Annotated in this window: 57 protein-coding genes, 1 pseudogene and 2 riboswitches (1 of these 60 running past the window's edge); of the genes and pseudogenes, 14 read left to right on the top strand and 44 right to left on the bottom strand. The window is 64.4% G+C overall.

Features of this window, described 5'->3' with window-relative positions:
* Positions 1–129 precede the first annotated feature (129 nt).
* Positions 130–936, top strand: a pseudogene (locus GTK01_RS15165) (aminotransferase class I/II-fold pyridoxal phosphate-dependent enzyme); the annotation flags it as partial.
* Here GTK01_RS15165 and GTK01_RS15170 read toward each other — a convergent pair.
* From GTK01_RS15170 to purD, 4 genes are all read right to left on the bottom strand, one after another.
* Complete coding sequence (locus GTK01_RS15170) at positions 937–1,170, bottom strand: hypothetical protein (RefSeq protein ID WP_252927413.1); 234 nt, start codon at positions 1,168–1,170, stop codon at positions 937–939.
* A gap of 1 nt (position 1,171) precedes the next feature.
* Positions 1,172–2,263 carry a hybrid-cluster NAD(P)-dependent oxidoreductase gene (locus tag GTK01_RS15175; RefSeq protein ID WP_252927415.1) on the bottom strand — a complete coding sequence of 364 codons (1,092 nt, stop codon included), beginning with the start codon at positions 2,261–2,263 and terminating at the stop codon, positions 1,172–1,174.
* Positions 2,264–2,268: 5 nt separating this feature from the next.
* Positions 2,269–3,516 (bottom strand): aromatic ring-hydroxylating dioxygenase subunit alpha, encoded by a 1,248-nt coding sequence (locus GTK01_RS15180; RefSeq protein WP_252927416.1) that lies wholly within the window; start codon positions 3,514–3,516, stop codon positions 2,269–2,271.
* A 111-nt stretch (positions 3,517–3,627) separates the two neighbouring features.
* Positions 3,628–3,844, bottom strand: a riboswitch (cobalamin riboswitch).
* A 74-nt stretch (positions 3,845–3,918) separates the two neighbouring features.
* Positions 3,919–5,190, bottom strand: coding sequence for a phosphoribosylamine--glycine ligase (gene purD, locus GTK01_RS15185; protein ID WP_252927418.1), 1,272 nt, complete (start codon positions 5,188–5,190; stop codon positions 3,919–3,921).
* A gap of 101 nt (positions 5,191–5,291) precedes the next feature.
* Here purD and ubiA point away from each other — a divergent pair, with 101 nt between their 5' ends.
* On the top strand, positions 5,292–6,266 hold the full coding sequence (gene ubiA, locus GTK01_RS15190; protein WP_252927435.1) for a 4-hydroxybenzoate octaprenyltransferase: 975 nt from the start codon (positions 5,292–5,294) through the stop codon (positions 6,264–6,266).
* Here the strand turns inward: ubiA and GTK01_RS15195 are convergent, their stop codons facing one another.
* The 3 genes from GTK01_RS15195 to GTK01_RS15205 all read right to left on the bottom strand — a co-directional run bounded on the left by GTK01_RS15195 (position 6,267) and on the right by GTK01_RS15205 (position 9,455).
* The gene (locus GTK01_RS15195) at positions 6,267–6,830 is read right to left on the bottom strand and encodes a DUF6101 family protein (protein ID WP_252927438.1); all 564 of its coding nucleotides are present in this window, start codon (positions 6,828–6,830) and stop codon (positions 6,267–6,269) included.
* 201 nt (positions 6,831–7,031) lie between these two features.
* A complete protein-coding gene (locus tag GTK01_RS15200) occupies positions 7,032–8,459 on the bottom strand; it encodes an FAD-binding oxidoreductase (protein WP_252927441.1) in 1,428 nt (475 codons plus the stop codon).
* A 9-nt stretch (positions 8,460–8,468) separates the two neighbouring features.
* On the bottom strand, positions 8,469–9,455 hold the full coding sequence (locus tag GTK01_RS15205) for an L-threonylcarbamoyladenylate synthase (protein ID WP_252927444.1): 987 nt from the start codon (positions 9,453–9,455) through the stop codon (positions 8,469–8,471).
* 145 nt (positions 9,456–9,600) lie between these two features.
* On the opposite strand from GTK01_RS15205, the gene GTK01_RS15210 reads away from it, so the two are divergent.
* Positions 9,601–9,903: a hypothetical protein gene (locus GTK01_RS15210; protein ID WP_252927447.1), complete on the top strand. Its 303-nt coding sequence runs from the start codon at positions 9,601–9,603 to the stop codon at positions 9,901–9,903.
* Between the two features lie 3 nt (positions 9,904–9,906).
* On the opposite strand, the gene glyS is transcribed toward GTK01_RS15210, so the two are convergent.
* From glyS to GTK01_RS15235, 5 genes are all read right to left on the bottom strand, one after another.
* Complete coding sequence (gene glyS, locus GTK01_RS15215) at positions 9,907–12,051, bottom strand: glycine--tRNA ligase subunit beta (RefSeq protein WP_252927450.1); 2,145 nt, start codon at positions 12,049–12,051, stop codon at positions 9,907–9,909.
* Between the two features lie 202 nt (positions 12,052–12,253).
* On the bottom strand, positions 12,254–14,185 hold the full coding sequence (locus GTK01_RS15220) for a DUF2207 domain-containing protein (protein WP_252927454.1): 1,932 nt from the start codon (positions 14,183–14,185) through the stop codon (positions 12,254–12,256).
* Between the two features lie 8 nt (positions 14,186–14,193).
* Positions 14,194–14,763, bottom strand: coding sequence for a LemA family protein (locus GTK01_RS15225; protein WP_252927456.1), 570 nt, complete (start codon positions 14,761–14,763; stop codon positions 14,194–14,196).
* 66 nt (positions 14,764–14,829) lie between these two features.
* Positions 14,830–15,426: a cysteine hydrolase family protein gene (locus GTK01_RS15230; protein ID WP_252927458.1), complete on the bottom strand. Its 597-nt coding sequence runs from the start codon at positions 15,424–15,426 to the stop codon at positions 14,830–14,832.
* Entirely contained in the window at positions 15,427–16,377 is a 951-nt protein-coding gene (locus tag GTK01_RS15235) for a glycine--tRNA ligase subunit alpha (RefSeq protein WP_252927459.1), read from the bottom strand.
* Between the two features lie 134 nt (positions 16,378–16,511).
* On the opposite strand from GTK01_RS15235, the gene GTK01_RS15240 reads away from it, so the two are divergent.
* Positions 16,512–16,799, top strand: coding sequence for a hypothetical protein (locus GTK01_RS15240; RefSeq protein WP_252927461.1), 288 nt, complete (start codon positions 16,512–16,514; stop codon positions 16,797–16,799).
* A gap of 47 nt (positions 16,800–16,846) precedes the next feature.
* Here GTK01_RS15240 and GTK01_RS15245 read toward each other — a convergent pair whose 3' ends face one another.
* Complete coding sequence (locus GTK01_RS15245) at positions 16,847–18,850, bottom strand: tetratricopeptide repeat protein (RefSeq protein WP_252927463.1); 2,004 nt, start codon at positions 18,848–18,850, stop codon at positions 16,847–16,849.
* Positions 18,851–18,982: 132 nt separating this feature from the next.
* On the bottom strand, positions 18,983–19,987 hold the full coding sequence (locus GTK01_RS15250) for a polyprenyl synthetase family protein (RefSeq protein WP_371924362.1): 1,005 nt from the start codon (positions 19,985–19,987) through the stop codon (positions 18,983–18,985).
* Positions 19,988–20,154: 167 nt separating this feature from the next.
* Here GTK01_RS15250 and GTK01_RS15255 point away from each other — a divergent pair, with 167 nt between their 5' ends.
* From GTK01_RS15255 to moaB, 6 genes are all read left to right on the top strand, one after another.
* Positions 20,155–20,376 carry a DUF2007 domain-containing protein gene (locus GTK01_RS15255; protein WP_252927466.1) on the top strand — a complete coding sequence of 74 codons (222 nt, stop codon included), beginning with the start codon at positions 20,155–20,157 and terminating at the stop codon, positions 20,374–20,376.
* Entirely contained in the window at positions 20,373–21,140 is a 768-nt protein-coding gene (locus GTK01_RS15260) for a methyltransferase (protein ID WP_252927477.1), read from the top strand. The genes GTK01_RS15255 and GTK01_RS15260 overlap by 4 nt, the downstream gene beginning before the upstream one ends.
* 63 nt (positions 21,141–21,203) lie before the next feature.
* Positions 21,204–22,058: a S49 family peptidase gene (locus GTK01_RS15265; protein ID WP_252927479.1), complete on the top strand. Its 855-nt coding sequence runs from the start codon at positions 21,204–21,206 to the stop codon at positions 22,056–22,058.
* A gap of 72 nt (positions 22,059–22,130) precedes the next feature.
* A complete protein-coding gene (locus tag GTK01_RS15270) occupies positions 22,131–22,316 on the top strand; it encodes a hypothetical protein (protein WP_252927481.1) in 186 nt (61 codons plus the stop codon).
* On the top strand, positions 22,303–23,193 hold the full coding sequence (locus GTK01_RS15275) for a 4-(cytidine 5'-diphospho)-2-C-methyl-D-erythritol kinase (RefSeq protein WP_252927482.1): 891 nt from the start codon (positions 22,303–22,305) through the stop codon (positions 23,191–23,193). The genes GTK01_RS15270 and GTK01_RS15275 overlap by 14 nt, the downstream gene beginning before the upstream one ends.
* On the top strand, positions 23,190–23,735 hold the full coding sequence (gene moaB, locus GTK01_RS15280; RefSeq protein WP_252927484.1) for a molybdenum cofactor biosynthesis protein B: 546 nt from the start codon (positions 23,190–23,192) through the stop codon (positions 23,733–23,735). The genes GTK01_RS15275 and moaB overlap by 4 nt, the downstream gene beginning before the upstream one ends.
* Here moaB and GTK01_RS15285 read toward each other — a convergent pair whose 3' ends face one another.
* Positions 23,736–24,191, bottom strand: a complete 456-nt coding sequence (locus GTK01_RS15285) for a glycosyl transferase family 2 (protein WP_252927486.1) — start codon at positions 24,189–24,191, stop codon at positions 23,736–23,738. It abuts the gene before it with no gap.
* A gap of 146 nt (positions 24,192–24,337) precedes the next feature.
* Here GTK01_RS15285 and GTK01_RS15290 point away from each other — a divergent pair, with 146 nt between their 5' ends.
* Both GTK01_RS15290 and GTK01_RS15295 read left to right on the top strand, forming a co-directional pair.
* Positions 24,338–25,492, top strand: coding sequence for a PA0069 family radical SAM protein (locus GTK01_RS15290; RefSeq protein ID WP_252927488.1), 1,155 nt, complete (start codon positions 24,338–24,340; stop codon positions 25,490–25,492).
* Positions 25,493–25,754: 262 nt separating this feature from the next.
* Positions 25,755–26,417 carry a ribonuclease HII gene (locus GTK01_RS15295; protein WP_252927490.1) on the top strand — a complete coding sequence of 221 codons (663 nt, stop codon included), beginning with the start codon at positions 25,755–25,757 and terminating at the stop codon, positions 26,415–26,417.
* Between the two features lie 150 nt (positions 26,418–26,567).
* Here the strand turns inward: GTK01_RS15295 and GTK01_RS15300 are convergent, their stop codons facing one another.
* From GTK01_RS15300 to katG, 18 genes are all read right to left on the bottom strand, one after another.
* Complete coding sequence (locus GTK01_RS15300; RefSeq protein ID WP_252927492.1) at positions 26,568–27,047, bottom strand: F0F1 ATP synthase subunit B; 480 nt, start codon at positions 27,045–27,047, stop codon at positions 26,568–26,570.
* Positions 27,048–27,056: 9 nt separating this feature from the next.
* Positions 27,057–27,632: a F0F1 ATP synthase subunit B gene (locus tag GTK01_RS15305; protein ID WP_252927493.1), complete on the bottom strand. Its 576-nt coding sequence runs from the start codon at positions 27,630–27,632 to the stop codon at positions 27,057–27,059.
* A gap of 108 nt (positions 27,633–27,740) precedes the next feature.
* On the bottom strand, positions 27,741–27,965 hold the full coding sequence (locus GTK01_RS15310; protein WP_024586321.1) for a F0F1 ATP synthase subunit C: 225 nt from the start codon (positions 27,963–27,965) through the stop codon (positions 27,741–27,743).
* Positions 27,966–28,056: 91 nt separating this feature from the next.
* Positions 28,057–28,806: a F0F1 ATP synthase subunit A gene (locus GTK01_RS15315; RefSeq protein WP_252927494.1), complete on the bottom strand. Its 750-nt coding sequence runs from the start codon at positions 28,804–28,806 to the stop codon at positions 28,057–28,059.
* A 58-nt stretch (positions 28,807–28,864) separates the two neighbouring features.
* Entirely contained in the window at positions 28,865–29,248 is a 384-nt protein-coding gene (locus GTK01_RS15320) for an AtpZ/AtpI family protein (RefSeq protein WP_252927496.1), read from the bottom strand.
* A gap of 212 nt (positions 29,249–29,460) precedes the next feature.
* A complete protein-coding gene (locus tag GTK01_RS15325; RefSeq protein WP_252927498.1) occupies positions 29,461–30,576 on the bottom strand; it encodes a cell wall hydrolase in 1,116 nt (371 codons plus the stop codon).
* A 301-nt stretch (positions 30,577–30,877) separates the two neighbouring features.
* A complete protein-coding gene (gene der / locus GTK01_RS15330; RefSeq protein ID WP_252927500.1) occupies positions 30,878–32,311 on the bottom strand; it encodes a ribosome biogenesis GTPase Der in 1,434 nt (477 codons plus the stop codon).
* Positions 32,308–32,973: a tetratricopeptide repeat protein gene (locus tag GTK01_RS15335; RefSeq protein WP_252927502.1), complete on the bottom strand. Its 666-nt coding sequence runs from the start codon at positions 32,971–32,973 to the stop codon at positions 32,308–32,310. Before GTK01_RS15335 ends, der begins: the two co-directional genes overlap by 4 nt.
* A 120-nt stretch (positions 32,974–33,093) precedes the next feature.
* On the bottom strand, positions 33,094–33,663 hold the full coding sequence (locus tag GTK01_RS15340; protein ID WP_252927505.1) for an NnrU family protein: 570 nt from the start codon (positions 33,661–33,663) through the stop codon (positions 33,094–33,096).
* Between the two features lie 52 nt (positions 33,664–33,715).
* Positions 33,716–34,825, bottom strand: a complete 1,110-nt coding sequence (locus GTK01_RS15345) for a YbfB/YjiJ family MFS transporter (protein WP_252927507.1) — start codon at positions 34,823–34,825, stop codon at positions 33,716–33,718.
* Positions 34,826–34,965: 140 nt separating this feature from the next.
* Positions 34,966–35,316: a Spx/MgsR family RNA polymerase-binding regulatory protein gene (locus tag GTK01_RS15350; RefSeq protein WP_252927509.1), complete on the bottom strand. Its 351-nt coding sequence runs from the start codon at positions 35,314–35,316 to the stop codon at positions 34,966–34,968.
* A 3-nt stretch (positions 35,317–35,319) separates the two neighbouring features.
* Positions 35,320–36,882 carry a glutamine-hydrolyzing GMP synthase gene (gene guaA / locus GTK01_RS15355; protein ID WP_252927511.1) on the bottom strand — a complete coding sequence of 521 codons (1,563 nt, stop codon included), beginning with the start codon at positions 36,880–36,882 and terminating at the stop codon, positions 35,320–35,322.
* A 41-nt stretch (positions 36,883–36,923) separates the two neighbouring features.
* Positions 36,924–37,577 (bottom strand): 5'-methylthioadenosine/S-adenosylhomocysteine nucleosidase, encoded by a 654-nt coding sequence (locus GTK01_RS15360; RefSeq protein WP_252927521.1) that lies wholly within the window; start codon positions 37,575–37,577, stop codon positions 36,924–36,926.
* Complete coding sequence (locus GTK01_RS15365; RefSeq protein WP_252927522.1) at positions 37,574–38,032, bottom strand: PaaI family thioesterase; 459 nt, start codon at positions 38,030–38,032, stop codon at positions 37,574–37,576. The genes GTK01_RS15360 and GTK01_RS15365 overlap by 4 nt, the downstream gene beginning before the upstream one ends.
* Positions 38,033–38,158: 126 nt before the next feature.
* Positions 38,159–38,611 carry a TspO/MBR family protein gene (locus GTK01_RS15370; protein WP_252927524.1) on the bottom strand — a complete coding sequence of 151 codons (453 nt, stop codon included), beginning with the start codon at positions 38,609–38,611 and terminating at the stop codon, positions 38,159–38,161.
* A 92-nt stretch (positions 38,612–38,703) separates the two neighbouring features.
* Positions 38,704–39,993 carry an RsmB/NOP family class I SAM-dependent RNA methyltransferase gene (locus GTK01_RS15375; protein ID WP_252927526.1) on the bottom strand — a complete coding sequence of 430 codons (1,290 nt, stop codon included), beginning with the start codon at positions 39,991–39,993 and terminating at the stop codon, positions 38,704–38,706.
* Positions 39,994–40,052: 59 nt separating this feature from the next.
* A complete protein-coding gene (locus GTK01_RS15380; RefSeq protein ID WP_252927528.1) occupies positions 40,053–40,706 on the bottom strand; it encodes a DUF1275 family protein in 654 nt (217 codons plus the stop codon).
* A 70-nt stretch (positions 40,707–40,776) separates the two neighbouring features.
* A complete protein-coding gene (katG, locus tag GTK01_RS15385) occupies positions 40,777–42,990 on the bottom strand; it encodes a catalase/peroxidase HPI (protein WP_252927529.1) in 2,214 nt (737 codons plus the stop codon).
* Between the two features lie 131 nt (positions 42,991–43,121).
* Here katG and GTK01_RS15390 point away from each other — a divergent pair, with 131 nt between their 5' ends.
* Complete coding sequence (locus GTK01_RS15390) at positions 43,122–44,015, top strand: LysR substrate-binding domain-containing protein (protein WP_252927531.1); 894 nt, start codon at positions 43,122–43,124, stop codon at positions 44,013–44,015.
* Here the strand turns inward: GTK01_RS15390 and GTK01_RS15395 are convergent.
* From GTK01_RS15395 to GTK01_RS15410, 4 genes are all read right to left on the bottom strand, one after another.
* Positions 44,008–44,418 carry an MAPEG family protein gene (locus tag GTK01_RS15395; protein ID WP_252927534.1) on the bottom strand — a complete coding sequence of 137 codons (411 nt, stop codon included), beginning with the start codon at positions 44,416–44,418 and terminating at the stop codon, positions 44,008–44,010. The two genes, GTK01_RS15390 and GTK01_RS15395, sit on opposite strands and share 8 nt — an antisense overlap.
* 8 nt (positions 44,419–44,426) lie before the next feature.
* Positions 44,427–45,929, bottom strand: coding sequence for an IMP dehydrogenase (gene guaB, locus GTK01_RS15400; protein WP_252927537.1), 1,503 nt, complete (start codon positions 45,927–45,929; stop codon positions 44,427–44,429).
* Positions 45,930–46,037: 108 nt separating this feature from the next.
* On the bottom strand, positions 46,038–46,529 hold the full coding sequence (locus GTK01_RS15405; protein WP_252927538.1) for a CAP domain-containing protein: 492 nt from the start codon (positions 46,527–46,529) through the stop codon (positions 46,038–46,040).
* Positions 46,530–46,654: 125 nt separating this feature from the next.
* Complete coding sequence (locus GTK01_RS15410; protein ID WP_252927542.1) at positions 46,655–47,638, bottom strand: MBL fold metallo-hydrolase; 984 nt, start codon at positions 47,636–47,638, stop codon at positions 46,655–46,657.
* A gap of 174 nt (positions 47,639–47,812) precedes the next feature.
* Here GTK01_RS15410 and GTK01_RS15415 point away from each other — a divergent pair, with 174 nt between their 5' ends.
* Positions 47,813–49,228 carry an MFS transporter gene (locus tag GTK01_RS15415; protein ID WP_252927553.1) on the top strand — a complete coding sequence of 472 codons (1,416 nt, stop codon included), beginning with the start codon at positions 47,813–47,815 and terminating at the stop codon, positions 49,226–49,228.
* Here the strand turns inward: GTK01_RS15415 and GTK01_RS15420 are convergent.
* The 7 genes from GTK01_RS15420 to hisD all read right to left on the bottom strand — a co-directional run.
* A complete protein-coding gene (locus GTK01_RS15420; RefSeq protein ID WP_252927555.1) occupies positions 49,204–49,950 on the bottom strand; it encodes an RlmE family RNA methyltransferase in 747 nt (248 codons plus the stop codon). The two genes, GTK01_RS15415 and GTK01_RS15420, sit on opposite strands and share 25 nt — an antisense overlap.
* Positions 49,947–51,287 carry a Ppx/GppA family phosphatase gene (locus GTK01_RS15425; protein ID WP_252927557.1) on the bottom strand — a complete coding sequence of 447 codons (1,341 nt, stop codon included), beginning with the start codon at positions 51,285–51,287 and terminating at the stop codon, positions 49,947–49,949. Before GTK01_RS15425 ends, GTK01_RS15420 begins: the two co-directional genes overlap by 4 nt.
* Before the next feature lie 92 nt (positions 51,288–51,379).
* Positions 51,380–52,120, bottom strand: a complete 741-nt coding sequence (locus GTK01_RS15430; RefSeq protein WP_252927630.1) for an energy-coupling factor transporter transmembrane protein EcfT — start codon at positions 52,118–52,120, stop codon at positions 51,380–51,382.
* A 2-nt stretch (positions 52,121–52,122) separates the two neighbouring features.
* Positions 52,123–53,772: an ABC transporter ATP-binding protein gene (locus GTK01_RS15435; protein WP_252927559.1), complete on the bottom strand. Its 1,650-nt coding sequence runs from the start codon at positions 53,770–53,772 to the stop codon at positions 52,123–52,125.
* On the bottom strand, positions 53,747–54,331 hold the full coding sequence (locus tag GTK01_RS15440) for an ECF transporter S component (protein ID WP_252927561.1): 585 nt from the start codon (positions 54,329–54,331) through the stop codon (positions 53,747–53,749). Before GTK01_RS15440 ends, GTK01_RS15435 begins: the two co-directional genes overlap by 26 nt.
* Before the next feature lie 57 nt (positions 54,332–54,388).
* A complete protein-coding gene (locus GTK01_RS15445; RefSeq protein WP_252927563.1) occupies positions 54,389–55,000 on the bottom strand; it encodes a Ykof family thiamine-binding protein in 612 nt (203 codons plus the stop codon).
* Positions 54,991–55,104, bottom strand: a riboswitch (TPP riboswitch). (Overlaps the previous gene by 10 nt.)
* 67 nt (positions 55,105–55,171) lie before the next feature.
* Positions 55,172–55,595 carry the 3' end of a histidinol dehydrogenase gene (gene hisD, locus GTK01_RS15450; protein ID WP_252927565.1) on the bottom strand. Its footprint extends 854 nt past the window's final position, so 424 of the gene's 1,278 nt are visible here — the last part of the coding sequence; the start codon falls outside the window, past its right edge; its stop codon occupies positions 55,172–55,174.

Raw genomic sequence — 55,595 nt, forward strand, 5'->3', positions numbered from 1 at the left:
AGGTCTTCATCCCAGCCTTCGCCGCGCGGACGGCCCTGCAAACCCAACCAGCGATGCCGCCCGCGCTGGCAACAAGACCGTCAATGCACTAACATTCCAGCCGGACCCGTCAGTGGGGGCTGATCAATCGTGCGACTTTGGGCCGACAAAAACGCCCCGGTCGTCACCTCGCTTGGCGCCTATCCGACCTTCAACTACCATGTCGCGGGGTTTGGCGCGCGCCTTGTCACCGTGCCTTATGAAGGCGACCGGGAGAGCCTTTTCGCCCTCCTTGAAGCCGTCAAACGCGAGAGTGCACCGCTCGTCTATCTCGCCAATCCGGACAACCCGATGGGCACCTGGTGGCCGGCGGAGGATATCCAGCGCTTCATCGACGCGCTGCCCGAGACCACGATGCTTGTGCTCGACGAAGCCTACGGGGAGACGGCACCCGCGGGCACCTTGCCGGCGCTCGACGTGGCGCGGCCGAACGTGTTGCGCATGCGCACCTTTTCAAAGGCTTACGGGCTTGCCGGCCTGCGCTGCGGCTATGCTATCGGTGAGGCGACGACCATCAACGCCTTCGAGAAAGTACGCAACCATTTCGGCATGACGCGCATGGCACAAGTCGCTGCTTCGGTGGCGCTGGACGACGAGGCCTACATGCAAAGCGTCATCGACCAGGTCGCATCTTGCCGCGACAGGCTGGCGAAGATCGCCGCCGACAACGGTCTCGTAGCTATCCCATCCGCCACCAATTTCGTCGCAATCGACTGCGGCAGCGACGGCGCGTTCGCGCTGAAGGTCATGCAGGCGCTGATCTCGCGCGACGTCTTCGTGCGCAAGCCGATGGCGCCGGGCCTCGACCGCTGCATCCGCGTCGCTGTCGCTCCGGCAGCCGAGATCGACATTTTCGAGCGGGAACTGCCGGCGGCGCTCGCCGAGGCCCGCGGCTGATCAGCCGGCGGCGAGACCGGCGAAGAGCGCGCGCAATTTCTCCGGCCCCTCGCCTTTCGCACCACTGGCGTCGATGCGGCTGACCTCCCGCGCGGCGGCTTGCTGCTGGTCGGCATCGGCCGGGAGCCACATCAGCCAGGCGAGGAAGACTGCTTCGGGCTCCTGCTGCCGGCGCGCAGCGAGGGCGGGGCGCGAAGGCGGCGGCATCAGTCCGAACTGACGTGCTTGTCCCATCTCAAGCCTCCACTGTGACGGGACCGAGCGGACGCGAGCAGCAGGCGAGGATGTAGCCTTCCTCGAGCTCGTGATCGAGAATGCCGCCATTGTGGCTCATCTCGACCTCGCCGGAAGTCTTCATGGTCTTGCAGGTGCCGCAAAGGCCGAATTCGCAGGCGGCGGGGATGCGAATGCCTGCCGCGCGCGCGGTCTGAAGGATGGTCTGGCCCGGCAGGCAGGGCGCTTCGACATCGGAAAGCGCAAAGCGCACCGGCTGCGCATCGGCCGGCGGTTCGGCCGCGATCTCTTCCTCGAACGGCGCCTGGATGCGCTCGATTGCCGGCGCGCCAAAGCTTTCCTGATGGTAGTGCGCCATGTCGAAGCCGGCCGATTCCAGCATCTCGCGCACCGCGCGCATGAAGGGATCGGGACCGCAGCAGAAGATTTCGCGCTCGCGGAAATCGGGCGCCAGCAGGGGAAGCCGCACGGCATCGATGCGACCCATGTGCCCGAACCAGCTTTCCCGGCTCGACCTTTCCTCGATCAGAAACCCGAGCGACAGGCCGGGCATCTGCGCACCCAGGAGTTCGAGCTCCTTGCGGAAGATGATCTCTTCCGGACGGCGCGCGCAATTGACGAAGGCGACATCGGTCTGCGGCGTGAAATCGTTCAGCCAGCGCAGCATGGACATCATGGGCGTGATGCCCGATCCGGCTGATATGAAGAGGTATTTCGCCGCCGGATGATTGTGCAGCGAGAAGGTTCCGGAAGGCCCGAAGGCGCGGATGTGGTCGCCCGGCTTCAGATGGTCAAACATCCAGCGCGTGCCGAGCGAATCCTTCTGCGCCTTGACCGTCACCGCTATGGAGAATGGCCGTGAGGGGCTGGAGGACAGGGTATAGGTGCGCATCAAAGGTTCGGGCTCGACCGGCAGCTCCAGCGTGATGAACTGACCTGGCTGGTAGCGAAACCAGGTCTGACTGTCGGAACGGAAGGTGAAGGTCTTCACGTCCGGCGCCTCGTCGACGACGCGCAGGCATTCGAGCACCTGGAGCCGGTCGTCCCAAGGCGTCATCTCGTCGAGGTACTTGTAGAGGGCGTGGGCGGTCATCGTCGTTACGCCACCGATCGTAGCGCCGGCATTGCGTCACCCGTCAGCCGTTCTTCTGCGAACCGGCAGTACCAGTCGACGAACTGCATCACGCCGCCTTCGTGTTCCTGCGAATACGGTCCCGGCTGGTAGGCCGGCGATGCGATGCCGAAGGCATTTTCCTCGACGATGCGGCGGTCCTGGTCGTTGGTTTCCGTCCAGACATGGGTGAGCTCGGCAAGGTCATAGTCGACGCCCTCGACCGCGTCCTTGTGCACCAGCCATTTGGTCGTGACAGCCGTCTCCGTGGGACTAATGGGCAGCACGCGGAACGTGACGGCGTGATCGCCGAGAACATGGTTCCAGGTCGTCGGATAATGGAACAGGAGAAGCGAGCCGATGCGATCCGCCGTGACGGTGTCGGACAGGTTCTTCTTGACCGCGCGCTTTCCCGTCATCGTGTAGCTGACGGCATCGCGCAGGAGCGGCACGCGAGTGATGCGGTGCTGGCCGTTCGTTGCGATTTCGAACCGGCTCGGCAGACCAGCCGCCTCGCACTTTTGCCAATGCGCGACGATTTCCGGGTCGCTTTCGGCCGCCTGCACGCCGGTAACGGTAGGCGCTTCGGGAAAGGTCTTGCAAAGCTCGGGATGGTTGCCCGCGCAGTGATAGCACTCGCGGTTGTTTTCCCACACGAGCTTCCAGTTGCCCTTCTCGACGACGGTCGATTCGAAAGCGACTTTCGTTTCCCTCAGGCGGTGCGGAGCGAGATAGGGTTCGACCTGCGCGCGCACGGGAGCGAAGTCGGCGGGGGCGTCGGAGAGGCAGATGAAAAGATAGCCGGCCACACTTTCGCAGGCGATCGGCTTCAGCCCGAATTGCGAAGCGTCGAAATCCGCGCCCATCTGGCGCGCGAAGACGAGCCGGCCGTCGAGATCGTAGGTCCACTGGTGATAGGGGCAAACGAGCTTGGCCGCCGTGCCCTTCGCCGCCGTGCAGACGCGCGAGCCGCGATGACGGCAGGTGTTGTGGAAGGCGCGGATCGCGCCTTTCGCGTCGCGCACCAGCACGACCGGGTAGTCGCCGACCTGCGCGGTGAAATAGCTGCCGGGCTTGGGCAGTTCGCAGTCGTGCCCAATGAAAAGCCAGTCGCGATACCAGATGAGGTCGAGGTCGAGCCGGTAGAAATCGGGGTCGGTGTAGAATGCCTGTTCGAGGCTGTAGCCGGGTTTGCGGCGTTGCAGCCGGGCCAGCATTTCGTTGCGCACATCCATGTCCTGTCCTGCCTTCATGCAAGGACTGAACTGGTGGAGATTTCGAAGGAGAAAGGCGCAACGAACCAATCCGCGCGCGCATCCGCCCCTTGACCGCCCACCGCGATCAGTCGGTTGTTTACAGGTTCAGGCTGGTTTCCGGGCTCAAGAGCTGGTCCCTGGATTGCTCCATCGACCTTGTCACAACACCTTCCCAGGCAAAATGCCCAGTGGCTCCCGTTGCGACGTCACTCCATTTACCGTTGCGGGGGCAGCGCCGGAATTTCACCGGCTTCCCAATTCTCCGTCTCCGTCATCCGGAGGCGGCACCTGAACTGAATGCATTCAAGCATTCGAAAGACCCGTCCGGAAGCTGGAATGCGACATGGGATGAGCATGGGGCGACGCGATGAAAAATCGACGTCAGCGTGTTTCCCGCTCGACCTCTCGCCAGCCGATGTCGCGGCGGCAAAAGCCTTCCGGCCAGTCGATCCTGTCGATGGCGGCGTAAGCCTTTTCGCGGGCTTCGCTGACGCTTTTGGCCATTGCGGTGACGTTCAGGACGCGGCCGCCATTGGCGACGATGTCGTCGCCCTTCCTGGCGGCGCCGGCGTGGAAGATTTCGACCTCGCCGCCGACCCTGTCGAGGCCGCGAATGACGCTGCCCTTTTTCGGCGCCGAAGGATAGCCTTCCGCGGCAAGCACCACGGTTAGCGCGACCTCGTCGCGCCAGCGCGCGGACATATGCGCCAACTGGCCGTCGGCAGCGGCGTTGAGCAGGATCAGGAGATCCTCCTTCAGCCGCATCATCAAGACCTGACATTCGGGATCGCCGAAGCGGGTGTTGTATTCGATGAGCTTTGGGCCGTCCTTCGTGAGCATCAGACCGGCATAAAGAACGCCCGAGAACGGCGCGCCCGTTTCGGCCATGCCCTTCATGGTCGGCTCGATGATCGTCCGCATGACCTCGTCAATCAAAGCCTGCGTCAAGACGGGGGCCGGCGAATAGGCGCCCATGCCGCCGGTGTTCGGCCCGGTATCCCCATCGCCAACGCGCTTGTGGTCCTGCGCGGTGCCGAATGGCAGCGCCGTCCTGCCGTCGCACAGGCAGAAGAAAGACGCCTCCTCGCCTTCGAGAAACTCCTCGACGACGACTTCCGCACCCGCCTCACCGAACCCGCCCTCGAAGCAATCGTCGATGGCGGCAACCGCCTCTTCCAGGGTCATCGCGACAGTGACGCCCTTGCCGGCGGCAAGACCATCCGCCTTGATGACGATGGGCGCGCCAAGCTGGCGGACATAGGCCTTCGCCTTCGGCGCGTTGTTGAAGCGCTGATAGGCGGCGGTGGGGATGTCGTAGCGGGCGCAAAGGTCCTTGGTGAAACCCTTCGAGCCTTCCAGGCGGGCAGCGGCGGCCGTCGGGCCGAAGACGCGGATGCCGTGCGTGGCGAGCACATCGGCAAGGCCTGCGACAAGCGGCGCTTCCGGTCCGACCACGACAAGGTCGACCGCCTCCGATTTGCAGAAAGCGGCAATCGCTTCGTGGTCATCGAGGTCGAGCGCCACGCATTTGGCATGCTCGGCAATGCCTGGATTGCCCGGCGCGGCATAGAGCTTCGTCAGCATGGGCGAGGCGGCGATCTTCCAGGCCAGCGCGTGCTCGCGTCCGCCCGAACCGATGAGAAGAATGTTCATGACCGCCCTCGCTTCAGCTTCGTGAGGCGGCGATAGGGGGTCTTTTGCAGCGGGTCAAGCGAACGCTTGACGATGCCGGCCCTGCCTGCCAATCGATGGCAATGGAAACGATCCAAACGAAGGGCGCGCGCGGGCGCGTTGCCGATGCGCCATCGGGCCACTGGGTCTATCGTGCCCTGCCGCAGGGGCTCTGGTCCTATGCGCAGCTTGCACGGTGGGACCGGCCAATCGGCTGGTGGCTGCTGCTCTGGCCCTGCTGGTGGTCCGCCGCGCTGGCGGGTGCGGCGAATTTCGACGCGGCCGGCGGCATTGCGGAGCAATTGCCCTCTGTCTGGCATCTGGCGCTGTTCATGATCGGCGCCATCGCAATGCGGGGCGCGGGCTGCACCTATAACGATCTCGTCGACGAGGGTATCGACGCCATAGTGGCGCGGACGCGCTCGCGACCGCTGCCTTCCGGCCAGGTCACGCGCAGGCAGGCCTGGGCTTTTCTATTCGGCCAGTGCCTCGTCGGGCTGGTCGTCCTCTTGCAGTTCAACTGGTTCGCTGTCGGGATGGGGATCGCTTCGCTCGGCACGGTCGCCGTCTACCCGTTCATGAAGAGAGTCACCGACTGGCCGCAACTCTTTCTCGGCTTTGCCTTTTCGTGGGGCGCGTGGATGGGATGGGCGGCGCATTTCGGCAGCGTCTCGCTTGCACCGGCGCTGCTCTATCTAGGATCGATCCTGTGGGTGATCGGCTACGACACGCTTTATGCACATCAGGACCGGGAGGACGACGCTCTGGTCGGGGTTCGTTCCACCGCACGGCTTTTCGGCGAGAAGACGAAGCCTTGGCTGGTCGCGCTTTATTCGGGAGCGCTGGCGCTCTTCGCCGCCGCCTTTGCCGCAGCCGAAATTGCGTGGCCAGCCTATCTCGGCCTGGCGGCAGCCGCCGCGCACATGGCACGGCAGATCATGGTCGCCGACATCGATGACGGCGACCAGTGCCTCAGACTGTTCAAGTCGAACTCGACCGTGGGCTGGCTGATCTTTGGCGGCCTCGTGCTGGGAAGCGTGACGGCAGCAGCCCTTTAACTAGCGACGCGCGATGATCTCGTCGCCATTGACCACGAGACGCATGCCGAGATTGCCGAATTTGCGGCGAGCGAGGAAGCGCGGACGCTTGTGGGCGGAGGCACGGCGCTTGCGGCGATCCTTGACCGGGGCGGTCTTCACCCCGCCAAGCGATTCCTCCAGCGAGCGGGCAACGCCGTCAGCCTCGAAGAGAAGCATGGGAAGCCGGTAGGCTTCAGCCCAGGCGCGCCAGTCGGCGGCGACGTCATCGAGGTCGTGGGCGACGAGCAGCGGGACACAGAGCATCGGATCGTTGTGCATCAGTTCCAGCGTGACCGTGACGGCGCCATCGGCGTCCTCGATCGCGCGGGCCGCAACGCCCTTGAAGGCGTTGGCCGGCAGGACGACGGTGACGGGAAGCTGGCTCTTCTCAAGCAGCCGGTGGATGGTGACGCGACGCCGGTCGATCTCGAACGAGACGTCCCCGAACGCGTCCTGGGTCGCGTAGGTCGTCGCTTGCGGCAGCCTGAAGGGATCGAGCCGCATGTCGCGGCCCGCCCAGGCTGGTTTCAGCCCCGTATTCATGTTTCGCCTTCCTGTCTCTCCTGAGAGCCGCCTTTGGCGGTTTCTCGCGGGCGGTTTTCCGCCTCGTTGGATTGGAGACTAGGCGCGGGCTGTTACCGTCGGCCTTAGATTTTCGGTTAAATTTGTCTGGATGCGCCGGATGGTTATCGCTTTCCAACCGGCTGAAAGGATTGGGAAAGCTGTGTTGCGATCCGGTTAGCGTCAGACGATCTTGCCCGGATTCATGATGCCGGCAGGATCGAAGGCGGCCTTGATGCGGCGCATCAGGTCGATCGCGAGCGGTGGGGCGGTGGCGATGAGTTCGTCGCGCTTCATGCGGCCGATGCCATGCTCGGCGGAAATCGAGCCATGCATGGCGCGGACGACCGCGTGGACGGCGTCGTTCATTTCCCGATAGCGCGATAGGAACGCATCCCTGTCGCCGCCTTCGGGCTGGGTGACGTTGAAGTGGAGATTGCCGTCTCCCATGTGGCCGAAGCAGACGAGCCGCGCGCCGGGTTCGACGGAGCGCACGGCAGCGGCGCCCTCCTCGATGAAGGCGGGGATCGCGGCGACGGGCACGGAGATGTCGTGCTTGATCGAGCCGCCCTCAGGGGCCTGCGCCCAGGACATGGATTCGCGCAGCTTCCAGAAGGCCTCAACCTGGGCAAGGTTCATGGCCAGCGTCGCGTCGGCGACGAGGCCGGCCTCGAGCCCCTCCCCGACGATTTCTTCGATCAGCGTGCGGGCGTCCTCGGCGGATCGGCCGGACGAGATTTCCATAAGCACGTGCCAAGGCTGCGGGCCGGAAAGCGGATCGACCGTGTCCGGGATGTGCTTCAAGGTGAAGTCGAGCGCGCGCTTCTGGATCAGTTCGAAAGCGGTGAGGCCTGCGCCGGCGCGATCGGAGGCGATGGCGAAGAGGTCGAGCGCGGCTTGCGGGCTTTGAAGGCCGATCCACGCGACTTCGCGGCCCTTCGGTTTCGGCACGAGCTTGACCACGGCGGCGGTGATGATGCCCAGCGTGCCTTCGGCACCGACGAAGAGGTTCTTCAGGTCGTAGCCGGTGTTGTCCTTCTTCAGCTTGCGCAGATCGTCCAGCACCTCGCCACTGGGCAGGACGACTTCAACGCCAAGGCAAAGTTCGCGGGCATTGCCATAGGAAAGGACGCCGGTGCCGCCGGCATTGGACGAGAGATTGCCGCCGATCTGACAGGTGCCCTGCGAGCCGAGCGACAGGGGGAAGAGGCGGCCATTCTCGTCAGCCGTTTCCTGGATGGTCTGGAGGATGACGCCGGCCTCGACCGTCATCGTGTTCGACTGAAGGTCGATCTCGCGGATGCGGTTGAGGCGGCCAAGGGAGAGGATGATCTCGCGACCCGTGCCATCGGGCATCTGTCCGCCGACGAGGCCGGTATTGCCGCCCTGCGGGACGATGGGCGTGCCGGTTTCGGTGGCGAGCGTGAGGATGGCCGCGACTTCCTCGACGGAGCCTGGACGCAGAACGAGCGGCGACGTGCCGCCGTAGCGTCCGCGCGGCTCGACGAGATAGGGCGCGAGCGCGTCTGGCTCGGTGAGCGCGTATTTCTCGCCGACGATGGCGGCAAATCTGGACAGGAGGGCGGGATCGAGAAGCGGCGTGGTCAGCATAACCGAAGCCTATTTGGCGACGGCCGGATTGTCACGCGGCGCGGCGGCGCGGGAAAGACGATCGTTGATCGCCTCGCCGAGGCCGTGCTTCGGGATCGGCGTGACGGCGATGGTCGACGCGCCGGAGGCATCGAGTTCGGCCAGATGGGAAAAGAGATTGGCCGCCGCCTCGCGCAGGTTGCCCGTGGGCGAGAGATTTCGCGTGGCAAGCGGACTGCCGGAGATGGAGAAGGAGCCGAAACCGAGCAACGCTTCGCCGGGCATGAGCGCGGTCGCATCGAGCCGGACAGCGGCCGCGGGCGCGTAGTGCGAGGCGAGCATCCCTGGCGCCTCGACCTTGCCGGACGCGGTTCGCAGGAGCGGCGTGTTGACGACGGCCTCGATGTCTTCGGCCGCGACGCCGCCGGGGCGCAAGAGCCGCACCATGCCATCCTCGATCTTGACGATGGTCGACTCGACGCCGACGGGTGTCTGGCCGCCATCGAGGACGAGCGGGATTTTCGATCCCAGATCGGCCTCGACGGCTGCGGCGCTTGTCGCGCTGATGCGGCCGGAGGAATTTGCGCTGGGCGCTGCGAGCGGGCGGTCGAGCCGGGCGATCACTTCATGCGCCAGACCATCGGGCATTCGCAGTCCGACCGTATCGAGGCCTGCCGAGACCAGCGGATGAAGTTTATGGCCTATGCGAAGCGGCAGCACGATCGTCAACGGCCCTGGCCAGAACGTGGCGGCGAGCTTGCGCGACAGGCTGTCAAAGATCGCGATATCCGCCGCCATCTTCATGTCGGCGACGTGGACGATCAGCGGGTTGAAGCGCGGGCGGCCCTTGGCCTCGAAGATCTTCGCGACCGCCTCGCCATTGGTGGCGTCGGCGGCAAGGCCGTAAACAGTTTCGGTCGGCAGCGCGACCGCCTCGCCCTTTGCCAGAAGCTCCACCGCGCGGGAAAGCCCCGCCTCACCTTTCGCGATTTCCGCCAAACCGATCTTCCGATTCATCTTTCCCGGCCAAGTCACTGAACCGGGATTCCTTTTCGGCCCGGATTAACGCCGTGAAATTGATGCCGCAAGGCAAAGCTCACGCGAAATTTTAAGGACTTGGTGCGGTCATGCTGACTTAGCCAGTCCGATTTCCGGGAAGCCCATGTCACGCGTTCTTCTTGCCACGTCCCTTCTCGCCGCCCTGCCGATCGCCGCCGAGGCCGGGTCGATCAGCGTCCTTCCGGGACCAAATGGGTCAACACCATCGATCATCGAGCGCGGAACAGCGGCCGAGCCGCGGGTCGAAACGGTGGTCCCGACCAAGGCCGAGACCAAGCGCGTCGTCACCCCGATGGTCATGCGCGGAGGCATTTCCGGGGGAGCCGCGCCGGTGCCAACGCCGCCAGCGTCACAAGCGCCGGAGGCGGAGTTCGACGCCGAGACGAATGGCGGCGAACTGGAATAGGGCTCAGCCTGCGATTTTCGAAAAGTCCGCCACCGCGCTCGTCGCCTCTCGGATGCGGGCAAGCAGTGCCAGACGGTTGGCGCGCACCGCCTGATTCTCGTCATTGACCAGCACCGCCTCGAAGAACGCGTCGACCGGAGCACGCAACACCGACAGCGCCATCATGGCGGCGGAAAAGTCCGGCATTTGAATCGCTTGGCTGGCATTCTTCTCGGCGTGGTTCACCGCTTCGAAGAGAGCGCTTTCTTCCGGCTGGCGGAAGAGGGACGGATCGACGGCCGCGGCGATCGCCGTGCCCTTCTTTTCCTCTGCAGCAAGGATGTTCGCCGCGCGTTTGGTGCCGGCAAGGAGGTTCTTGCCGTCTTCGGAATCGAGGAACATGCCGAGTGCGGCGACGCGGGAGACGATGAGGAGAAGGTCATCGGCTTCAGGCGAGAGGACCGCGTCGATCAGATCATGACGAGCGCCCTTGTCGCGCATGTAGACCTTCAGGCGATCATGGAAGAAGGAGAGGAGGTCGGCCGCAGCAGGCTGGTCGACTTCGATGCCGGAGACGAACGCACGTGTCAGCGGCAGATGAACGCCATTCTCAACCACAATTCTGATCACGCCCAACGCTGCCCTTCGCAGCGCGTAAGGGTCCTTCGAGCCGGTGGGCTTTTCGTCGATGGCCCAGAAGCCGACCAGCGTATCGAGCTTGTCGGCAAGGGCAACGGTAATCGCGACCGGGTCGGCCGGGACGTGATCGGACGGGCCTTGCGGCTTGTAGTGGTCTTCGAGAGCGGCGGCGACGGAGGGATCTTCGCCCTGCAAAGCTGCGTATTTGCGGCCCATCGCCCCTTGAAGCTCGGGGAATTCGCCGACCATCTCGGTCGTCAAATCGGCCTTGGCGAGGACGGCGGCGCGGACGGCGAGGTCGGGATCGGCGCCGACGAGGGAAGCGAGTTCACGCGCGAGTCTTGCGATGCGCGCGACGCGCTCCCCCTGCGTGCCGAGCTTGGCGTGGAAGGTGACGCCTAGATGATCGAGCCGGGCCATGCGCTGGTCGAGCGGTTTTGAAAGGTCGAGGCCGAATTTTTCGGCCGACGCGCCGAGTTGGTCGAGGTCCGGCAGGTCGGCCTGGTCGGTCTTCCAGAAATGAACGGCGTCGGACAGGCGCGCGCGCACGACCTTGCCATTGCCATGGACGATTTCCTTCCCGCCGTCGGCGGCCTCGATATTGGCGGTAAGCAGGAAGCGGTTGGCAAGGCCGTCCGGAGCGCCCTGCGGGCGCACGACGAAGCACTTCTGATTGGCGCGGATGGTCAGGCGAATGACTTCCGGCGGGATCGCGAGGTAGTCCTCTTCGAACTCGCCCATCAACACGACCGGCCATTCGACGAGGCCCGAGACCTCTTCCAGAAGCCCGTCGTCCTCGACGAGTTCTAGGCCGGAGGCGAATGCCAGGTTCTTTGCATCGTCGAGGATGATGCGCTTGCGGCGCTCGGCGTCGAGCACGACCTTGGCGGCTTCGAGTTTGGCGACGTAGTCGTCGAAGCGGCGCACGGTGATCGCATCCGGCGCATGGAAGCGGTGGCCATAGGTGACGTTGCCCGAGCGGATGCCGTCAATCTCGAAATCGACGACAACCGGCTCCTCGGTCTCGGGACCGAAGGTGCAGACGATGGACTGCAGCGGACGGACCCAGCGCATCGAGCCGGGTTTCGACGATGCCGCGCCCCAGCGCATCGATTTCGGCCAGGGAAAGGCGCGCACTACGGCAGGCACGATCTCGACGATAATCTCCTCGGCGGCGCGACCGGGCTTGACGAGATGGGCAACGTAGAACGCGCCCTTCTTCGGATCAGTGTGTGTGTGGGCTTCGGAAACGTTCGTGAGGCCGGCCTTGCGCAGGAAGCCCTGAATCGCCTGCTCGGGCGCGGAAACCGATGGACCCTTGATCTCCTCGCGCACGTCTTTCGAGCGCGCGTTGAGGCCGCGGATGTCGAGCGTCAGGCGACGCGGCGTCCAGTATTCGGTCGCGGCCTCATAAGTCAGGCCCGCCTCGACCAGACCGTCGGTGACCATCTTCTTCAGGTCGCCCGCCGCCTTGCGCTGCATGCGGGCGGGGATTTCCTCGGAGCGGAGCTCGAGAAGAAGATCAGGCATTGGTGAGCTCCATCCCGCATGCCTTTTCCAAATTGCGCGTCCTCACGCCTGCGGCGCTGCGGGCGCACCGGCGGGCGGGAATTTCCTCGGAGCGGAGTTCAAGAAGAAGATCAGGCATGGGATCGTTTCACGATGCTGGTGTTCACGGAATAGCGCTGGCTCTAGCAAGACCTCGCCAGTTTGTCATGCAGCAGCGGCGAATTTACCAGCCGCCGCCGCCACCCCCGCCACCGCCGCCGCCGGAAAAGCCACCACCACCTCCCCCGCCGCCGAAGCCGGAGGACGAGGACTGCGGTGCCGGCAGCGAAGCGGTGAAGCTGTCCGAAAGCGAGCCGGCGAGGCCGCCCATCGTCGAGCCGATCGAGCCGCCGTCAAAGCCATGGCCATGATACCAGGAAGGCGCCATGTAGCCGGCAGCAGCGCCCGTTGACGCAGCTGTCGCCAGCCAGGCGTCGAAGGCGCGCGACCACGGCTTTTCGACGCCGAGGGCGACGGCATAGGGAAGCAGGGTCTCGAAATGGCGCGGCGACATCTGCGGGGCACCCTGCATGTTCATGCGCTCTTTCTCGGCCACCGTCAGATATTGCTTGAGACCCCCGATCTCATCCATCGACCTGCGGCCGAGCGGCGTCGGCGCGCCCATCAAGAAAAGAAAGACGGCATTGACCATCACGATGCCGAGGATGGCCGCGATCGGCATAACCTCGCCGGGATCGAGGATGACGGAGAGGATCGTGGTGCTGAGGCCGGAAAAGACGACGAAGCCGGCAAAACCCATCATGACGACTGCCGCCAGACGTCCGCCGAGCGAGGTGGCGCTACGCATGCGCCGACCGAAATTGACGGCGAAGACGGACAGTACGATTGCCGGAATGGCAGTCGCGAACATCAGACCGAGCAGCCCTTCGCTGAGGCCGCCGAATACAATGAAGGCAAGGAGGGCCAGCACCGAAATCGCAATTCCAGCAAACACATATCCGGCGTTGTGACGGTAGAACCGGTTGCGGTGTTCCCGTTCGATGGCCGTGCGGAAGGACTGGCCAACCGCGACGACGCGGCTGCCATTCGCCTTGTCGACGGTGAGCATGTCGCCCGCCTGCGGCAGATGCGCGAGAATGGCCGCTTCGCCGACGGGGAGGTTCGCGGCGGGCGTCGCGGAGCGGCGGATGGTAAGTTGGCCGTCGAGATCGTCGAGCTCGACGAAGCCCTTGACCGCAAGATTGATCGTCGCGGCCGAGAGCGCATCCCACCCCTGCCCGCGAAAGCCGCGCTTGTCGATGTAGCTGGTGAGGGCCGGCGAGATATCCCGCGGCGGCTCCCATCGCGGCACGACGACACCGGCCGGCGGATCGCGCCCGACGCGCGTCCAGGCCCACAGATAGTAGGCAAGGACGATGGCGAGGCCGAGCGCGCCAATAAAAAGAGCGCGGTTGTCGCGCAGCCACCACTCGCGCTCCTGCGCGGCCGTAGGCGGGGCGACCGAGCCTTTGGGCATGGCGATTGCGACGGTCAGCCCTTCGCGGGGACGCAGCTCGCGATCGGCCTCGACGATGATGCGGTTGCCACCGTCAAGCCTTTGCGCGGAGGCATCCTGCGCCGTCGAGCCGAACGCGCCGGTGTAGAAGGCGACATCTTCGGCCGACACGCCCAGCGGCAGGCGGATGTCGGCGACGGCGTCGCGGATCGGAAAATCCCAGCCATTGCCGGTGACGTTCCAGTAGAGCTCGTCATGGGTGTCGAAAAAGCGGATCTGCCGGCCGGTCTCGTATGTGATCTCGTAGGTGTGGAGGCCGGGGGCAAGGAGCGTGTCGGCATCGCCGATGCGGATGCGCACAATGCCCGAGCCGCGCTCGGTGGCGTGTGGCTCGTCATCGCCGTCGCGGGTGACGGAAAGAATGTCGAAATCGACCTCGCGCAGACGGCCGGCTTCATCCTCGAAGCGAAGGGGAAAATCGCGGAAGATGCCGCGGCGGATCTGGTTGCCTTCCGCATTCACGGTGATCGTCTCTGTCACCTGCATGGTGCCGTCGGCAGCAAGTTCGATGTCGGCGCGGAAGGAGGTGATCTCTTCCTGTGCGAACGCGCCGGCGGCGAGCGCCAGAAGGACGAGGAACGAGGCGAGAATGCGCGTCATCCCGAAGCTCAGGAGAAGGAGACCTTGGGGACGACGCGGTCTTGCGGGTTCTCGATCTCGAAATATTCGGCCTTCTCGAAACGAAAGGCGCCGGCAACGACGTTGGACGGGAAGCTCTCGACCTTGATGTTCAGGTCGCGGGCGGCGCCGTTGTAGTAGCGGCGGGACATCTGGATTTCGCCTTCGAGCGTTTCCAGCGTCGTCTGGAGCTGCATGAAGTTCTGGTTGGCCTTCAGGTCCGGATAGGCCTCTGCGACGGCGAGCAGGCGGCCGAGCGCCTGGGAGAGCATGCCTTCGACCTGCGCGCGTGCGGCGACGTCGCCGGACGGCAGGCTCTGCGCCCTGGCGCGCAGTTCCGTCACCTCTTCGAAGGTGCCGCGTTCGTGGGTGGCATAGCCCTTCACGGTCTCGATCAGGTTCGGGATCAAATCGGCGCGCCGCTTCAACTGGACGTCGATGCCGCTCCATGCCTCGCGGACCAACTGGCGGGCGCGCACGAGGCCGTTATAGGTGAAGATCGCGTAGCCGGCGACCAGCACGAGAAAGAAGAGAAGTATCGTGCCGATGCCGAAATCCATGACGCGCGTCTCCTTTTGCGAGTGGCGCAGGCTAGATCATCGGCAAGAGCTTGGAAAGCGCGCCTATCAGCCCGCCAGATCGTCCGTGGTGCAGACGATGGCGAAGCGGTCCGCGAGCATGGCGAGTTCGGCTCGGTGGAGATCGACGGCCGTCAGCACCTCGCCTTCGGCGCCGGGCACCGGCAGGTCGCGGGTCGCCGAGGCGTCCGAAACGACCACGGTCTGGAAGCCGAGATCGAGCGCGGCCCGGGCCGTCGACGAGACGCACATATGCGTCATGAAGCCGGCGAGGACGAGGCGCTTGCGGCCGCTCGCCTCCAGCACGTCCTTCAAACTGGTGCCGGCGAAGGCGTTGGGCAGGCCTTTTTCGACCACCGCCTCGCCATCCTTCGCCGCGGCCTCGTCGGCAAGCGCGAAGGAGGTCGTCGCGGGATCGAAGAGGCCGCCGGCCTTGCCCTTGTGCTGTACATGGACGACGGGAGCGCCCTCCGCGCGGGCCTTTTGCAGAAGACGCGCGATCTGCGTGAGAGCGGCAGGCGCGCCCGGCAGCGGCAACTTGCCGTCGACATATTCGCGCTGCGCGTCGATGACGACCAACACCGTGTCGCCGAGCTTTGGCGGCGTCAGGTCGGCGCCTGCCAATTCCAGAAGGGTCTTTGCCATCTATGCGACTTCCAGCTTGAGATTGGCGCCACCGGCGTCGGTCAGGAGAAACGCTTCGCCGCAGGCCTTCGCCAGGTTGCGAACGCGCAGGATGTAGCTCTGGCGCTCGGTGACCGAAATCACGCCGCGCGCGTCGAGAAGGTTGAAGACGTGGCTTGCCTTGATCGCCTGGTCGTAAGCGGGAAAGACACAGCGATGCAGGGTATCGTTGGCGTCACCGGCCGGCGCGCCGGCGGCGAGAAGCGCGCGGCATTCGGCTTCCGCGTCCTCGAAGTGCTTGAACAGCATGGCCGTGTTGGCGAATTCAAAGTTGTGGCGCGAATATTCCTGCTCGGCCTGCAGGAAAACGTCGCCATAGGTGACCATTTCCGCACCTTCGCGACCATTGAAATTGAGGTCGTAGACGTTGTCGACGCCCTGCACGTACATGGCAAGGCGCTCAAGGCCGTAGGTCAATTCGCCGGAGACGGGCGCGCATTCGATGCCGCAGACCTGCTGGAAGTAAGTGAACTGCGAGACCTCCATGCCGTCACACCAGCATTCCCAGCCGAGGCCCCAGGCGCCGAGCGTCGGGCTTTCCCAGTCGTCTTCCACGAAGCGGATGTCATGGACGAGCGGGTCGAGGCCGATGGCCTTCAGCGAACCGAGGTAAAGTTCCTGGAGGTTCGACGGGTTCGGCTTCAGGATCACCTGATATTGATAGTAGTGCTGCAGCCGATTCGGGTTCTCGCCGTAGCGCCCGTCTTTCGGCCGCCGCGACGGCTGGACGTAGGCCGCGTTCCATGGCTTTGGGCCCAGCGAGCGCAAGGTCGTGGCAGGGTGGAAGGTTCCCGCTCCCACTTCCATGTCGTAGGGCTGCAGCACGACACAGCCATAGTCGGCCCAGTAGTTGTGCAGAGCCAGGATAAGCCCCTGGAAGGAGCGCGAGGGGTGCATGTGGGGCGCGGTCATGAAACTCTTCGTATTCGCCAGCGTAATTGCGGTGAGGTCTACAGCATCGAGGCGGCGCACGTCCAGTTGATCGCGACGGCGCTTGCAAGTTGCGCCCACCGCGCCAATTCTGGCGCATAGACAGGAGGCATCCCATGAAAACGACTTTTCTCGCGACATTAGCAGCCGGCTTGATGATCGGCGGCGCGGTGCTGGCGCAGAACTTTCCAAGCGGCGGCAGCGATGGCTATCAGAACGATCCGGTGACCGGCTATCTGTGCGTGACGCCGGCTTGCGACGTGGTGCGCCTTCCGGAGACGAACTGCGTCTGTTCGAAGACCAATCCTGCGGCGCGCAATCTGTCAGAGACGCGTCTGCAGTGCTCGATCCGCGAGAACGGCCAATGGGTGCAGTGTCCGGTCCCGCCGAAATATGGTGGATGAAGCCGGCGGCCTGTGGAACTGCCTGGCAAGGCTGACCCGAGCGCCTCTCAATTTTGTGGCAGAACCAGGGTCTGGCCCGGGCGAAGCAAGTCCGGGTTGCCCCGCAGATCGGGATTGAGGTCCAGAATTTCGCGGTAGCGGTTGCCGTCTCCGAGCCGTTCGCGGGCGATGTCCCAAAGGGACTGGCCGGGCCCGACTGCATGGGTCGCCTCGACAGGTGCGGGCGAGACAGGAGCAGTTGTCGCGACCTGAGCGGCAGGCACCTCAGGCTCGGCCGGGACTTCAGGTGCGGTCGCGAGGCTGGCGAAGTCCTGCTCGGCTTCCGGCTCGGCGGCAGCTTCGACCAGACCGTCGCGCAGCTTGCGATTGATTTCCTCGAGCAGGTCTTCCTCCGGCTCCAGATCGCGCGCGTGGCTCCACTGGAACGTCGCTTCGAGCCGACGTCCGACCTTCCAGTAGGCGTCACCCAGATGATCGTTCAGGATCGCATCGCTCGGCATCAAGCTGACGGCGCGTTCGAGTTCTGTCACCGCTTCCTCGAAACGACCCAGGCGATAATAGGCCCAGCCGAGCGAATCGACGATGTGGCCATCGCTCGGGCGCAGGTCGACCGCCTTCTGGATGAGGGCAAGCCCCTCTTCCAGGTTCATGTTCATGTCGACCCACGAATAGCCCAGATAGTTCATGACCTGAGGATGATCGGGATATAGTTCGAGTGCCTGATTGAAGTTCGGCTCGGCCTTGTCCCACTGCTTGATCCGCTCATAGGCGATGCCGCGCTGGTAGTAGAGGTTCCAGTCGGCTGCCTCGGGCGTTTCAATGCGAGCCACGGCGCGGTCATAGACCTCCGCGGCTTCCGCGAATTTCTGTTGCGACGCGTAGACACCGCCAAGCGCGAGATAAGCGCGGCGATCATCTGGCGCGGCTTCGAGCAGTGGTTCGAGATGCTCGACCGCCTCGTCATGCCGGTCGAGATCGGCAAGATTCAAGCCGACCTGTAACTCCGAGACCTGCCGGATCGGCGAATCCTCAGCGATCCGGCCGTAGATCTCGATCGCTTCCTCCGCCTTGCGCTGCATCTCGGCGATGCTGCCAAGCTGCAGGAGCACGGCGTCGCTGGTTGGCTGAAGCGCTAGCGCATAGTTCAGATAGAGCCTCACGAAAGCTTCGCCGCCGCCGCGATTGAGCGCGGTCGAAAGGTTCAGCAAGATTTCCGACGCCCCGGCCTCTGTTCCGGCGACAAGCGGCGAGATCTCCTCGCCGCCTTCGATCGCCTCGCGCAAGGCGACGACCGTCACCCGGTCGGGCGCGAGCTCGTCAGCCTTGGCGAGGATGTCCAGTGAGGTGCCGTCGTCCCCGTTCGCGGCGCGGAAGCGGGCATAGGCCTCATGGGCCCGCAGAAACACTTCCGGCGCGGCGCCGCCGGCCTCGAGGCTGACGGTGGCTGCCGAAAACGCCTGCTCGGCGACGTCGTCGCGGCCTGCCTCTGCGGCAATCAGAGCGCGGTGATAATCAACGAAGAGCGCGTACCAAGGAGGACCTTCGACACCATCAAGTCGCGCAAGGGCTGCATCCGCATCGCCCAATCCTGCTTCGATCCAGGCACGCATGACAGAGGTGATCAGCCGGTCGAGATCGGATTCCTGCTCGAATTCCAGGAGACCAAGCGCCTCTTCACCCTTGCCGGAGCGGATCGCGTCGACCGCCAGCGCCAATTTCGAAAAGCGCTCGATGTCCGGCACTTCGCGCAAATCCTCGGCGAGCGGCAAGGCTTCCTCGAAATCCCCGCGCGAGATCAACAGCATCATCAGGCTTTGCTGGATCGCTTCGTCGGTCGGGCTGAAAGAAAGCGCCCGCTGATAGTAAGCGATGGCCCGGTCGACATCGTTGTCGACCTCGGCCGCGCGTGCGGCCAGATAGGCACCGGAAAAGGAATTGACGCTGATTCGGTCCTGCGCCGTGGTGTCGTCCTGCGCAAATGCGGGAACCGCGGCTGACAGCCCCAGTGCAAGTGCTAGAGCTGCAAGGACTTTATCGGTAGAGCGCGGCATCGCTTCCCTTCCTGATCGATTGGCCCAGTCTGGGGGCTAGGCGTTCATGCAAAGCATGGCCTTTTTGGGGTCGCGCTTCAATCGTCTGGATTTCACGTTCCGGTCACCCGGCCGCCCGAGTGCTGGCAACGATCACGACACGCGGCTGATGCAAAAGTCGATCACCTCGACCAGTGCGTGCTTCTGGACGCTGTCTGGGAGCGGTGCGAGCGCGTCACGGGCGATGGCGCCGAAATGACGGGCGCGCGCGATCGTGTCGTTGATGGCGCCGTACTTCACCATCAGGCCGCGCGCCTTTTCGAGCGCCGCGTCGTCGCTCTGGGCATCTTCGATGGCGCTTTTCCAGAATGCGCGCTCGTCGGCTGTGCCGCGGCGGAAACTCAGGATCACGGGCAACGTGACCTTGCCTTCCCGGAAGTCGTCGCCGACATTCTTGCCCAGCTCCTGGGCGTTGCCGCCATAATCGAGCGCGTCGTCGACGAGCTGGAAAGCAAGGCCGAGATTGACACCGTAGGAGCGCAAAGCCGCGCGATCGGATTTCGACGCTGCGGCAATGATGGGGCCGACTTCGGCGGCAGCCGAGAACAGCGCGGCCGTCTTCGCCTTGATGACCGCGAGATAGTCGTCCTCGGTCGTCTCCAGATTCTTGGCAACGCCAAGTTGCATGACTTCGCCTTCGGCGATGACCGAGGCTGCGGCGGAAAGAACGTCAAGCGCATCGAGCGAGCCGACATCGACCATGACGCGGAAGGCCTGGCCGAGGAGATAGTCGCCAACGAGGACACTTGCCTGGTTGCCCCAGATCATGCGCGCAGTGCTCTTGCCGCGACGCAGCGCGCTTTCGTCCACGACGTCATCGTGCAGGAGCGTTGCGGTGTGCATGAACTCGACCGCCATGGCGAGCTTGACGTGGCCATCGCCGGCATAGTCGAACATCTGCGCAGCGGCGAGAGTCATCATCGGCCGCAGACGCTTGCCGCCCGACGAAATCAAGTGGTTTGCAATCTGCGGGATCATCTCGACATTGGAGCCGGCCTTGGCGAGGATCAGCTCGTTCACCTTGGCCATATCGGCGCGCGTGATCTCCAGCAGAGCATCGATCGATGCCGTATCCTGGCGCGTGCTGCCGATGTTCACTGCTACGCTCAATACCGTCTCCCAAGGGATCTGCCGTCCGGCCTGCCGGGTCGGCGCGGACCTTATGGCGACGCCTTATTGCGGGCAAGAGGCGAATTGGCGCAATACCGGGCTTTCAGGCGGGCCTTGCGCTCGTTACATAAGCATAAGGCCTGCGAAGGAAAGCCATGAAGGAACTGATGCGCACAAACGATATCGTCCTCATCTCCTTCGTGGAGACGCTCTTGCGCGACGCCGATATCGACTTCTTCGTGGCCGACGAGAACATGAGCATTCTGGAAGGCTCTCTCGGTATCCTTCCGCGCCGGGTGATGGTGGTCGACGACGATCTTGCGCAGGCCCGCCGCGTGCTCTCGGACGCAGGCATCGTCGATGAACTGAAGCCGTGACACCGCACACGGTCGACGCATTCCATCGGGGGCGCTTTTACCTGGTGCAGCCGGCGGATCGCGGACATCGCGCCGGTCTTGACGCCATGCTGCTCGCCGCGGCAGTGCCGGACGGCCTTGCGGGACGCGTCGCCGACCTGGGTGCCGGCGCCGGTGCGGCCGGGCTGGCGGTGCTGGCGCGCTGCCCCAATGCCGAGGCGATGCTCGTCGAGCGCGAAGCCGACATGGCCGCCTTCGCATGCGCGACGCTGAAGCTGGCGGAAAATGCCTCGCTTGGTGGTCGCGCGAACGTGATCACGGCTGATGTGACGTTGCGCGGAAAGGCACGGCTCGCGGCGGGGCTTGCCGACAATTGCTGCGACTTTGCCATCATGAACCCGCCCTACAACGACGCCGCCGACCGATCTTCGCCCGACGAATTGCGCAAAGCGGCGCATGTGATGACGGACGGTCTTTTCGAGGAATGGGTTCGCACGGCCGCCGCCGTGGTGCGACCGCGCGGGGGGCTTGCGATCATCGCCCGGCCGGCGACGCTGGGCGCGATACTGGCGGCAATCGAAAGCCGGTTCGGCAGCGCGGAACTGATGGCCATTCACCCGCGCCCGGGCAAGGCAGCGATCCGCATCGTGCTGCGCGCATGGCGGGGACAGCGCGGCGCGCTCTCGATCCTGCCGCCGCTGACGCTGCATGGGGAGACCGGAAATGCGTTCACGCCCGAGGCGGACGGCGCGATCAACGGCGAACGGTCGCTCTTCCCCCGATAGACGCCGCATTGCGCAAGTCCGCATGAGCCCTACATGGGGAGGGCAACAGGAGACAGACCGAACGTGCGACGCCTCGTCAACAAGATCCTTCCGAAATCGCTTCGCTCCACCGCCGTCACAATTCCAGTGATCCGGCTGCAAGGCGCGATCATGTCGGGCGCGAGCCCGCTGAAGCAGAATCTGTCGCTGGCGACGACGGCCGGACTGATCGAAAAGGCGTTCGCCGTTGTAGATGCGCCGGCCGTGGCGATTTCGATCAATTCGCCAGGCGGATCGCCCGTCCAGTCCCGGCTGATCTACAAACGCATCCGCGACCTGGCAATCGAGAAGAAGAAGACCGTGCTCGTCTTCGTCGAGGACGTCGCGGCCTCCGGCGGCTACATGATTGCCTGCGCCGGCGACGAAATCATCGCGGACCCCTCCTCCATCGTCGGCTCGATCGGCGTCGTTTCCGCCTCGTTCGGTTTCCAGGACCTGATCAAGAAGATCGGCGTCGAGCGGCGCGTGCATACGGCGGGGCAGAACAAGTCAGTGCTCGATCCCTTCAAGCCGGAGCGGCCGGAGGACATCGAGAAGCTGAAGGCGCTTCAGCTCGAGGTTCACGAAACCTTTATCGAGTTGGTGCGCGAGCGGCGAGGCGCGAAGCTTGCCGACCATCCCGACCTCTTTACCGGGCTCTTCTGGAGCGGCAAGAAAGGGTTGGAGCTTGGACTTGTCGATCATCTCGGCGACATGCGGCAGGTGCTGAAGGATCGATATGGCGAAAGAACGCGAATGCAGCTCATCACCATGCCGCGCGGGCTTTTCGGCCGGAAGCTCGGTATCGGCGGGCTGAGCCAGGAGATCGCGCATTCTGCTGCACAGGGAATCGCCGACACCGCGAACGAGCGGGCGCTGTGGAGCCGATACGGGCTTTGATCGCGATCACGAAACGCCTAGGATATGTCCCATCATGCCAGCATGCGTGTTGATCGGGAGCAGATGATCGCAATGCCCCAGCTACTCTTCTTCGCGGCCGTCGGCGCCGCAGCCGTACTCGGCTACCGGCGCTTCGTCCGCGAGGCCGAGAAGATCACGGCCCGCGCGCGGCGCAATGAGAGCGAAGCGCGAACCGGCGCGATCGGTACGCTCGTCAAGGACCCGGCGACCGGCGAGTATCGGGTTGCCAGGGACTGATGCGGGCACGATCGACGTGATCGAGCGCCTGCGCCTTCGCGCGCCGGCAAAGATCAATCTTGCGCTGCATGTCACCGGCAGGCGGCCGGACGGCTATCATCTTCTCGATTCGCTTGTTGTGTTCACCCGGTTCGGCGACGAACTGGAGATCGCACCGGCAGCGGCGGACAGCTTTGAGGTCGAGGGGCCGTTTGCGAAAGGCATTCCGACCGACGGAAGCAATCTCGTCATCAAGGCGCGCGATGCGTTTCGTCAGGTTTACGGAAATGGCGCTGCACTGGCCTTGCGGCTTGCCAAGAATTTGCCGCCGGCGTCCGGCATCGGCGGCGGCTCGAGCGACGCGGCAGCCTGCCTTGCGGGGATGGCGCGTGCCGGGGACGATCTGGCCGGTATCGGACTGAGGCTCGGCGCGGACCTGCCGATGTGCCTTGCAGCCGAGCCTCTGCGCGCGCGGGGAATCGGGGAATTGATCGATCCCCTACCGGACTTTCCCGCACTTTCGCTGGTCCTTGCCAATCCTGGCGTCGAGGTGCCGACCTCCGAAATCTTCCGCCGCCTGTCCTCGCCCGACAATGCGCCTTTGCCGGGACTTCCCCAAAGTGACGTAGTCGCCTGGCTGCGGGCAACCCGCAACGACCTTCAGGAGCCGGCCATCGCGTATGCGCCACAAATCGGCGAATGCCTCCGGATGCTGGAGCGTTCGGGCGCCGCCTTCACCCGGATGTCAGGATCGGGCGCGACCTGTTTCGGGGTGTTTACGGATTTTGACGCCGCGAGCCGAGCGGCGGAACGAATGCGGGCCGAGAACGGTTCGTGGTTCGTGACCGCCACGCAAAGCCATGCCTCGGGAACCTTCAGGAGACGGATCGAACCATGAGCGAACGCCCCTTTATCGCCGTCACCTTTGCCGTTCTCACCGTTTCGGATACGCGCAGCCTCGAAGAGGACAAGTCCGGCGCGACGCTTGTCGAGCGGATCAAGGCCGCAGGGCACGAGGTGGCGCAGCGCGACATCGTCAGGGACGATATCGCCGCGATCCGCGCCAAGGTGAATTCGTGGAGCCAGGACCAGGCGATCGACGCGATCATCACGACGGGCGGGACCGGCTTCACCGGCCGCGACGTCACGCCCGAAGCGCTCGAACCGCTGTTCGAAAAGCGCATGGAGGGGTTCTCGGCGCTGTTTCACAATATCTCGGCCGAAAAGATCGGCACCTCGACGATCCAGAGTCGGGCCACGGCAGGGCTGTTGAACCAGACCTTCGTGTTCGTCTTGCCGGGCTCGCCCGGCGCCTGCCGCGACGCCTGGGATGGCATCTTGAAGGACCAGTTCGACTACCGCCATATGCCGTGCAATTTCGTGGAAATCATGCCGCGGCTCGACGAGCATCTGAAGCGCGGGGCGGGTCAGGTCGTCTGATCAGACAGCGTGAATTTCGGCACGCAGCCGAAGCGACTTCTGACTGGACGTTTTGCCTTTGCGCATAAGAAGACCTTCGCCAAAATCCTCGCGTCGCTTCAGCCATTTCGACCAAAACGACAACTCCGTTTGACGTGATCGCGAAAAAGTTGCCGGCCGATCGGCGACCGCGACATGCTCGCGAGCCGCTTCTATCCAACCTGGAACGAGACGGGCGCCGGGCTTCAAGATGAGCACCCAGTCGCTGCGCGCGCGCGCCAGCGCATCTTTGTAACTCGCGGTAGCCAGGAAGACGCAACCGGCGTGTTCGGCAACCAGTTCGGTTCCGTCCGACGATCCGTGATCGCAGACGATGACCTCGCGAACCAGGCCCTCGACGGCGCCCGGCACAAGCGAGGCCAGTGTCTTCGCCAATTCGTTCTCGTTGTCCTTGGTTTCGATCAGAACGGAAATCATCCCCTTTCATTAGCGCAGTGTGAATGAGGTGGCCAGACGCCCGTAGTGTACAAAAAGTTCTTGCTTTGTTCCGCATCAACCAATAGGAATTGTTTCATCGAAACGCCGAGTCCCGAAGCGCCACGAAGCGGCGCCAGGAGAGCGATATGGAACAGATCAGACGAGCCGACGTTGCCGCTTTCACAAGCGGAGATGCGCATATGGCCAATGCGATGATCGAGGAGGCCGGCCTGCGCGTGGTGCCGGACAGGCGGCGCGGGCGGGGGGCCGGCGTCAATCCGAGCGGGCGGTTCGAGAAGTTCGAGCGCCACGTATTCGATGATGGCTGGAACTCCTTCGAGGAACTGCCGCCGTTCAAGACGGACGTGCAGATCGAAAAGCCGCGCACGATCATCACCCGCAACGATTCGCCCGACATTTCCTTCGACCGCTCGATCAATCCGTACCGGGGTTGCGAGCACGGCTGCGTCTACTGCTTCGCGCGCCCGACGCACAGCTATATGGGCCTGTCGGCCGGGCTCGACTTCGAATCGAAGCTCTTTGCAAAGCCGGACGCGCCGCGCCTTCTGGAAAAGGAACTGGCAAAGGACGGATACCAGCCGAAGACGATCGCAATCGGCACCAACACCGATCCCTATCAGCCGATCGAAAAGGAATGGCGCATCATGCGCGAGGTGTTGGAAGTGCTCGAACGGCAAAACCACCCGGTCGGCATCGTGACCAAGTCGGCGCTCGTCATGCGTGACATCGATATTCTTTCGCGCATGGCCGAGAAGGGCCTTGCCAAGGTGGCTCTGTCGGTGACGACGCTCGACAGGAAGCTGGCGCGCGCCATGGAGCCGCGGGCTGCGACGCCGCCGCGCAGGCTCGAGGCAGTCCGCGCTCTGTCGGATGCGGGCATTCCGACGTCCGTGATGATCGGCCCGGTCATTCCCGGCCTCAACGATGCCGAGATCGAGCGCATCCTGGATTCGGCGGCGGCAGCCGGCGCCAAGGAAGCCGGCTACGTCATCTTGCGCCTGCCGCTGGAGGTCAGCTCGATCTTCAAGGACTGGCTGTTGCAGCATTACCCCGACCGCTACCGCCACGTGATGTCACTGGTGCGGTCGATGCGAGGCGGCAAGGATTATGATGCCGAGTTCGGCAAGCGAATGAAGGGTGCGGGTCCATATGCCTGGCAGATCGGGCGACGGTTCGAACTCGCGGCCAAGCGGCTCGGCCTCAACACGCAGAGGCTGAGGCTGCGCACCGATCTCTTCGTTCCGCCCCTGAAGCAGGGAGAGCAATTGACGCTTCTCTAGGGTGGTACTGAGATTGAGTTTGGGCCATCTGTAGATGTAAGCATCCCGAGCTTCCGGGGCTCATGTGCCAAGTACATATTCCGCTCCGGTTCGCAAAGGCCGCCATTTTCGGCAAGAGCCCGAATCTCAGACCCCTCCTGCACGTCTTCCCTGTCTCCGTCCGGCTTGTCCCCAATCATTGCCCGACGGTGCCCTTCCCGCCCCGCCCCACGGTCGGGAAGGACTTGCGGAGAATCGGACGCAATGCGAGCATTGCCGCAACATGGCTCGCCCGCGCTCCGATTTTCCGCTGCTTTTCGATCTACCCGTCCGTCCGGATTTCCGGCTGGAACGCGCCGCCGAGCGCGAGGGGCTTTGGCCAGTCTGCGGAACGGACGAAGCCGGGCGCGGACCGCTTGCGGGGCCCGTTGTCGCAGCGGCTGTCATCCTCGACCCAAAGCGCATCCCGAAGGGACTCGACGATTCCAAGCGCATGACGCATGGCGAGCGCGAAGCGCTTTACGATGAAATCCTGAAGAAGGCGCTGGCGGTTTCTGTGGCGTCGGTTTCGGCCAATTCAATCGACTGTTCGGATATCCGCAAGGCGAGCCTTGAGGCGATGTGCCGGGCGGTGACGTTGCTGGCCGTCGAGCCAAAGCTGGTTCTCGCCGATGGACGCGACATTCCACCGGGGCTGAGATGCAACGGCAAGGCAGTGGTCAAGGGCGACCAGCGCTCGCAGTCGATTGCCGCCGCGTCGATCATCGCAAAGGTGACGCGTGACCGGATGATGTCGCGCACGGCGACGATCCACGTGTCCTACGGGTTCGAGGTCCATATGGGCTATGCGACCGTGCGCCATCGCACGGCAATCGAGGCGCACGGCCCGCTGACGCGGCTGCATCGACTGTCGTTTGCGCCATTCAGACTGGAAGCGGCTGAGTAGGCCGCCGTACTTTCAGTATCGCAGTCCCGCTATTTTTCTTGGGTTAAGCCGAGCGACCTTTCCCCGACCCCGGAGCGGGATCGACGCTCATTCAAGCAACAAAAAAACCCCGCCGTAGCGGGGTTTTTGGAACATCGAAACTGACCGCAATCAATTCATGCGAGCCTTCACGTCGTCGACGGACGACTTGAAAAGCTGCGCCTTGACGTCGGCGTCGGCGCGTTCCTCGAGCAGCTTGGCAGCTGCGGCGACCGCGATGTCCACGGCGTTGGAGCGGACGGCATTGACGGCATCGCGCTCGGCCTGGGCGATCTTCTGCTCGGCGAGTGTGGTGCGACGGGCGACGTATTCCTGCGTCCGCGCCTTGGCTTCCTCAACCAGGTGGCTTGCCTCGCGCTTGGCGGCGGCAACGATGTCGCCGGCCTCCTGCTCGGCTTCCTTGCGCTTGCGCTGATACTCGGCAAGGAGCTGCTGCGCTTCTTCACGCAAGCGGCGGGCCTCTTCGAGTTCGTTGCGGATGCGCTCGGCGCGCTGGTCGAGCGTCGAACCGATCTTGCCCGGCACCTTCAGATACACAATAATGCCGATGAAGATGACGAGGCCGACTGTGGCCCAGAATGTTGCGTCCATGTCGGGCTCCTATCGAACCTGGCGGACGGCTGCGGCAACCGCCGCGTCGTCCGGCTTGCGATCGATGAGCGCCTCAACGATGGCGCCGGCGGTTTCTTCGGCGATCGTGCCGACATCCTTCATCGCCGCTTCGCGGACGACAGCGATGCGACGCTCCGCTTCGACCAGCTTCTGCTCAAGCTCGGCTTCGACCGACTTGCGCTCGGCTTCGGCGTCGGCCTTGGCCGCATCCTGCGCAGCCTGAGCAATGCTGTGCGCCTTGGCACGTGCATCGGCCAGTTCCTGCTCGTAGGCAGCAACCGCAGCGTCGGCTTCTTCCTTGTTGCGTACTGCCTGATCGAGATCATGAGCAATGCGGTCGCGGCGCACCTCGAGGATGTTTCCGATCCTCGGGAGCACGACCTTTTGCAGGAAGAGGTAGAACAGGCCGAATGTGATCGCCAGCCACAGAAGCTGCGAGGGATAGGTCGACGTGTCGAACGGGGGGAACCCCGCCTCTCCGTGGCCTTCCTCGTGGACGATTTCGGTCTGCAATTCGCCTTCGGCGGGAGCGGCCTCCTGCGCGTATCCAGGCGTTACGAACATGTGCATCCCCTGCTCATGTTGCCGGCCAACGGAATTGACCGGCGGGTCTCAGCACTCGCAAATGGCGGCGCGAGCGGGCGCGGACGCGCCCGCCGGCCGGACCTCATCTTACGTGAAGAGGAGGAGAAGAGCGATGAGGAGCGAGAAGATGCCCAGAGCTTCCGTCACGGCGAAGCCGAAGATCAGGCGGCCGAACTGGCCGTCAGCTGCCGACGGGTTGCGCAGGGCGCCCGAGAGGTAGCTGCCGAAGATGTTGCCAAGACCGAGAGCGGTACCGGCCATGCCGAGGCAGGCGATGCCTGCGCCCAGAGCGCGTGCTGCTTCTACTTCCATTTTGAAACTCCTTTTTGGATTCGCTTTGGCATCATTCATGCCGGTTGGAAGATGGTCGGCCCGGGGGCCGGTGATGGCTAACCCCGTCCGATCAGTGCTCGGGATGGACGGCGTCGTTCAGGTACATGCAGGTCAGGACCGCGAAGACGTAGGCCTGCAGGAACGAGACGAGGAATTCGAGACCGGTGATCGCGATGGTCAAGAGCAGCGGCAGCACCGCGCCGATGACGCCGAACGCGCCAAGGCCGCTCAAGGTGGTTACGAAACCCGCGAAGACCTTCAGCGTGATGTGGCCGGCCAGCATGTTGGCAAACAGACGGACCGACAGGCTGATCGGGCGCGACAGGAAAGAGATGACCTCGATCGAAGCGACGAGAGGCACCAGCACGCCCGGCACGCCATGTGGCACGAACAGCTTGAAGAAGCGCGCTCCGTGGGTCTTCAGGCCGTAGCCGACCAGGGTCAGCATGACGACCATGGCAAGGGCGAAGGTGACGATGAGATGACTCGTCACCGTGAAGAAATACGGCACCATGCCGAACATGTTCGCCACGAGAATGAACATGAAGAGCGAGAAGACGAGCGGGAAAAAGCGCATGCCTTGGGGGCCGGTGGCGTCGCGCAGCATGTTGGCGACGAACTCGTACGACATTTCCGAGACCGACTGCGTGCGGCTCGGCACCAGGCCGCGGCTCGACGTCGTCAGATAGAGGAAAGCGCCCGTGGTCACGACGGTTGCGACCATGAAGAGCGACGAATTGGTGAACGAGAAGTCGAGCCCACCGATCTCGATCGGAATCAATCTGGAGATCTGAAACTGGTGGATCGGATCTTCGGCCATCAGGCGCCCCTCGATAAAGATGTCGGCGCAGACGCGCCGGATAAAGCTACGTTTCGCGTCAGTCCCGGCCGCTGTCGGGCGGCTCCGCCCCACGCTCCGCGACAACACCGGCGGAGCGAAGAACGTTCAGGACCCCAGCGGCAAATCCCAGCAACAGAAAGACGACCAGACCCCAGGGGGTCGTGCCCGCCGCCGTGTCGATGAACCACCCGATGGCAGCGCCCACGACAATGCCGGCGATGAACTCGCTCGACAGGCGCAGGGCTTTGCCCATACCGGCCATTCCGCCGGTTCTCGGACCGCTCGCCTCGACATCCTTCGCCGGTCGCTTCACCGCCAGCTTGGCGTCGAGCTCGCGGCGGCGACGTTCAAGATCGTCTCCGCTGCCATCCGGCTCCGGGCCTGTCCGGCCGGTCCCGCCTGGCCCTTTCATGTCGGCCATCGCAACCTCCTGACCCGCCTGGTATCCCGCTTGGCTTACCGCTTCAAAGTCGCGCGCAACATATTCAGGGCACTCGCGCCAGTCAAGCCGCGGTCAGGGATTGAATCGAGCGTGATTTCATTAGAAAAATCATACGATTAGCAGGCTGCGACAATGCGCGCAGGCGGCCCTGCCAAGAATCGCTGCGCTGAACCGCGCCGGCGGGCCTGCAATCAGCTCCAGCCACCGCCCTTGGTGCGGTAGAAGATATGCAGGCCGATCTTCTTCACCTTATCCATGGTGCGCGCCCAGCGCGGGCTGACATAGGTGGCGTGGTAGTGCGTGGACGAGGCGACCTCGGGCAAGAATATCTTGCCGGCGGTGACCGCCATGGCGACTTCCTGCGCCAGCTTATAGTGCCGCTGGCTCGTGACACGCGGCGTGGTGCCGTCGCAGGCGAATGAAAACTGGCAACGATTGCGCCAAGAACGGTTCTGATAAACCACACCGCAGATCGTATTGGGATAGGCGGGTGCGCGGACCCGATTGAGAATCACCTGGGCGACGGCGGCCTGGCCTTTCACTTCCTCGCCGCGCGCCTCGAAGTAGATGCCTTCGGCAAGGCACTTCTGTTCCTTCGCCGAAAAAACCTGCGCAGGAAGCGGCATCTTCATCCAGGCGTGGTCGCCCGGTGCCATGGGTGGAATGAAACGACCACCGGAGGGGTCTTCGCCTTTCAGCAGGCTCGCAAAGGGCGAAGCCGTTGCGTAATCCGGTTCTGCCGGTGCATAGGCGGTCGCGAGGATGTCTGCCTTCTCATTGTTGACGAGCGAGGCGAGCATGACCGGCATGTCGTTCTCGAGCGGCCTGTGGGTCGGATGGAAGGCAAGCGCGATGTCGAGTTCCTTGCCCTCGATCTCGGGCTTGACGAAGGCCATCGCGAATTCGGGCTCGGGCTGATGCAGCGACGAGGTGCGCTCCAGAATGGAGCCCGCGTTAAAGAATTTCGGGGGCGAAACGGGCGAGATCTTGAGGATTCGGCCCTGCTTGCCGGTGCGGTTGATGCGGTCTTCGTCCGGTCGGCTGTTCTTCTCACCGTCCTGCGAACGAAGGGCGACCGTGCCGAGGCCGGGAACCTTAAAGCCAGCCCCGGCGATAGCACCGGTGACGGTCGCATCGACGAAGGGCAAATCGGCCTGCTGGATTGCGCCGGCCTGCGCCTGCTCGACCACGGCGCCCCAGCGCCCTGAGCCGGTCTCAAGCCCCGAAACGAAGCTCGTCATGTCCTGATAGGCGGAGGCGGTGGGAAAGGCGAGCCAGATGCCGATGCCGAAAAGCGCAGGGGTCACGACTGACCTGCCCTCCAGCAGACGCTTCAAACGACCCAACAAACGCCCTACCTGCAATGGACCCTCTCCATACGCATTCAAAAAAATCGAAACCGGCAACGATCAAGACCGGCCAAAAATGATCGATTAACCTTTATGGGCGGTTAATGCCGCAACGTCAGCGCCGCGTGCCAAGATGGTATGCAGCGACCATCGGACAGTTGCCCGCCCCCTCAAATCACTGACGGACCGCGTGTCGCCAACGAGTAAGGCGTGAATGTGACCTAGAGGCAGATGAGGGTGCTGAAAGGCAAATGCGCGCTCAGGTTCTTTTTTTGGCCCGGCCGGCGAAGGGATTTTCGGAGGCGCGCAGGATCATGCGAATCGGCACGCCCGGCATATCGAAGGCCTGGCGGAGCTCGTTTGTCAGATACCGGATATAGCTTTGCGGAACGGCATCGGGGCGCGTGCAGGACAGGACGAAACCGGGCGGGCGCGTCTTGATCTGGGTGATGTACTTGATTTTCAGCCTGCGGCCGGCGACGGCCGGCGGAGGATGGTGTGCGGTGACGCCTTCCAGCCAGCGATTGAGACGGCCGGTGGAAATGCGCGTGTTCCAAACGCGGTGCGTCGTCTCGATCGCATCCATGAGCTTGTCGAGACCGCGCTCGGTCTCGGCCGAAATGGTGACGGCCTGCAGGCCGCGCACCTGGGGCAAAAGCCGCGTCGTCTTCTCGCGCAGTTCGGCAAGCAGTTCCTGGCGGTTCTCGATCAGGTCCCACTTGTTGAAGGCTATGACAGGCGCCCTGCCCTCGCGGATGATCAGGTCCGCTATGGTCAGATCCTGCTTTTCGAACGGGATCGTCGCGTCGAAGACGATGACGACGACCTCTGCGAAGCGGATCGCCCGCAGTCCATCTGCCACCGACAGCTTTTCGAGCTTTTCCTGGACGCGCGACTTGCGGCGCATGCCCGCCGTGTCGAAAAGCTTGATCTTGCGGCCCTTCCAGTCCCAATCGACCGAAATCGAATCGCGGGTGATGCCGGCTTCGGGGCCAGTCAAAAGCCGGTCCTCGTCGACGAGCGCGTTGATCAGCGTCGACTTGCCCGCATTCGGGCGGCCCACGACGGCTATGCGCAGCGGCTTGGTCGCGTCATAGGCGGGGATGGGCTCTTCGTCTTCATCAGAGACGTCCTCGCCGATCAGCGGCTGGCCGGCAAAGGTGTCGTCCTCGTCTTCATCTTCGCCGAAGGCCTTCTCCTCGCCGATCGCGGCGACGATGGCATCGCGCAGATCGACCATGCCCTCGCCATGCTCGGCGGAAATGCCGACGGGCTCGCCGAGGCCGAGTTCCCAAGCTTCGAGGAAACCGCTCTGAGCACCGCGGGCCTCGGCCTTGTTGGCGGCGAGGACGACGGGCTTTCCGAAGCGGCGAACGATATCGGCGAAGGCGCGATCGTCCGGCATCAGTCCAGTCTTGGCATCGACCACGAAGCAGACGACGTCGGCTTCCTCGATGGCAATTTCGGTCTGCTGGCGCATGCGGCCGGCAAGGCTGGCGGCTTCCGCGATTTCGAGGCCCGCCGTGTCAATCACGTCGAATTCGAGATCGTAGAGCTTGGCGGCATGCGAGCGCCGGTCGCGGGTGACGCCCGGCGTGTCGTCGACGAGCGCCAGCTTGCGGCCGGCCAGCCGGTTGAACAATGTCGACTTGCCGACATTCGGTCGTCCGATGATGGCGAGTTTGAAGCTCACGAGGGTTCCTGCGTTCCGCGAATGAGCTCGGCCATCATCTGCGCGCGCTGGCGCATATTCGCGGAGACGCGCTCATCGGCGATGATGAGGTCGAAAAGGCGCAACGCCTCGTCCGACTGGCTGTCCTTCCACGCTGCAAGCGCAAGCGCCTCGCGGGCGGAGTGGCGCATCGCATTGTCGTCTGCCGTCAGCGCCTCGACGCGGGCGGCGACGTCCTCGTACGAGCCATGGTCGACCAGAAGATAGCCGGCGCGCAGCCGGGCCGCATCGCGGATTGCCTGCGGAATTGCCGTGTCGCTGGCGACGGCGTCGAAGGAGGCGACTGCGGCGGCATGATCGCCGGCGTCGGCCTGTACCGTGGCGGTGCGGAAACGGGCGAGTACCGGATAGGCGCCGTAGCCTTCTTCCTGGAGCGCGGAGAGTTCGGCCAGCGCCTCTTCGCTCTGGCCCTCATTGGCAAGCGTCAAAGCCTGGGAGAAACGGTCGCCGGAGGCATTCGCCTGACGCGTCGTCCACCATTCCCAAGCGACGAAAAGAATGGTTGCAAGTACGATGACGGCAGCAACGCCGAGGGCGGTGAGCCCATAGCGGTCCCAGATCTGGCGCGCGCGATCCTGACGAAGCTCCTCGTTGACCTCACGGATGAAACTGTCGTCGGACATCAAACACAACCATTTCCAGAGACAAGGCGCGACGGCGGCACCCACATTGGCGAGCGTTTTAGCCGAAAATCGCCGTCATGGAAGGGAAAATCCCCGAACCGCACGGCGGGGGCGGCAAAATCACGCGATGACGGGGACGCCGATCAGCCATTCATGCAGGACAAAGGCGAAGAGCGCGTAGGCGACAAGGCCGATCACGATCGCAGCGATATCCCATGTGAGCGGACCGGGCGCCGGACCCACGTCGCCGCGACGCTTGATCGAAATGCGGTCGAGTACGGCCCAAGCGAGGAAGGTCCCGAACAGCAACAGAGCCGCCAGATCGCCATTTGCGAGAAGATGGCCGAGCGCCCAGATCTTTACCGCGACCAGCATCGGATGCTTGAGCGCCGCCTTGATGCGACCTGCCGGCAGTTGAGAGGCTGCAAGCGCGATGAAGGCGAAGACCATCAGCAAAAGGTTGAGATGACGCGTCCAGACCGGAGGTTCGTAAAGGATCGGAGCCGTTTGCCGCGCGATGCCATAGCCCCAGACGATGAGGACGAGACCGGCGAAGGTAACCAGCGAATAAATCCCTTTCCAAGGGCCGAGACCCCGCTTAGCAATCTGCGCGTCGCGGATGCCAGGCGCGAAAATGCGCACCGAATGGACGCCGAGAAACAGGATCAATCCGAGAATGAGAATCAGCATTGCGCGCCCCTTGGTTGCGCAATCCTACCGCGTCGACCGCTCGGGCGACAGATCAAGCGCTGGCAGCCACCTTCGAAGAAACCGCCAGCCAGGCCGAAACGGCGAGCGCCAGCGCAGCAAGGACGGACGGCCAGAAAAACCCGCCCGTCCAGTCGGCAACGATGCCAGCCACGACCGGGCCGACGATCTGGCCGAGACCGAACGCCGCCGTCATGACGGACAGGATCTTGCGCGGTGACGGACCGGCGAGGTTCCGACCGATCTGGATCCCCAGCGCGGTGATGGCAACGAAGGTGTTGCCGAGGAGGATGCCGCCCAGCAGCGGGCCGGTCATGCCGCCGAGCGCGACGCTCGCCATCACACCGACGCCTTCCACCGCGCAACCAATGGCCAATGCCGCGCGCAAGCCCCAGCGACGGGCGGCAAGTCCCCACAGATAGGCCGAGGGGATGACTGCAAGGCCGGTGACGAGCCAGACGACGGCTTCCAGCACCGAGCCACTCTCGTTCTCGCGGACGATCGCGATCAGGAAGGTTGCTGTGACGACATAGCCGAAGCCGAAGATGCCATAGGACCAGACGATGCGCTTGAGCGCCGGCGAAAAGACGAGCGCAGGCTCCTTGACCGCCGCACCGCCCTGCCCGCCGCCGCGCGGCAGAAGAAGCGAGATTGCTGCAAGGGCCGCGAACGACAGGGCGCTCGCCCCGATCCAGTTGGCCTGCCAGCCATAATTGCCTACGGCGAGCAGCGCGACCATCGTTGCCGAGGCCGCGATGCCGACGCCAACGCCGCCGAAATGTATCCATTGCAAATCGCCCCGGTCGAGCCGCGCGAGGCCAGCAAGGACGATGCTCGACAGGAACACCATGACGAAAGCACTGGCGACGCCGGCCGCAAAGCGGATCGCCAGGAACGTGGCGAAATCGTCCGTCAGGGCCATTGCGAGGCAAAGTGCGGTGCTGAGAGCGAGGCTCGCCAGCGACAAAGCGCGCTCCCAGCCATGCGCCCAGCCGCCACCGGCGATCAGCGCGCCGATGAGATAGCCCGTATAGTTGGAGGCGGCGATAAATCCCGCCTCGGACGTCGTCTGGCCGAGTGCGGCCATCATGCCCGGCAGGATCGGCGTATAGACGAAGCGGCCGATGCCCATGGCAACGGCCATGGAGAGCATGCCTGCGACGGCCAATCTGACGGGGGAGACGAAAGGTGCGGGTGCGTGCATTCTGCTACGAGACTAGCGGCGCGCCGGCACGGCGCAATGCTTAAACATGGCGCAAAGCGGCTTTGGGTCGGGCCCGCCGATCAACGCGCGAAAATCTCCGCGTAGCTGTCTGGCCTGAAACCGATCTCAATCGCCGTCCCGGTGTCGAGAACCGGGCGCTTGATCATGGTCGGCTCCCCCAGCATCAGCGCGACGGCCTTGGGTTCGTCAAGCTCGTCGCGCACCTCACCAGGCAGCGCTCGAAAGGTGCGGCTACCCTTGTTCAGAACCTTTTCCCAGCCGGCGGCTGCGCACCAGCGGGCGATGTCGTGTTTCCCGATCCCGTCGACGCGATAATCATGGAAGGCGTAGGCGATGCCGCTGGCATCAAGCCAGGCGAAGGCCTTCTTCATCGTGTCGCAGTTGCGGATGCCGTAGATTCTGACCGTCACGGCCTATTCCCACTCGATCGTGCCGGGAGGCTTTGAGGTGACGTCGTAGACGACGCGGTTGACGCCCTTGACCTCATTGATGATGCGGGTTGCGGCACGGCCGAGGAATTCCATGTCGTAGTGGTAGAAGTCCGCCGTCATGCCGTCGACCGAGGTGACGGCACGCAGCGCGCAGACGAATTCGTAGGTGCGCCCGTCGCCCATGACGCCGACGGTCTGCACCGGCAGCAGCACGGCAAAGGCCTGCCAGATGGCATCGTAGAGGCCGGCCTTGCGGATTTCGTCGAGATAGATCGCGTCGGCTTCGCGCAGGATTTCGAGCTTCTCCCGGGTGATGCCGCCCGGGCATCGGATCGCAAGGCCAGGTCCGGGGAATGGATGGCGGCCGATGAAGTGTTCCGGCAGGCCGAGTTCCTTCCCGAGAACGCGCACTTCGTCCTTGAAAAGTTCGCGCAGCGGTTCGACGAGCTTCATGTTCATGCGCTCGGGCAGGCCGCCGACATTGTGGTGAGACTTGATTGTGACCGAGGGGCCGCCAGTGAAGGAGACGCTTTCGATGACGTCGGGATAGAGTGTGCCCTGCGCCAGGAAATCCGCGCCGCCAAGCTTGTGCGCCTCTTCCTCGAAGACCTCGATGAAGAGCCGCCCGATGGTCTTGCGCTTCTTTTCAGGGTCGCTTTCACCTTCCAGCGCGCCGATGAAGCGGTCCTGCGCGTTCACGAGGATCAGCGGCAGGTTGTAGTGCTCGCGGAACATGGCGACGACCTCGGCCGCCTCGTTCTTTCGCATCAGGCCGTGGTCGACGAGGATGCAGGTCAACTGGTCGCCGACCGCCTCGTGGATGAGGAGTGCCGCGACGGACGAATCGACGCCGCCGGAGAGCGCGCAGATGACTTTGCCATTGCCAACCTGATCGCGGATCGCCTGCACGGCCTGTTCGCGATAGGCGGCCATCGTCCAGTCGTCGGCAAGGCCTGCGATCTTGTGGACGAAGTTCGACAGGAGCTTGGCGCCGTCCGGCGTGTGCACGACTTCGGGATGGAACTGAACGGCGTAGAACCTGCGCTTCTCGTCTGCGATGGCGGCGAAGGGCGCGCCGGTCGAGGTGCCGACCACGCGGAAGCCTTCGGGAATCGAGGTCACGCGGTCGCCATGACTCATCCAGACTTGATGGCGCGTGCCCTTGGCCCAAACGCCGGCGAAGAGCGCGCATTCGTCCTCGATGTCGAGGAAGGCGCGGCCGAATTCGCGGTGATGGCCACCCTCAACCTTGCCGCCAAGCTGGGCGCACATGGTCTGCTCGCCATAGCAGATGCCGAGCACCGGGATGCCGGCGTCGAACACGATCTGGGGCGCGCGGGGGCTGCCCATCTCCGTCGTCGAGGCGGGGCCGCCCGACAGGATGACGGCCTTGGGGCCGATCCGGTGGAAGGCGTCTTCAGCGAGCTGGAAGGGGACGATCTCGGAATAGACTCCGGCTTCGCGCACGCGGCGCGCGATGAGCTGCGTGACCTGGGAGCCGAAATCGATGATGAGGACGGTGTCGGGATGGGCTTCGTTCGTCATGACGGGCCTTTAGAGAAAAGCGCCTTTTGGCGCAATGGTGTTCACCGGCTTTCCAGCGTTCCTGCGATGATGGCCGCTTCGAGCCGGTCGACAGCATCGGCAAGCCTTTCGTCGACGAGGTGGAGATAGTCGGTCCAGTCGGAAAGCTTCGACAGATTGCTGCGGCCGTCGGAAATGCCGCGCAGCGCGACCAGCGGGACGTCGAAGGCCTGGCAAGCTCGCAGGACCGCGAAGGTTTCCATGTCTACCATGTCGGCGTCGATGCCTTCATAGGCCACGCCGGAAACGACATCGGCGCCGGTCGACAGCCGCGCCTCGGCGATGCCGGGCACACGAAGCGGGAGCGCGATCTCAGCCGGATGGTCGAGGAAAGGCGTGCGGCCCTTTTCGAAGCCGAGCACCGACGCGTCCATGTCGCGATATGAGACGGAGCGCGCCTGATAGATGACGGCATGGTCCAGCGTGCGGCTGCCGGCGGAGCCGAGCGAGACAGCGATTGCGGGCAACCGGTCGCGCGCCTTGAGCGTCGCAAGCGCGGACGCGGTTGCGACGGCCGCCTCGACTGGACCGACGCCCGTCATCAGGGGCGTGAACCGGCGCTTCAGGTGCGGGCCGTATTCGGCCGATGCCGCCATGAGGAAGAGGACGCGCGCGTCGCCGATCAGCGTTTCGGGAACGGCGCGCGGCACGCTCATCCGCGGATGTCGGCGCGGCCCGACACGACCATGATCGTCGCCGTCATGGTGGCGACAAGCTTCGGATTTCTATCGCCATCAATCGCATAGGCCTGGCCATCGGCGACGATGATCGTGCGGCCGGGTTTGGTGACGGAGCCGCGGAAAAGGAAACGGTCACCCTTGCCCGGGGACAGGAGGTTGACCTTGAACTCGATCGTCAGCACCGCGGCATCGGCCGGCATCAGCGAATAGGCGGCGTAGCCGCACGCCGAATCGAGCGCTGTGGAGATAATGCCCGCATGGAGGTAGCCATGCTGCTGGGTCAGCGCGGTCTTGTAGCCCATCTCGATTTCGACGATGCCGGGGGTGACGCTCGTCAGTTCGGCACCGATCGTGCGCATCACTTCCTGTCGCGCAAAGCTCTCGCGCACGCGTTCCTCAAAATCGCCGTCCGGCTTCAGGAGATCGGTCATGGTCCACCTTTGTGCTGTGATACGCTTATTGCAGAGCAGCATGTGACTGGCAATCGGGCTTCGTGCGCGCGGCGGCGTTGCCAACGCTGCCATGATGAAACGGACCTAGAGGGTGGCGACGGACGGTCAGTTCAGCAGCCAGATGGAGCCGTTGAGCAGCGCGGCGAAGGCGACCCACGCAGCGTAAGGCAGGAACAGGACGGCCGACTTCCGGTCCCGATGCCAGTTGATGCGGATGAAGGCGAAGATCGAAACGAGCAGGACCACGATGACGAGAAAGGCAAGGCCGATCTGGTTGAGCGTGAAGAACACCGGCGACCAGAGGAAGTTCAACCCGAGCTGGAGCCACCAGACCGACATCGCACCGCCGGTGCGCTCTGCGTTCCATACTCGCCAGCCGGCGACGGCGATCAGGACGTAGAGGATCGTCCAGACCGGTCCGAAGATCCAGTTCGGCGGGTTGAAGGGCGGCTTGGCGAGCGCCTGATACCATTCACCGGGAACGTTGTTGATGCCGATCAGCGACCCACCGCCGACCACGAGAACGACAAAGAGGACAAGGGAGAGAAATCTGGTCATGGCGAATTCCGGCGGTGTCGTTCTTGGATCTGGTGCGCACGCGCGTGAGGTCAATGCCGCCTGAACGGCCGCAATGACTTCCAGACCCGCCTTTACAAGCTCCGCTGCAGCACGGCGACGAAGAAGCCGTCAGTGCCTGTGCGGTGGGGGGACAGGACGATGCCGCGTGCGGGATCGATGCGCGCCTTGTCCGATTGGCCGAGAAACGTCTTCTCGAAATGAGCCGTGTGGTCGACTGGCGCGAAACCGGGGTTCTCGGCGGCGAAACGGTCGATCTGCGAGCCGTTCTCGGCGTCGAAAACCGAGCAGGTGACGTAGACGAGACGACCACCGGGCTTCACGAAGCGCGAGGCGCTCCGAAGGATTTCTGCTTGTTCGCCGGTGCGTATTTCGAGCTGGCGGTCGGTAAGGCGCCATTTGGCGTCCGGGCGGCGGCGCCACGTGCCCGAACCGGTGCACGGCGCGTCGATGAGAACGAGGTCCATCTGGCCTTCATGCCCGGAAAGGCCGGCAGCGCCCGCGACAACCTGCGCATTGCGCACCCCTGCCCGCTTCAGGCGGTCGAAGATCGGCGCGAGACGGGACTTGTCGGCGTCGTGCGCGAAAATCTGGCCCTTGTTGGCCATCGAAGCTGCCAGCGCGAGCGTCTTGCCGCCCGCACCCGCGCAATAGTCGAGGACCTGCATGCCGGGCGCGGCACCGGCGAGCGCGGCCGCCATCTGCGAGCCCTCGTCCTGCACCTCGAACCAGCCTTTCTGGAAGGCGGGCTCGACCTGCACGTTGGGGTGGCGCCCTGCCCCTTCGATCGGCGCGATGCGCAGGCCCAGCGGAGCGATGGCCGTTGGGTGCGCGCCGGTCGGCTTCAACTCAGAGAGCACACGGTCGCCGTCGGATTTCAGCGTGTTGACGCGCATGTCGAGCGGCGGGCGGGCGGCAAGTGCCGCGGCTTCTTCAATCCAGTCCTCGCCGAACGTCTCGCGCAGAAGTGGCTCGCACCAATCGGGGCAATCGGCCTGGATGAGCGCAGGGGCATCCACAAGCCGGCGCAGCGACAAGGCTTCGACTTCGTCGGCGGTTGGCGGCTTGGCTGCGAAGCGGTCGCCGTCAAGAGCTGCGGCGATGTCGGCGGCGGACATGCCGTTTTCAAGCGCGAGCGCGCCGAGCGCCATGCCGCGCGGCGTATCGGAGCCAGCAAGCCAGCCCGCCGAGCGTTTGCGGCGCAGCGCGTCGTAGACAATGTTGCCAATGGCGGCTCGATCGCCCGCGCCGGCAAAGCGATGCGACAGGCCCCAGTCTTTCAGCGCTTCGGCCGCCGGCCTGTGGCGGGCCTCCATGTCGGTTAAAACCTCGATGGCTGCTGCCAGCCTGCCGCCCAAACGCATGTCTTGTTCCTATAGTCGGTTGCCCGGATGGCAGTGTGACTAATGCGTTGCCGCGTCGATCACAAGTCCGGAGACTTGACCGCAGGCATGAGCAGCAATGCAGCAAGAGCAAAGATCAAGCTGGCCGCCACTGCCAGCCAGAGCGCTTGCATGGCGAAGGCACGAAAGGCAAACGCTCCCGCGACCGCCCCCGATGCAAGGCCGACCCACAGACAGAAGTGCCAGAACCAGGATGAATGGCCGCCGCCGCGTAAAGCGGCCGCCATGCCCTGCCCCATCTTGACCAGCGCGCCGGTCATGTAAGTCACTCCGATCGACACTTCGCCATTGCGCTGGAACACCGCGTTCTCGCTCCCCATCGCCAGCGCCATGCAGGCGATCGCGATCCAGGACCTGCCCTCGGCGGCGGCGAAGGCGGCCGCGGACAAGAGGGCCGCGACGAGCAGGAGCGTTGCCGGTGCACGAAAACGCCCGGCTTTGTGGACGGCCAGCGAACTGGCGACCACGCCCGCCACGAACAGCGCGACGAGCGACAGCGGCAGGATCACCGCCGATGCGTGCTCGGCGAGCCCGGTGCCTATCTGTACGGAGTTGCCCGTCATGAACGAGACGAAATAGCCGCCGAGTTCGATAAAGGCGACGGCATCCACAAATCCTGCAAGGCCGGCAAGCGCGACCGCCAGCATTCGCTCAGCAACGGGATGGTCTTTCACGCCGCGCCCCCAATGGAAAAGGCCGGGCGCGCTGCCCGGCCTTGACCCATGTACTTGATTCTCAGCCCCGTTAGGCGGCCTTGCGGCGTTCTTCTTCCTTCAGGTCGAAGCGGTCGAGTTCCATCACCTTGACCCAGGCCGAGACGAAGTCCTTGACAAACTTCTCCCTGGCGTCGGCGCTGCCATAGACTTCGGCGAAGGCGCGGAGCTGCGAGTGCGAGCCGAAAATCAGGTCCGCTCGAGTAGCGGTCCAGCGACGGGCGCCGGACTTGCGGTCCTGCCCTTCGAAAACGCCGTTCGAACCTTCGATGCCTTTCCACTTCGTGCCCATGTCGAGGAGGTTCACGAAGAAGTCGTTGGTGAGCTTGCCCGGCCGGTCGGTGAGGACGCCATGCTCCGGGCTGCCGACCTGAAGGACGCGCAGGCCGCCAACGAGCACCGTCATCTCCGGGGCGGTGAGCTGGAGCAACTGGGCACGGTCGACCAGGTGCTCTTCCACCGACATGATCGGGTTGCGCACATAGTTGCGGAACCCGTCCGCCTTCGGCTCCATGTAGGCGAACGACTCGACTTCGGTCTGTTCCTGCGAGGCGTCCATGCGTCCCGGGGTGAAGGGGACCGTCACGTCGTGGCCGGCATCCCTCGCCGCCTTCTCGACCGCGACCGAGCCGGCGAGCACGATCAGGTCTGCCAGCGAAACCTTCTTGCCGCCCGCGTTGAACTCACCCTGGATGGCTTCGAGGGCGGCGAGCACCTTGGCAAGCTCGGCAGGACGGTTGACGTCCCAATCCTTCTGCGGGGCAAGACGGATGCGGGCGCCATTGGCGCCGCCGCGCTTGTCCGACTCGCGGAAGGTGGAGGCAGATGCCCAGGCGACGGAAGCCAGTTCCGCGACCGTGAGGCCGGTGGCGGCAATTTCCTGCTTGAGCTGCGCGATGTCGGATGCGTCGACCAGCGGGTGGTCGACTTCCGGGATCGGGTCTTGCCAGATCAACGGCTCCTTCGGCGCGAGCTTGCCGCGATAGAGCTTCAGCGGGCCCATGTCGCGATGGGTGAGCTTGAACCACGCCTTGGCGAAGGCCTGCGCGAATTCCTGCGGATTGGCATGGAAGCGGCGCGAGATCCGATCGTATTCGGGATCGGTGCGCAGCGCCATGTCGGCCGTCGTCATCATCGGCGCGTGCTTCTTCTCGCCGTCATGGGCGTCCGGCACCTTGCCGTCGCCGGTCGTGCCGACCGGCTTCCACTGATGCGCGCCGGCCGGGCTCTTGGTCAGTTCCCATTCGTGGCCGTAAAGCGTGTCGAAGAAGGTCATGTCCCAGGTGATCGGCGTGGGCGTCCATGCACCCTCGATGCCGCTGGTGATCGTGTGACCTGCCATTCCGCTTTCGAAAGTCGACGCCCAGCCAAGGCCCTGATGCTCGATCTCGGCGCCTTCCGGCTCGAAGCCGACATGGTCCGCCGGCCCGGCGCCATGCGCCTTGCCGAATGTGTGGCCGCCGGCGACCAGAGCGACGGTCTCCTCGTCGTTCATCGCCATGCGGGCAAAGGTTTCGCGGATGTCGCGGGCGGACTTCATCGGGTCCGGATTGCCATCAGGACCTTCCGGGTTGACATAGATCAGGCCCATCTGGACGGCGCCGAGATCGCCGTGGAGCTCACGGTCGCCCGAGTAGCGGCTGTTTTCATGCGAGCTGTCGGCCAGCCACTTGTCCTCGGCGCCCCAATTGACGTGGTTCTCGGGCTCCCAGGTGTCGGCGCGGCCGCCGCCGAAGCCATAGGTCTTGAAGCCCATGGATTCCAGAGCGACGTTGCCGGTCAGGATCATCAGATCGGCCCAGGATAGCTTGCTGCCGTATTTCTGCTTGATCGGCCAGAGCAGACGGCGCGCCTTGTCGAGGTTGCCATTGTCGGGCCAGCTGTTGAGCGGAGCGAAGCGCTGCTGGCCCCGACCGCCGCCGCCGCGCCCGTCACCGACGCGATAGGTGCCGGCGCTGTGCCAGGCCATGCGGATGAAGAACGGACCGTAATGGCCATAGTCGGCCGGCCACCAATCCTGCGAATCTGTCATCAGCGCATGCAGGTCGGCGATAACGGCATCGAGATCGAGGCTTTCGAACTCCTTCACGTAGTCGAACGCTTCGCCCAGCGGATTGGCGTCGGGCGTATTTTGGTGCAGCACGCTGACATTGAGCTGGTTTGGCCACCAGTCGCGGTTCTGCCTACCCCTCGAATGCGGAACGGGGCACTTGCCTGTGCCCTTGTCGTCTACCTTGGCATCCATGATCATTTCTCCCTGGCGAAAATTGCTTGGTCGCCCGGAACCGAAATCCCAGGCAGTTTCAATCAAGCAGATATTCGACCGGCGCGATAATTTCAAATTGCGTTTTCTTGGATCAACGATAGTTTGCGGTTATGATCAAGCTAACTATTCGGCAGATGGAATATTTCATCGCCCTCGCCGAAACGCTGCATTTCGGCCGCGCGGCGCAGCTTGCCGGCGTCACGCAGCCGGCCCTTTCCGCTCAAATTGCCGAAATGGAAGACAAGCTGGGCTTGCGGCTGTTCGATCGCTACAGGCGTGGCGTGACGCTGTCGGAAGATGCACGGCTTCTCTTGCCGCGGGTCGAACGCGTTCTGGCCGAGATGCGGGAGATCGAGGCGATGGCGCGGCGCGAGCGGGCGGCGATGTCGGGTCGAATGCGGCTCGGCGTCATTCCGACGGTCGCGCCCTATCTCCTGCCTGCGATCCTGCCGGCACTTGGCGCGCGTTTTCCCGATCTGTTGCTGGAACTGAAGGAATCGGTGACCTCGACGCTCGTCGAGGAGACGCTGGCCGGCCGGCTCGATGCGTTCATCGCTGCGCTGCCACTGGAAGATGCGCGGCTGGCCGCGGCGCCTATCCTGGAGGATGGCTTCCTGCTTGCCGTGCCTCAGAACGACCCGAATTTCATCGAGCCCCCGGTCGCGCCGGAGAGTCCGGAACTGGAGCGTCTGATCCTTCTTGAAGAAGGGCACTGCCTGCGCGATCAGGCCCTTGCGATCTGCGGATCGGTCAAGCCGCTCGCCATGTCGAATTTCGGCGCGACGAGCCTGACGACGCTTCTGCAGATGGTGGCGCACGGCCAGGGCCTGACGCTGGTGCCGGAAATGGCGCTCACCGCTTCAAAGGCTCTGCCAGGTGTCAAGTTCGTGCCTTTCTCCGCGCCGATCCCCTCGCGCACGATCGGCATGGCCTGGCGCAAGCGGGCCGCCCGCGAAGCGGATTTTCGCGCGCTCGCCGAAACGATCGGCGAGCTCGCTAGTTAATGGCGAGCGCCAGCCAGATCCACATGATCGCCAGCACGAGGAAGCCGAGCGAGAATGCCGGCTGGCGGTAGCGGATGCGGTTGGAGGTCACGTGGATGAAAGCGTGAACGTAGCGCGAAAGGACAAAGATCCAGGCGAGCACGAGCGCGAACAGCCCGGCCCCGCCGACGGCGTAAAGCGCCAGGCAGCACGCGTGGAAAAGGACCGGAAGCTCGAACTGGTTGGCCAGATTGTTGCGAACGAATAGGCTTTCAGGAGGCTCGTTGGTGTTCTCCCGGAACTGCGAAATCCTGGTACTGCCGGCCTTGACGGCCGCCTTACGTCGCAGGAACATCAACACATAGATGCCGTAGACCAGCGCGACATGCGCCAGCATCGGCCAGAAGATCGCGGTCTGGTTCATCGCGCCACTCAGCTCATACCGGGATAGTTCGGGCTTTCGCGGGTAATCGTCACGTCATGCGTGTGGCTCTCGCGCCAGCCGGCATTGGAGATGCGCACGAAGGTGGCACGGTCACGCAATTCAGTCAGGTTCGCGGCGCCGACATAGCCCATCGCCGCCTTCAGGCCGCCGACGAGCTGATGGAGGACGCCCGCGACCGGACCCTTGTAGGGCACCTGGCCCTCGATGCCTTCCGGCACGAGCTTGAGCGCATCGCGAACTTCGGCCTGGAAGTAGCGGTCGGCAGAGCCGCGCGCCATTGCGCCGACCGAGCCCATGCCGCGATAGGATTTGTAGGAGCGGCCCTGATGCAGATAAACCTCGCCGGGGCTTTCGTCCGTGCCGGCCAGAAGCGAGCCGACCATGGCCGCCGACGCGCCGGCGGCAAGCGCCTTGGCGAGGTCGCCGGAGAACTTGATGCCGCCATCGGCGATGACGCCGACGCCCGCCTTGTCGGCCTCCTCGGCTGCGCCCATGATGGCGGAGAGCTGCGGCACGCCGACGCCTGCAACGATCCGCGTGGTGCAGATCGAGCCCGGCCCGATGCCGATCTTGACGGCGTCGGCGCCCGAATCGATGAGTGCCTTCGTCGCTTCCGCGGTCGCCACATTGCCGGCGACGATGCGCACGGAATTCGACATCTTCTTGGCACGCAGTACCGCGTCGAGGACGCGCTGCGAATGGCCGTGTGCGGTGTCGATGACGATCAAGTCGACGCCGGCGTCGATCAGGCGCTCGGCGCGCTCGAAACCGTCATCGCCGACGCTGGTGGCGGCGGCGACGCGCAGGCGTCCCTGCGCGTCTTTCGAGGCATTCGGATTGAGTTGCGATTTCTCGATGTCCTTGACCGTGATGAGCCCCACGCAGCTTCCGTCACCGTCCACGACGAGCAGCTTTTCGATGCGGTGCTGGTGCAGCAGGCGCTTGGCCTCGTCCTGGCTGACCGTCTCCTTGACCGTGATCAGGTCGCGGTGGGTCATCAGTTCGCGGACCGTCTGCGCCGGGTCGGAGGCGAAGCGCACGTCGCGATTGGTCAGGATGCCGACGAGGCGGCCGGTGCGATGACCGCCGGTGCCGCCGTTCTCGACGACCGGGATGCCGGAAATCCCGTGGGCGCGCATCAAGGCCTGCGCATCGCCCAGCGTGGCGTCGGGGCCGATCGTCACCGGATTGACCACCATTCCGCTTTCGAACTTCTTGACCTGACGGACCTGTTCGGCCTGCTCGGCGGGCGAGAAGTTGCGGTGGACGACGCCAATGCCGCCGGCCTGCGCCATGGCGATGGCGAGGCGCGAATCGGTCACCGTGTCCATGGCCGCCGAAAGGATCGGGATGTTCAGGTCGATGTCGCGGGCGATGCGGGTCGAGACGTCCGTCTGACCTGGCATCACGTTCGAGTGACCGGGCTGCAGGAGCACGTCGTCGAAGGTGAGCGCAATTGCGCCGGTTGCGGATTCGATGATTTTTGCCATTGCCTTGCCTCGCCCGGGAAACTGGGATTGGCGGCGGCTCGTAACACGTCCCCTGTCATATGGGAAGCGTTGCGGCGCAACATAGCTGTGTCGTACCCGGAAGCCGGCTCAGGCAGCCAGCACCATAGCCCAGTAGCGCTGCGCAGGATCGCGCGGATCGGTGACGTAGCCGAGGCCAAAACGTGAGAACTTCGGATCGAGCATGTTGCGGCGGTGGCCGGGCGAGTTCATCCAGATGTCCATGACACGCACAAGGTCCATGCGACCACGGGCAAGGTTCTCAGCCGCCGCGCCGTTGGTCGTCACCTTGCCCATGCGCGTTTGGAACGAGCGACCAATGCCCGTGTCGTGCGCCATGCGCCCGGTCTCGGCCATGAAGCCGGCCTGCACGATCGCGGCAGTCTCCAACTCGCTGTCCGCGCGCACCGCGCCAAGCGAATTTGCGCTGCGAATGTCGGCAAGGAGCGGCGCGCCGTCGCGGGTCATGCGCACGCTTTCGCCAGAGGGGCCATGCGACAGGCAGCCCGCCAGGGGCGCGAGCGCCCATGCAGCGCCGCCCAGGATCAGAAACCGGCGGCGGTCAATCGTCGTTTCGGTCATGGAGGCCCGTGAGGATGTTGTGCAGTTGCCTCGACTTTCCGGGCGATTGAGGCAAAGCTTTGGCGACATGAAAAGCCCAGCCGCACCCAGCGGCCAGGCTTTTTCCGCGCAAGCGCCCGACTGGCCTAAAGATCGAACTGATAGGTCGCCGGAACGTAGCGATAGCCCTGATCGATCTTTTCGACGAAACCCACGGCCGGGAACGGCATGTGGTAGCCGATGAAGGGAATGCGTTCAGTCGCGATCTGGTCGAAGATGCGCTTGCGGGTTTCGACTGCCATCTCCTTGTCCATATCGAAGCGGACGTGCCAGTCGGGCCGCATCAGCGAAGCCACGTAATGGTTGGCCGTATCTGCCGTCAACATGAGCTGGCGACCGCCGCTTTCGATGGCGAAGGCGAGGTGACCGGGCGTGTGGCCGAAGGCAGCCACGGCCGAGATTCCCGGAACGACCTCGTCGCCGTCCGCCAGGAATGTCATGTCTTCGGCGAGCGGAACAACATTTGCCTCGACGGCCTGGGCCGCGTTGGCGGTCTGACCCTCGGCACGCTCCGGCGCGGTCCAGAAATCATACTCGGCCTGCCCGGCAACGTAGCGAGCATTGGCGAAGGCCGGCGCGCCGCCTTCCATCAGACCTCCGATATGGTCGCCATGGAAATGGGTGAGGACGACGATGTCGATCTCGTCGGGCTGGTGACCGGTAGCCTGCATCCGCTCACGCAACTGGCCAAGGCCGTTGGCCCGTGCGCCCTCTCCAAGGCCGGTGTCGAAGAGAATCTTCTCCGATCCGGTGTCAATGATGACCGGAGCAAAGCCGTTCACGAACTGGTCCGCGGGCAGGAAGTTCGCCTCCATCAATTCGGCGACGGCATCCTCCTCCTGATCCTCGCCGAAGGTCGGGTACGGACCGTGGGAGGGGCGAGCGCCGTCCAGAACGGTGGTGATCTGAAAATCGCCGAGCCTGAAACTGGAATAGCCCGGATTGCCGACTTCAGGAGCGGTCGCGATCTGCGCACTTGCTGCGCGAACCATGATCTGGGGTGCGGTCAAGGCCATCGCGGCGCCTCCAGCAAGCTTGAATATCGTTCGACGATCAGTGGTGCCTGACATCGGCTCTCTCCAGCTTTGTTTTAGGGATGCAGCGGCAGATGGACCAGAACGGGAGAACGGCAACCGGTCTCACACAGAAGTGAACCGTTCACATGTGCAATTGTGCGCGCGGGGCGAGCCATGCTAGTGCGCGGCCATGCATTCGCATCTGCGATCTTTTTCCGGACACCACTCTTGAACCGCGCCATTCCGCTTATCCTCGCGGTCGCCCTGTTCATGGAACAGATGGATTCGACCGTCATCGCCACGTCGCTGCCAGCGATCGCGGCCGATATCGGTACCAGCCCGATCACACTGAAGCTGGCGCTGACCTCCTATTTCGTGGCGCTTGCGATCTTCATCCCCGTATCCGGCTGGATGGCGGATCGATTCGGCGCCAAGCGGGTGTTCCGCATCGCCATTGGCGTCTTCGTCGTCGGTTCGATCTTCTGCGCCTTCGCCAATTCGCTCGAGGCCTTCGTCGGCTCGCGCTTCCTGCAGGGTATGGGCGGCGCAATGATGACGCCGGTCGGCCGCCTCGTGCTCGTACGGGCCACGCGGCGCGACCAGCTCGTATCCGCCATGGCCTGGCTCACCGTTCCGGCGCTGATCGGTCCGCTGATCGGGCCGCCGGTCGGCGGCTTCATCACCACCTATTTCACCTGGCACTGGATCTTCCTGATCAACGTACCGATCGGCGTCATCGGGATCTTCGTTGCGGGGCGCGTCCTGCCGGAAATGCCGGGCGGGATCGCCGCGCCGATCGATTGGCGCGGCTTCGTGCTGGCAGCGATCGCGGCGGCGGGCATCGTCTTCGGGCTATCCGTCGTCTCGCTGCCGGCCCTGCCCCCGATCGTCGGTGTCGCGACGCTCATCGTCGGCATTTTCGCGTCCGTGCTCTATGTCCGCCATTCACGCGCGACGTTGTCGCCAATCCTCGATCTGAGGCTGTTCAACAATCCGGTGCCTCGGATCGCGATCCTTTCGGGCTCGATCTTCCGGATCGGCGTCGGCGCGACGCCGTTCCTGCTGCCGCTGATGTTCCAGCTCGCCTTCGGGCTCGACGCGTTCCAGTCGGGCCTGCTCACCTTTGCCAGCGCGATCGGCGCGATCTCACTGAAGTTCGTGGCGACCACGGCGCTGCGGGCATTCGGCTTTCGCACGGTACTCCTGATTGCCGTCGGCGGCGGGGCGAGCCTGATCGCGATCAACGGGTTCTTCACGCCGTCAACGCCCTACGCCGTCATCATCGGTACGCTGATCGTCGCGGGCTTTCTTCGCTCGCTCTTCTTCACCTCGAACAATGCGCTGGTTTTTGCCGAGATCGACGACAGCCAGGCAAGCCAGGCGACCGCGATCGCGGCGGTGTCGCAGCAGATCTCAATTGCGCTTGGCGTCGCGGCGGCGGGCATGCTGCTCGAAGCGCATCACTTGTGGACCGGAGAGCCAATCGGGCTCGAAGCCTTCTCATTCGCCTTCTTTGCGGTCGGAGGACTGGCAGCGCTCGCCATCCTGCCGATCCTTAGCCTTTCGAGGACCGCGGGGCGGACAGTGTCCGGCCACGGCCTCGCAAAACTCAAGGACGATCAGGCACCGCTGGCAGGCGACTGATACGGGTCGTCTGCCGGCTCCTGCCTGCCCTTGAAGTCCTTCGCCAGGATGAAAAGCTCGACCGAAGCATCTCGCGAGGCCGGCGGCTTGACGTGGTGGACGCTGCGGAAATTGCGCTTGAGAAGATCGAGAAGATCGTTCTCCGTGCCGCCCTGGAAGGTCTTCGCGAGGAAATGCCCGCCCGGCTTCAACACCGAAATGGCGAAATCGGCTGCGACCTCGCACAGATGCATGGTGCGGATGTGATCCGTTCGGCGGTGGCCGGTCGTCGGGGCGGCCATGTCCGAAATGACGAGATCAGGTGCTCCGCCAAGCGTTTCCATCAGGCGCTTGGGTGCATCGTCGTCGAGAAAGTCCATCTCCAGAAGCGCGGCGCCGGGAACCGGGTCAACCGGCAGGTAATCGATGCCGACGACCGTCGGGGCGTCGATCGGCGAATTGATCCGTGCGGCCGCGACCTGGCACCAGCCGCCTGGCGCTGCGCCAAGGTCGAGCACCTTTTGGCCGGGCTTCAGGAGCTTGTACTTGTCATCGATCTCGATGAGTTTGTAGGCCGCGCGCGAGCGGTAGCCATCCGCCTTGGAGCGGTGGACATAAGGATCGTTCAGATGGCGTTCCAGCCAGCGGCGGGACGAGTTCTTGAGGCCGCGCTTCTTCTTCACGCGGGTCTTGAGCGCGCGCGCGCCTGTCGGGCCGGAGCCGGGTTTGACGGGTTTGGTCATGCGTCGAGCGGTCTCCGCTTGCGGGCCCGGCGCCAGACGCCGTCATCGGCCATGAGTTCGGATAGCATGCCTTCGCGCAGGCCCCTGTCCGCGACGCGCAGGCGCTTGGATGGCCACGCGCGGCGAATGGCTTCGAGGATCGCGCAGCCACCAAGGACGAGGTCGGCGCGGTCGGCGCCGATGCAGGGGTTGGCGACGCGCTTTTCAAACTCCCAGTCAAGCAGGGTCGTGATCATCGCATCGACTTCATCGTTTTGCAGCCAGAGCCCGTCGACCCGGCGGCGGTCGTAGCGCTCAAGGCCGAGATGGATGCCGGCGAGCGTCGTCACAGTTCCTGACGTGCCGAGGAGATGGAAACCGTCATCGGCGAGGACGTGGGAAAGCCGGTCGCGGCCCTCGAACCGGTCAAGCATGTCGGCGACGTCGTCGACCATCGCGTCGAAGACATCACGCGTGACGTGCCGTCCGCCGAAACGCTCGGCAAGCGAGACGACGCCGACGGGCAGCGACGTCCACGAGACGATGTGATTGGCAAGGCGCGGCGTGCGGTGGCGCGACACATCGACAAGCGCGATTTCCGACGAGCCGCCACCGATGTCGAAGAGGACGACGCCCTTGGTCCCCCGCTCGACCAGCGAGCCGCAGCCGGAGACGGCGAGGCGCGCTTCAGTCTTGCGGTCGATGATCTCCAGCGAGAGGCCTGTCTCGCGCTTGACCCGGGCTATGAACTCGGCACCGTTCGCGGCCGAGCGGCAGGCTTCCGTCGCGATGAGACGGACGCGTTTCAAACGGCGATTCCGCAGCTTGTCGGCGCAGACTTTCAACGCCTCGACAGCGCGGTCCATCGCGGCGTCGGACAGGCGACCGGAGGCGGTTAGCCCCTCGCCCAGCCGGACGATGCGCGAAAAGGCATCCACGACGCGGAACTGACCGCCTTTCCCCGGGATGGCGACGAGCAAGCGGCAATTGTTGGTGCCGAGATCGAGCGCGGCATAGACCGGCGCTTCACCGCCGGCCATGTCGCGGCCGTTGAAACGGTTCGGGGCGAGCGCAGGAGCTGCCGGCTTTGGCTGCGGCTGTTTGAATTCTGGCGCGGTCGGCTTGTTCTGGGGCGCGTCATCGCGCGCATAAACCTTGCGGCCGCGCTTGCGCTTGCGCCTTTTGCGCGACTTGCCTGGCTTTTCGCCGGCCTTGTCTTCGGGTCTGCCGTTGGCCGGAGGCTGCGCATGCGCATTGCGACCGCCGGGTGGCGGCCTCGAATGCCTTTTGCCGGCGTCGCCGCGCGGCGGGCGCGCCCCGTCCGACGGCACGTCATTGCCGTATTCGGGGTCCGTCACTCTATTCCCTTCGGCGCCGCGCCAGCAAACAAAGCCGGCAGCAGGCACTCCTGTCTTTCACGTTGGCTAAAGTGTAACAGCCCTTGAGGCGTTCACCAAGCCCGCCAGACACCGGATGTCAGAATGAAAAGGACCGCGAGGAGCGCGAGTGCCACGATGGTGAAGCTCGCATCCGCCGGGCGCAATCGCGGCGCACCGACGATCGTTCGCACGCTTACGGTGCCAAGTCCGCGCGCTTCCATGGCGATCGCGGCGCGGTTGGCGCGGCGGATGGCAAAGGCGAGAAGCGGCACGACGAGCGACGCGGTCTCCAGCGGGCCAGGTAGGCGACGCGGGACGCGGCCCCTCTTCATAGCCCGGGCGAGACGAATCTGCTGCGCTTCGGATGCAAGATCGGGCACGAGATGCAGCGCCGAAAAGAGCGCGTAGCCGATGCGCGGCGACAAATGCCAGTTCGCCATCAGCGCCTTGATGAAGCGGCCTGGCTCCGTCGTCAGCACGAAGACGGCCGAGACCATGCCGCAGGCGATTGCGCGAAGGAAAAGAACGATTCCAGCCGAGAAGGCAGGCGAGCCGAACGGCGTTTCGGCGGCCATGCGGGTAGCGAAATCGCTCTCCTCGCGAAAGAGCGTCGCGGTCGTCAGGAAGCCGAAACCGAACAGCGCGAACGGTATCATGAGCGCGAGAATGAGCAGCGGCGAGCGGCGTTCGATGACGATCATCGCGAGCGCGGAAAGGACGACGATGCCAGCCTGGAAGCGTGGATCGAAAACGGCGATCGAGGCCGCTAGCCAGACGAGGCAGACGATCAGCTTTGGCAGGGGATGAAGCATGCTCAGCACGGAACAGCCTCCATCCAGTCGACCAGCAGGAGGAGTTCCGGAGCGTTCAGGCCGGCGCTCGCAAGAAGCTCGCCGTCGCGAAGGAGGTCGATGAGTGGCGCGTCAGCGGCGATCGATCCGCCATCGAGGACGATGCCCCGCGAACAGGTCTTCAGCGCGAAATCCATGTCGTGGGTGATGACCATGACCGCCCTGCCATCCGCCGCGATTTTCGCAATGCGCGATGCGATCTCGTTGCTGGCAGCGGCGTCGAGGCCTGCGGTCGGCTCGTCAAGAACGAGAAAGGGCCAGCGCGTATCGGCCGTCAAAGTCGCAAGTGCGAGACGGCGCTTCTGCCCCTGTGACAGCTCGAACGGGTGCTGGTCAGCGACGTTCTCGAGGCGCCAGGCGGAAAGGATTGCATCGATGCTCGCGGCGTCTTTGCCGACGATCGACTCCAGCTCGGCCCGGACGCTTCCTTCGGTGAACTGCGTTTCGGGGCGCTGGAAGGCGAAGCCGCCGGCAGGGCCGGTTCGGGTTCCTCCCTTGAGACGCAGCAGCCCGGCGAGCGTCGCACCGAGCGTCGATTTGCCTGCACCGTTGCGGCCGAGAATTGCGACGGTCTCGCCAGGCCCGATTTCCATCGAGATGTCGTGCAGGACGGGCTTGGCAAATAGCGGCGCGCAGGCGGCATGCACGAGCGTGGCGCACGACGGGCGGGTCGATGCGGTAGGTCCGGCGATACGGTCCGAAAGGAAATGGCGGATCACCGTGCCGGCGGCGGTTCGGTCAGCCGGCGACAGTCGGTTGAGGCCATCGATGATTTCGGACAATACCAGCGGCGGTCGCTCGAGCACGATGCCGATCCCGCACAAGAGCCGGTCGAGATCTGCGGCGAGAGGCCGCCAGATTCCTTCTGCTGCAAGAACTTCGCCCCGCGCGCGAAAGATGTCGCGCGGTGAGCCCTCGGCAAAGAGCGCTCCGTTGCGGCCGATGACCGCGACGCGGTCGATCGTGCCGATCAGCCCGTCGAGGCGATGATCCACGACAAGGAACGTCTCGCCCTCGCCGCCGATGACGGCGTGGAGGCGCGCGGCGGCGTCGGGCGACAGGTGCGCGGTCGGTTCATCGGCGATGAAGAGTGCGGCTTCCTGTGCCAGCGCGGCGGCGAGCGCGACGAGTTGCCTTTCGCCGCCTGAGAGCGCGGCTGTGCGCCGCGCGCGCCAGCTTTCTGGCACACCGGCCTTTGCCAGAGCGCGATCCACGCGGGTTGCAATCTCGTCTGCCGGCAGCGCCCGGTTTTCGAGCGCGAAGGCGACTTCGTCCCCCACCGTCATGCCGCAAAGCGTTTGGTCTGCATCCTGGAAAAGCTGGGCAACGGACGCCGACCACTCAGCGGGCGAGCGGCTTGCGGCCGGCACGCCGAGCGTTGCGATCTCCCCCGTTATCTCGGCCGGGATCGTCGCGGGCACCAGGCCGGTGATGGTGCCCAACAGCGTGGACTTGCCGCAACCGGAAGGGCCGAGGAGCAGAAGCCGTTCGCCCTTGCGCAGTTCAAGCGATACCGGACCGACGGCAAGGTTCGCCGCATAGGGATAGCGTACGGCAACCTCTCGCCATGCGACGGCGGGCGCGGCTTCAGGCACGCTGAAGGCGGCGCTCATGATCGATCTTGAGGCCGGACAAAACGCCGGTCTTGTAGAGCGCCTCGACCACGAAATGGCCGGCAAAACCGCCGAGGATCGCGCCGCTCAGGCACCGCAAAACGAACATGGTGACGAGCAGGCCGGGGGCGAGCGCGCCGTAGTCGAAGCGGATCCAGGTATAGATGAAGGAAGCGATCGCCGCGCCGACACCGGCGAGCATCAGCACCGGCAGGCGGTAGTTCTTCCAGCGCGTCGCGGCGAAGACGGCTTCCGCGCCCGCGCCCTGGACGAGGCCGGTGACAAGCAGGAGAAGACCAGCGGGGCTGCCGAGAAGCACCTGCACGAGCGCGGCAAGCACCTCCGACAAGAGCGCTGCGCCCGGCTTGCGGATGATCGCGGCGGCGATGATGGAGACGATGAACCAGAAGCCCATCACGACATCCATGGTCACGGCGCCAAAGATCGCCTGCGCGATCAGCCAGACCTGCACCCAGGCCAGATAGAGAATGCCGAAAACGGCGCCGAGAACGGCGACGATGAGGATTTCGCGCAGAGTCCAGCCGCGAGTGGTCAGCATGACGATTTTTCCTTGAAGCGAGAGGGGCGCGCCTTCCGGCACGCCGGAAAGGCGAAATCAGCCGACCTTGGTCGGGCTGTTGGAAGAGACGGTCAGGTCGAGCGCGACATGGCCGTTCGGCGCACCGAAGCGCAGAAACGCTTCGCTCAGCGTCGCGAAGACCGGGCCCGCATCGCCGCGCAGCTTGGTGCAGAAATTCTTCGACTTCTCGAACACGCCCGACGACTTCAGGAAGTCGATGCAGCCGTAGATCTCGTCCATGTGGTGGCTGCCACCGAGCGGATAGAGCGAGAACTGCGCCGCGACCTGCACGCCCGTAACACTTGCCTTCGAAACCGCTTCGCGCGCGGCTGCGATCCGCTCTTCGAGCGGGGCGGCGATGCCGAAATCGGCCGAGGGCGTGCAGATGTCATCGTCCGGCTCGCCAGGGCAACCACGCGAGACGGCAGCGGAGAGGACGCAATGGACGCCGGATTGGGCAGCCGACGCGAAGAGATCGCGCATGGCCGGGAAGATTTCTTCCGGCGGGCCGACGATCAGCGTCGAGACGTCGTCGGTCTCGATGCGGAAGCGCGGCCGATAGGGCTCGAGCGCGTCGACGGCATTGAGGATGACGGCGACGAAATCGTCGCACATCGGATAAAGGGAAAGCTGTGCACCTGAAAACATGAACCGCCTCGCTCCGCTGGTATTACCCAGATCAGCTTGAGGGTCCGGAAGCATGTCGCTTCTCGTCTCAGCCCCGGCATTACGGAGCACCCCTGTGGAAAGGCGGCAGGGGTAACATCGCATTTGCCGGCTTGGCAAGGGGATATCGGCCAAGCCAGCGGGCGATGTTCCTTAAGCCAGTCGCAGGGCCGCGGCGCGGCGATGTCCCTCCATACCCTCGGTCGCACTCTGGCGGATGGCGGGCGGCGCGACGGCTGCCACGCCACGCGCGTCGAGCCACTGGTGCGTGCATATCTTGACGTAGGAACCGACCCACAGCCCGCCCGTATAGCGCGCCGCCGCCATGGTGGGCAGGGTGTGGTTCGTGCCGCAGCACTTGTCCGAATAGACCACGCTCGCCTCGCGCCCGATGAAGAGCGAGCCGTAGTTGCGCAGCTTCTTCGCCGTCGCCCGCGCATCGGTCGTGTGGACCTGCAGATGCTCGGCGGCGATGAAGTCGGAATAGGCGATCATGGCGGCCTCGTCGGCGCAGACGACGATCTCGCCATAGTCGTGGAACGCGGGACCTGCGACGTCGGCGGTCGGCAGGTCGCGA

Source organism: Aliihoeflea sp. 40Bstr573 (assembly GCF_024105655.1).
Taxonomy (GTDB): domain Bacteria; phylum Pseudomonadota; class Alphaproteobacteria; order Rhizobiales; family Rhizobiaceae; genus Aliihoeflea.

What these genes read in the sequence shown, in the direction of transcription:
- GTK01_RS15170 (WP_252927413.1), bottom strand. Translation starts at nt 1,170, where the DNA reads ATGGGACAAGCACGTCAGTTCGGACTGATGCCGCCGCCTTCGCGCCCC.
- GTK01_RS15175 (WP_252927415.1), bottom strand. Translation starts at nt 2,263, where the DNA reads ATGACCGCCCACGCCCTCTACAAGTACCTCGACGAGATGACGCCTTGG.
- GTK01_RS15180 (WP_252927416.1), bottom strand. Translation starts at nt 3,516, where the DNA reads ATGGATGTGCGCAACGAAATGCTGGCCCGGCTGCAACGCCGCAAACCC.
- purD (WP_252927418.1), bottom strand. Translation starts at nt 5,190, where the DNA reads ATGAACATTCTTCTCATCGGTTCGGGCGGACGCGAGCACGCGCTGGCC.
- ubiA (WP_252927435.1), top strand. Translation starts at nt 5,292, where the DNA reads ATGGAAACGATCCAAACGAAGGGCGCGCGCGGGCGCGTTGCCGATGCG.
- GTK01_RS15195 (WP_252927438.1), bottom strand. Translation starts at nt 6,830, where the DNA reads ATGAATACGGGGCTGAAACCAGCCTGGGCGGGCCGCGACATGCGGCTC.
- GTK01_RS15200 (WP_252927441.1), bottom strand. Translation starts at nt 8,459, where the DNA reads ATGCTGACCACGCCGCTTCTCGATCCCGCCCTCCTGTCCAGATTTGCC.
- GTK01_RS15205 (WP_252927444.1), bottom strand. Translation starts at nt 9,455, where the DNA reads ATGAATCGGAAGATCGGTTTGGCGGAAATCGCGAAAGGTGAGGCGGGG.
- GTK01_RS15210 (WP_252927447.1), top strand. Translation starts at nt 9,601, where the DNA reads ATGTCACGCGTTCTTCTTGCCACGTCCCTTCTCGCCGCCCTGCCGATC.
- glyS (WP_252927450.1), bottom strand. Translation starts at nt 12,051, where the DNA reads ATGCCTGATCTTCTTCTCGAGCTCCGCTCCGAGGAAATCCCCGCCCGC.
- GTK01_RS15220 (WP_252927454.1), bottom strand. Translation starts at nt 14,185, where the DNA reads ATGACGCGCATTCTCGCCTCGTTCCTCGTCCTTCTGGCGCTCGCCGCC.
- GTK01_RS15225 (WP_252927456.1), bottom strand. Translation starts at nt 14,763, where the DNA reads ATGGATTTCGGCATCGGCACGATACTTCTCTTCTTTCTCGTGCTGGTC.
- GTK01_RS15230 (WP_252927458.1), bottom strand. Translation starts at nt 15,426, where the DNA reads ATGGCAAAGACCCTTCTGGAATTGGCAGGCGCCGACCTGACGCCGCCA.
- GTK01_RS15235 (WP_252927459.1), bottom strand. Translation starts at nt 16,377, where the DNA reads ATGACCGCGCCCCACATGCACCCCTCGCGCTCCTTCCAGGGGCTTATC.
- GTK01_RS15240 (WP_252927461.1), top strand. Translation starts at nt 16,512, where the DNA reads ATGAAAACGACTTTTCTCGCGACATTAGCAGCCGGCTTGATGATCGGC.
- GTK01_RS15245 (WP_252927463.1), bottom strand. Translation starts at nt 18,850, where the DNA reads ATGCCGCGCTCTACCGATAAAGTCCTTGCAGCTCTAGCACTTGCACTG.
- GTK01_RS15255 (WP_252927466.1), top strand. Translation starts at nt 20,155, where the DNA reads ATGAAGGAACTGATGCGCACAAACGATATCGTCCTCATCTCCTTCGTG.
- GTK01_RS15270 (WP_252927481.1), top strand. Translation starts at nt 22,131, where the DNA reads ATGCCCCAGCTACTCTTCTTCGCGGCCGTCGGCGCCGCAGCCGTACTC.
- moaB (WP_252927484.1), top strand. Translation starts at nt 23,190, where the DNA reads ATGAGCGAACGCCCCTTTATCGCCGTCACCTTTGCCGTTCTCACCGTT.
- GTK01_RS15285 (WP_252927486.1), bottom strand. Translation starts at nt 24,191, where the DNA reads ATGATTTCCGTTCTGATCGAAACCAAGGACAACGAGAACGAATTGGCG.
- GTK01_RS15290 (WP_252927488.1), top strand. Translation starts at nt 24,338, where the DNA reads ATGGAACAGATCAGACGAGCCGACGTTGCCGCTTTCACAAGCGGAGAT.
- GTK01_RS15295 (WP_252927490.1), top strand. Translation starts at nt 25,755, where the DNA reads ATGGCTCGCCCGCGCTCCGATTTTCCGCTGCTTTTCGATCTACCCGTC.
- GTK01_RS15300 (WP_252927492.1), bottom strand. Translation starts at nt 27,047, where the DNA reads ATGGACGCAACATTCTGGGCCACAGTCGGCCTCGTCATCTTCATCGGC.
- GTK01_RS15305 (WP_252927493.1), bottom strand. Translation starts at nt 27,632, where the DNA reads ATGTTCGTAACGCCTGGATACGCGCAGGAGGCCGCTCCCGCCGAAGGC.
- GTK01_RS15310 (WP_024586321.1), bottom strand. Translation starts at nt 27,965, where the DNA reads ATGGAAGTAGAAGCAGCACGCGCTCTGGGCGCAGGCATCGCCTGCCTC.
- GTK01_RS15315 (WP_252927494.1), bottom strand. Translation starts at nt 28,806, where the DNA reads ATGGCCGAAGATCCGATCCACCAGTTTCAGATCTCCAGATTGATTCCG.
- GTK01_RS15320 (WP_252927496.1), bottom strand. Translation starts at nt 29,248, where the DNA reads ATGGCCGACATGAAAGGGCCAGGCGGGACCGGCCGGACAGGCCCGGAG.
- GTK01_RS15335 (WP_252927502.1), bottom strand. Translation starts at nt 32,973, where the DNA reads ATGTCCGACGACAGTTTCATCCGTGAGGTCAACGAGGAGCTTCGTCAG.
- GTK01_RS15340 (WP_252927505.1), bottom strand. Translation starts at nt 33,663, where the DNA reads ATGCTGATTCTCATTCTCGGATTGATCCTGTTTCTCGGCGTCCATTCG.
- GTK01_RS15345 (WP_252927507.1), bottom strand. Translation starts at nt 34,825, where the DNA reads ATGGCCGTTGCCATGGGCATCGGCCGCTTCGTCTATACGCCGATCCTG.
- guaA (WP_252927511.1), bottom strand. Translation starts at nt 36,882, where the DNA reads ATGACGAACGAAGCCCATCCCGACACCGTCCTCATCATCGATTTCGGC.
- GTK01_RS15360 (WP_252927521.1), bottom strand. Translation starts at nt 37,577, where the DNA reads ATGAGCGTGCCGCGCGCCGTTCCCGAAACGCTGATCGGCGACGCGCGC.
- GTK01_RS15365 (WP_252927522.1), bottom strand. Translation starts at nt 38,032, where the DNA reads ATGACCGATCTCCTGAAGCCGGACGGCGATTTTGAGGAACGCGTGCGC.
- GTK01_RS15370 (WP_252927524.1), bottom strand. Translation starts at nt 38,611, where the DNA reads ATGACCAGATTTCTCTCCCTTGTCCTCTTTGTCGTTCTCGTGGTCGGC.
- GTK01_RS15375 (WP_252927526.1), bottom strand. Translation starts at nt 39,993, where the DNA reads ATGCGTTTGGGCGGCAGGCTGGCAGCAGCCATCGAGGTTTTAACCGAC.
- katG (WP_252927529.1), bottom strand. Translation starts at nt 42,990, where the DNA reads ATGGATGCCAAGGTAGACGACAAGGGCACAGGCAAGTGCCCCGTTCCG.
- GTK01_RS15390 (WP_252927531.1), top strand. Translation starts at nt 43,122, where the DNA reads ATGATCAAGCTAACTATTCGGCAGATGGAATATTTCATCGCCCTCGCC.
- GTK01_RS15395 (WP_252927534.1), bottom strand. Translation starts at nt 44,418, where the DNA reads ATGAACCAGACCGCGATCTTCTGGCCGATGCTGGCGCATGTCGCGCTG.
- guaB (WP_252927537.1), bottom strand. Translation starts at nt 45,929, where the DNA reads ATGGCAAAAATCATCGAATCCGCAACCGGCGCAATTGCGCTCACCTTC.
- GTK01_RS15405 (WP_252927538.1), bottom strand. Translation starts at nt 46,529, where the DNA reads ATGACCGAAACGACGATTGACCGCCGCCGGTTTCTGATCCTGGGCGGC.
- GTK01_RS15410 (WP_252927542.1), bottom strand. Translation starts at nt 47,638, where the DNA reads ATGTCAGGCACCACTGATCGTCGAACGATATTCAAGCTTGCTGGAGGC.
- GTK01_RS15420 (WP_252927555.1), bottom strand. Translation starts at nt 49,950, where the DNA reads ATGACCAAACCCGTCAAACCCGGCTCCGGCCCGACAGGCGCGCGCGCG.
- GTK01_RS15430 (WP_252927630.1), bottom strand. Translation starts at nt 52,120, where the DNA reads ATGCTTCATCCCCTGCCAAAGCTGATCGTCTGCCTCGTCTGGCTAGCG.
- GTK01_RS15435 (WP_252927559.1), bottom strand. Translation starts at nt 53,772, where the DNA reads ATGAGCGCCGCCTTCAGCGTGCCTGAAGCCGCGCCCGCCGTCGCATGG.
- GTK01_RS15440 (WP_252927561.1), bottom strand. Translation starts at nt 54,331, where the DNA reads ATGCTGACCACTCGCGGCTGGACTCTGCGCGAAATCCTCATCGTCGCC.
- GTK01_RS15445 (WP_252927563.1), bottom strand. Translation starts at nt 55,000, where the DNA reads ATGTTTTCAGGTGCACAGCTTTCCCTTTATCCGATGTGCGACGATTTC.